The organism is Acidobacteriota bacterium, from assembly GCA_016208495.1.
GTDB lineage: Bacteria > Acidobacteriota > Blastocatellia > Chloracidobacteriales > Chloracidobacteriaceae > JACQXX01.
The window spans coordinates 1-57,671 of sequence record JACQXX010000148.1 but is presented as its reverse complement, the minus strand read 5'-3'; the positions used below and the strand labels follow the sequence as shown (position 1 = coordinate 57,671).

Here is a 57,671-nt window from a genome sequence, read left to right as displayed (position 1 = left end):
TCACTTTGAATTTCGTGGAGGTTGGTATCGAGCAACAGGGTGGTCATGCCCAGAATGCCGTTGAGCGGGGTCCGAATTTCATGGCTCATCATGGCCAGGAACTCCGACTTGATCCGGACGGCTTCCAGGGCAGCCTCGCGGGCGGAAATCAACTCACGTTCCAGCCGTTTGCGGATGGTGATGTCTCGAACCATCGTGAGCACTTCATTTTTGCCTTCAACCGGGGCAAACCGTGCCTCAAAGTCCCGTACCTGGTCTTTGAGGAAAAACTGATACTCATAAATCTGTGTTTCACGGGTGGAAAAAACGAGTTCAATTGCCTGACGGGCACCTTCGCTGACTTGAGGCGGCAGGATGTGAAAAATGTTATCGCCCACATCCATAATTGACTGGAGGGGTTCTTCAAAATTCCGCCGAAGTTTCATGTCAAGCAGGGTGCCATCGTGGCTGATTCGATAAATTGAATCGGGAATGGCATCCAGCAGTGCTCGATTTTTGGCTTCACTTTCACGGAGCGCCGACTCCATTTGATTGCGTTCGGTCACATCATTGGCCAGGACAATCCGACAGGCTCGGCCACCAAACATTAATTCGTGCGATGTGGTTTCAACTTCAATCACGCTGCCGTCTTTTTTCCGATGTCGCCAGATTCCAGAGCGCTCAATTTTTTGCCGGGCCGTGTTGTTGAGATGTTTTTGAAATAAGGGGATTTCTTCTGGAACCCGCATGTCCAGAACCGACATCGAGAGAAACTCCTCGCGGCTATAGCCATAATGCTCAATGGCCACATCGTTGACGACCACAAAGGCGAGGGTTTCAAGGTCATAAATCCAGGTCGGATGGGGGTTGCTGGCAAACAGGAGCTTGTATTGTTCTTCGGATTCACGCAGGGCTTTTTCAGCCTGTTTGCGTTCCGTAATATTGCGGGCAATGCCTTGAACCCCAACTGGCTGGCCATTTTCAACCAGCAATCGGGTGCTGACTTCCAGTGATGCCCGCCGTCCATCCTTGCCAATGATGTCAATTTCATAGGTGGTGGACGCATCGCCGTTGAGCTTGGCTGCAATCATGTGCCGGGCGAGGTTCAAATATTCAGGCGCCACAATCTGACGAATGTTCATCTGCAGCCCTTCTTCGCGGGAATAGCCGGTAATGCGCTCCGTGGCACCATTAATCGAGGTAAAATTCCCCTGCAAATCATGGATGTAAATCAGATCGGTGGCATTTTCAAATAGATCGCGGAAGCGTTCTTCGCTTTCTTTGAGGGCCAGTTCGGCCAGCCGGCGCTCGGTAATGTCCTGGGCCGCACCATAAAACTGAATCACCTGGGTGTGAGTTTCATCCCAGACGGGCTGGCCCTGGACACGGAGCCAGCGTTCAGTTCCAGTTTTGGTTCGGATTCGGAGCTCACAGGTATTAGGCTGACCCTTGCGGATGGTAACCAGGTGTTCGCGTCCAATTTCAAAATCATCTGGATGCACGACATTGCGCCAGTTGATGGCGGCGTCGAGTTCTTCAACGGTATAGCCCGTGATGTGTGAAAACGCGCCCGAAATCCATTCGCGGACCATTGTCCCATCCGGCTCGATTCGAACCGCATAGGCATAATCAGAGGTCACTTCGGAAATGGTGCGATAGCGGAGTTCACTTTGTTTTAAAGCTTCACTGGCCCGTTTGCGGTCGGTGATATCTTCAACCATCGCCTGAATACATGGCTGGCCTTTGATCCGAACTGGTACCAGGCTCAGCAGGGCATCGTAATAGCCGCCTGCTTTGCGTCGGAATCGAACCTCCTGTTGCCGGACAAATCCATGTTTTTCAAACAGATCCCGGATGGTGTTACGCTGGGCTTCATCAAGGTAGAGATCACCGACGTTCTGAATGCGGTGGATATCCTCTTCCATATAGCCACCCGGCTCCAAAATGGCGCGGTTAAATCCGATCAGATTGCCGTCCATATCAGCAATCCCGAGACCAATCGGTGCATTTTCAAACAGGGTTCGATAGAGGGCCTCACTTTCGTGAAGTGCCTCCTCGGCTTGTTTTCGGGCCGTGATATCAAGCATGGCACCGATCATGCGGGAGGGGTGCCCCTCCTGGTCAAAGACCACAAAGCCCCGGTCAAAGACGTGGGCGATTGAGCCGTCAGCCCGGTGGAAACGGTATTCATCCAACCAGTTTTTCTCCCGCTGATTGAGGCAGTTCATGATCCCGGTGCGAACTCGCTCCCGGTCGTCTGGATGAATCTGGTCAAACCACCAGGAAATTCGGGGTTGAATTTGATCAGGTTGATGGCCGAACAGGACCTGCAGTCCATTATTCCACCACAGTACATCATTGGGGATGTCCCAATCCCAAACGGCATCATTGGTGGCACGCGCCACAAGTTGAAAGCGTTCATCGCTTTTGCGCAGTTGTTCTTCAATTTGACGCCGTTTGGAAATATCGCGGGCGATGCCTTGAACACCAACAATTCGGTTGCCTTCGATGATAGGTTGGGTATTGGCTTCAACCCAGGTTCGGCGGCCATCTTTAGTGACGACCTCAAACTGAAAAAACGTCACCAGTGAGGTGTTGTTGGCTGGCGAATCAGCCTGGACGCGCTTTGGCGACATCGTTTTCCGAATTGGCAATTGATATTCGGGGGCCACCAGATCAAAAATATTTTTGGTTAGTACTTCAGGCACGGTATAGCCGATTAAGCGTTCGGTTGCGCCGTTGGCCGTCAAAATCTTCCCCGTCAAATCGTGGCTATAGATGATGTCATCGGCATTTTCAAAGAGTTTCCGATAGTGTTCCTCGCTTTTACGCAGGGCTTCCTCAGCTTCGCGGCGTTCAGAGGCTTCCACGGCCAGTGATGCCAGATCAGCCAGCGATCCAGCAAATTGTTGCTCTTCAATGGTCCAGTGGCGAATGTGGCCACAATGTTCGAGGCAGATAACACCGATAATTTGTCCACCCAATCGGATGGGGGCATCAAGAGTAGATGCAACGTGATGTGGGAGAAAATAAGCTGGGGCAAATTCTTGAGTCCGAAAATCCCGAACCGCATCACTGGCGGCAATGATGCGTTCTTCGGCCAGAGCTTTGACATAGTGAGGATAATCGGCTGTCAGCAGATTTGGGTTCCGACCATGCAAGCCGGTGTGTCGGCTATACACATCCTGGCTGATCAACTGGGTTTTATCGTCGTTGAGGAGCCAAATTCCACACCGGTCAACCGCCAGCGTATCAGCCGCCACTTTGGCAATGGCTCGGAGTTCAGTCGGTAAATCGCCACGGTGGGCTGCTTCGCGGCTCGAAAGTTGAACCAGAACCTGGCTATGCTGTTTGAGGATTTCTTCGGTTCGACTCTGGGACTGGGTGACAATTTTGAGGGCCAGATGGTCTGAAGCCACGATGGCCAAATCAATCAGTGAAGCAAGATCAGTTTCTGAAAAAACACGGCTGTGCTGGTCAACCAGGCTCAAGCTGCCAACCGCCAGCCCATTTGGAAGCCGCAGCGGTACACCCACGTAAAACTCAATCGGAAAGGGAAAATTCGGCGGGAGCTGGATGCCAAGGGTAACGGCTGTATGGACTGGGTCGGTAATCACAACGGGTGCATCAGAGTCAACCGTCAGGCTGCAAAAACCTGCCTCTGATTCAGCCAGGCTGATATCGGTTCCCGACCGGGCAATAACCTGTTTTCGGTCGCTTCCGACAAAGCAGATGAGTGCCAGCGGTACCTCAAATAATCGAACGGCCAGATTTGTTACTCGATCAAAGGTGGCATCTGCCGGAACTTCACCCAGCAATCCATATTGCTCAAGTGCCGCCAATCGCTCTTGTCCCTTTGATATGAGTGGTTCTGCTGACATAGCCTGAGTCCTGGTCAAGTTGCTATTCCGGTACACATGGTGGGCAGTGCTGATTGCTGGTGGAAAATCTGGGTTATACCACTTGGGGCTGAGGGTATCGGGCTAATGGCTGAGAGAAATACAAGTTTATCAACAACTTAGCTTCTTGCTCATGCGATAGGGGCATTCCACAATGGTGTTATACCTGTGAATTGTGGGGGATGACACCGCCCCAGTGGAGGTACGAGTAACACCGCTATAGAGCACGGAAATTGAGGGTGACTCACAGGTAAGAAAATGACTCATCACGGTTTATGGTGTGACTACTTGTTCATAACTCGTCATTCATAATTTGATGAAAAAAATTGGCGAGAGAGAGCTTGAATTCGTTCGCCAATATCCAAACCAGGGCAAGTCAGGAAGGGAGCGCCCTTTTGCGGGGAAAGAGTTGGTTTGAATGTTGATGATTGAATCGCAAACTCGCCGAAGGTGTGGGTGACGAGTTTGCGATTATTGCTGAAATAGGGGTGGTTTACAACTGAATCTTTCGAGCGGAAAGAACATCCGGCACCTGGGTGAGCGCCGCCGTCACGTCATCTGAAATTTCATTGTCAATTTGAGCGAGCAAAATCGCTTTGCCGCCAATTTCTTTTCGGCCAAGGTACAGCCGGGCGATATTAATATTTTCTTCACCCAGCTTCGCACAAATGCGGCCTAACACACCGGGCAGGTCGCGATTGGTACACAGGAGCATATTGCCCTGAGGGATGGCTTCGAGTGGAAATCCATTGACCCGGACGATGCGCAAATCCTTTTGTCCAAACAAGGCGCCGGCGATGGTGCTTTCCTCGTCAGTGGTTTCAGCCGTGATGGTAATCAGGCTCGCAAAATCGGTTGATTTGTGTTGCTTCGATTCAGTGACTTTGATGCCACGCTCTTCAGCAATCAACAGGGCGTTCACAAAGTTGATTCGATCACTGGTTGGACCTAACAACCCGACCAGAATGGCCTGGGCAATCGGGCGGACATCAAAGCTGGCCACATCCCCGCTATATTCAATATTGACCCGTTTGAGGTTATGCCCAAACGCCTGGCCCTGGAAGGACCCAAGTTTTTCACCCAGGGTGATATAGGGACCGACTTCCGCCAGGATTTCAGCGCTGACCGATGGGGCGTTGACGGCACCAAACACAGCACCGGTTCGGAAGAAATCCACCATCTGGTGACCGATGGCCACGGCCACCGATACCTGTGCTTCCTGGGTGGAGGCGCCCAGGTGAGGGGTATAAATGACCTGTTCAAGTTTCAACAGCGGATGATCGGCGGGAGGGGGTTCGGTTTCAAACACGTCGAGGGCGGCACCGGCGACGATTCCTTCTTTGATGGCATCCACGAGGGCGAGTTCGTCAATGAGACCGCCGCGGGCACAGTTCACGATCCGGACGCCACGTTTCATCTTTGAAAAAGCGGTCCGGTTGAGCAAGTTGGCCGTTTCTGGGGTGTATGGAGTATGAACGGTGATAAAGTCTGACCGGGCAAAGAGTTCATCGAGGGTGACCTGTTCGACACCTTGCTTGTTGGCGGCTTCTTTGGTCAGGTATGGGTCATAGGCAATTGGACGCATGCCAAACCCAATCGCACGTGATGCCACTTCGCTGCCGATTTTTCCAAACCCAAGGATGCCGATGGTTTTGTTGCACAATTCAACTCCCATCAGCTTTTTTCGATCCCACCGGCCAGCTTTGAGCGAAGCCGTGCCTTGTGGAATGTTGCGAGCCAGAGCCATTAACAGCGCAAAGCTATGTTCGGCGGTGGTGACGGTATTACCGCCAGGGGTATTCATGACAACCACACCACGCTTGGTGGCGGCTTTGACATCAATGTTATCAACGCCGGTGCCGGCCCGGCCAATAACTTTCAGGTTTTCAGCCGCGGTAATAACTTTGGCGGTTGGTTTGGTGTCGCTACGGACCACCAGCCCGTGATAGGGGCCGATGCAGGCGACCAGTTCGTCTTCTTTTAATTCCGGCTTTACATCCAGTTCAACGTTGTCCGCGGCCCGGAACACAGCCAGACCGTCTTCGGCTAAGTTACCGCAGACAAGAACTTTAAACTTAGTCATATACAGAAAAAATACCTTTGTTGAGAATTTGAGGGGAATGAAGGATGAAGAATTGAGGATGAAGAAACCATCTAGTGGTTAGTGGTTAGTGGTTGGTGATTGGTTTTGGGTTCTTCTTTGAAAGCATTGATTTCTAACCACTAACCACTAACCACTAACCACTAACCACATTCTTCATTCTCAATTCTTCATTTCGAAGTCAGATAGTTTTTGGCTGTTCCAACCGGATCCTGGCGGATCTGGCTGGCAAAAGGGAGGTCAAACCCGGCAGTGGTGTGGACAGCACGTTCAGCTTCTTCGCGTGAAGGAAAGGGGCCCATCCAAAATCCACCGGTATCAGCCAAATAAACATTCCATTCATAGCTTTCCTGAAGTGCCAGTCGAGTGACTTCGTTGCGTCCAATCAGGTGAAAGGAAGCCTCTTCAGGTGTTTTCCACGGGTAGGTGCCAAGTTCCTGATCATTCCCCCAGGTCGAGGTTTCAAGGCTTTGCAATACCCGGCCCACATAAATGCCGTTCCACATAACTCGCAGAACCTGTCTACAGCCGTGAACATCGGGCTGGAGACCAGTGTCAGCTTCAAACAAAAGTCGTTTCAGTGGTCCAGTCGGCACAGCTTCTTGCTCCTTTCAGAGAATCAAAACGGCAAGCTGCCAAAAAACCAAAACCACAGGCCCAGAAAAATGGTGTAGAGAATCGTAAACACTACCGCCAGAAAAAGGCTCAACAAGACGCCAAGCAAGGCTTTTCCAAATTCAGCCTTAAAAAAGATCATAAAGCTGAGGACCCTTGCCGCGAGCAGGAGCGGAATTCCCAGTGGAAAATACCAGCCGGTAAAAAACAGCAACCCAAACAAAGCCAGATCCACCAGCCGGACGCAGATTGATTGTGAGTAGGTTGCTTCACGGATACCAACTGAGCGGATTGAAAACCGGTAGGACCAGAAGGTGAACAGGGTGTAAAACACCAAAAACATCAAAAAGCCAATCCACAATCGGAGTTGTATCCCACCCAGCAGGTCCAGAAGCCAGGAGAGAAGCCAGCCTAAAAGTTGATCCCACATACACGGAGTCCTTTCGGTTGAAACATGAGGCTTGTCGGAAGGACTTCAGCATATTATGGCGACCACTGAACCCGCAAGGGTTTAGCCCTGTAAGAATGGAGAATGAAGGAAATATCAGTGGTGAGTGGTTAGTGGTGGTTAGTGGTTAGTGGTTAGTGGTTAGTGGTTAGTGGTTAGTGGTTAGTGGTTAGTGGTTAGAAATCAGTACTTTCGAAGAAAGTCAGAAGCCAGGAACTAATGACTAATCACTAATGCCAGTTAAGGGTTGAAAAAATTGTTTGTTGAAAACAAAGGGTTTATCAAAATCTCAAATTTCAGACGTTCAATTTGCTGTCTGTAAATTGTTGATTTTGAAGTCTCAATTTCAACTCTTCATTCGCATCACTAACCACTAACCACTCACTACTCACCACTAACCACTAGATGATTTCTTCATTCGATTTCGCCTTCCACTGGTGGTAGAGCCAGATGCTGAGCCCTAGCCAGAATCCCCCAAGGAAATAACCTGCCGTGACGTCGCTTGGCCAGTGAGCTCCCAAGAATACCCGCGAAGTTCCAATCAGGAGAATTGGTATTCCACACAGGGCGTTCAAACTGGTTTTGAGCCATCGTGGGAAGGGCTCTTCATTGATGAGAATCAGCAGAAACCCATAAAAGGTGACATAGTGCATCACATGACCTGAGGGAAAGCTCAAGGATGTTTCCTGAACCAGTTGCTGGACCAGTTCACTGGTGGGACGGGGACGTGCCACCAGCTCCTTGACGATCATGTTGAGTAATGTCCCACCGCCTGCCGACAATGCAAATGCATATCCCGCCACTTTCCGCCCCTTCCACAGCAGAAATGCAAAAATCAGGCAGCCCCAGGCCAGATCTGCCAGTGAATGATTCCCGGGAAATGAAATAAGCCTCATTCCAGCCTCAACCCCAGGCAAGGAAAAGGATTGCACGGCTTGAGAGATTGTGATGTCGATTTGAAAACGTTTATCGGAGTCGGTCAAAACGGCAAGTGCCAGACTCAAAAAACCGAGCAGGCAGGCCACATAGGAAAGGATAATCCGGCGGTTCAGCATTGTTTCGTGTCGCGAAGTGGTGAAGTAGCGAAACAAGAGCGAGTAGCGAGTAGTCAGAAAAAGTTTAGGAATTTTTCACTGATAACTTTGGTTTTCTTAAACAGTGTTAATCCCTGTATTTTCTGAGGATAAGCTCAGAAATGAAGCAAAAAGCCTTAAAATGAGTCCATTTTAAAGTGTTTTGCCTATCACCCACAAAATTTGGGGGATTAGAACCAGTGAAGATTCTGTGCAATCTGTATTGGATTGACTACTTGCTACTCCCTACTCGCTACTCGCCCTTAAATGGTCTCCAGCAAATCCAGAACTTCGTCAAAACAATAGGTTTTGACGGTATTCATCAGCTCTTCCGCCAGCGAAGCGTCAAATTGGCGAACCCGTCGGACAACATCGCCGGCAATCTGGGTATCACCGCGAATCAGTGATTGGTGCAACTCTTCCTGAAGTGATTTGGGCAGCGCCGCCAACCGCTCTCTGGTCAGTGCCTGGTGAGTCGTGGAAGTCGTGGACACTGTTGCCTTGTGTGGGGTAGTTGATTCATATATGAACTTGAGGTTCAGGTGTTGGCGCAACACTTCGAAACAATCTTCTTCCCGAAATGGTTTGGCGAGAAACCCGTCGCAGCCGGCGTTATGAACCGCTTCCCGGTCATGCTCAAACGCCATGGCAGAGAGCGCAATAATCACACTCCGTTTATTTATTTCCGTTGATTCGCCCACTGCCAAAAGCTCCAATTCAAGTTGACGAATGGCTCTGGTGGCTTCATATCCATCCAGGATTGGCATCCGCAAATCCATAAAAATCAGGTCGGGTCGGTATTTCTCAAACTGAGTGATGGCTTCGACCCCATTGATGGCTTCAGCCACCTGGAATCCAACCGGCGTGAGCAATTTGGAAAGAATCTGCCGGTTTTCCGTTTTGTCATCCACGATCAAAATGCGGGGAGCCGGCTGATTGTTGGCCAGTCCGATGACTCTTTCCAGCGTCGGAGCGGATGATTCGCGCGAACTTTGCGGCATCCAGGCGGTAAAGCAAAAAACGGTGCCTTCACCCAGTTCGCTCCGAACCCAAATTTCACCACCCATCAAATTCACAAAATTGCGGCTGATGGCGAGTCCCAGACCCGTGCCTTCGGTTGATTTCTGGCCACTCTCGGTTTGTACAAATGGTTCAAAAAGCTTGGTTTGTTCTTCTTTTGAGATCCCGTGGCCGGTATCTTCGATCTCAAACGTCGCGATATTGTTTGACCAAAACACCCGGAGCGTAACCTGTCCACGCTCAGTGAACTTGACCGCGTTTCCCAGCAAATTGATGAGCACCTGGCGGAGTTTGCCTTCATCTCCGAGCACATATTCGGGGACCTCGGGTGATATTTCAAAACTCAACTGCAATCCTTTGGATTGGGCTCTGACCCGAATCATTTCTTCGATGCCGAGCAGCAACTTCGGCAAGTGAAAGGTGTGTTCGGTCAGAGTGATTTTTCCAGCTTCGATCTTTGAAATGGACAAAACATCGTTAATGAGCCCAAGCAGGTGTTCTCCGCTCCGCATAATCGTTTGCAGGTTTTCGGTATCTTCCACATCACGACCCTGACGGCGCTGCATCACCTGGACAAATCCTAAAATCGCATTGAGCGGTGTCCGCAATTCATGGCTCATATTGGCCAGAAAGGTGCTTTTGGCGCGATTGGCTTCAAGGGCTTTGTGCTCGGAAATGCGCAATTGCTCAACCATTTTGGCCAGTTCTTCATTTTGTTTGTCAAGTTCGTGTTGTGTCCGAATCAACCGGGCCTGGGTGCTATCTCCCACTTTCACGATCTTGGTCGCCTGTTTCATCAGGCTGCGGTATTTTTTGATCAGGAACCGATGCCGTTCGACCAGTTCTTCGCGGGTAAAATCACCTCGTTTCAAAAACAGGTCGGCTTCTTCCGCAATTGCGATTTCCCCCTCAAACACCTGGACATGCGATGACACCTGGAGACTGGCTTCTCGTTCTACCTCAAATACAGGAACTGTAGAGGAGCTATCTTCAAATTCCTTGTTCATAAACCTGGATGCCCTTGGAGCTATTTTTTGGGATTTTAGGGGTGGTCTTGCTCGCGGAACAGACGGTGTTACTTTACAGATTTTTTTTAAGAGGGAATAGAGGAATTTGGGAATGAAGAATGGAGAATGTGATTGGTGGTTGGTGGTTAGTGGTTAGTGGTTAGTGGTTAGTGGTTAGTGGTTAGTGGTTAGTGGTTGGTGGTTAGAAATCAATACCTTCGAAGAAGAACCAAGAACCAGGAACTAAAAACTAAAAACTAACCACTAACCACTAAAAGGGTTCTTCATTCTTCATTCGGGTCAGACGCGCTCTAGTTTTACCGCCGATTCAACAAATTTTTTCATGCCGAAGCCAGGGAAATTGATCACGAGTTTGTCATCTTCGCGTTTGAGAATGAGCCCAACGCCATATTTTTCGTGACGAACACGATCACCCGGATTAAACCCGCGAGACGATGTGGTAGGTGGCGGAGGTGGTGTGGGGCGCTGGATTCCAGGTTTGGGAACTGGCTGGTTGTTTTGGGTTTCTGCTGCTTTGCGAGCCTGCTGGAGTTTGAAAAATTGTTGAATGCTGTCAACGCTGTTGTAAGTAGGGAAAGGGGATTTGGGCGGCGCCACGGGTGGTTTCGCTGGTGATTTGGGGCTCAGACCGGTTGAAGCCGTGGCGCTCAAGGCATTTGGGGTCTTCCTCGAAATTGATTTCAACCAGCTTTGTCCAAGGGTCAGGTCAGTGATCTTATCAACCGGGATTTCTTTCAGAAACCGTGACGGTTCATTAAAAATTTCGTCTCCGTACTGCCGCCGCCACTCGGCGTGGGTAATGTACAACTGGGTTTTGGCCCGGGTCAGCGCGACGTAACAGAGCCGCCGCTCTTCTTCCATTTCGTGCACGTTCATTGACGCCCGCTGGTGGGGGAAGAGCCCTTCTTCCATCCCAACCACAAACACCAGAGGAAACTCCAGTCCTTTGGCGCTGTGGATCGTCATGAGGGTGATTCTGGCTGTTTCTTTGAGTGAATCGGTATCAGCCACCAGCGCGGCATGGTCAATGAAATCACGGATGGTTTCGTCGCGGAGTTCGGCTTCGACGGCGGCGTTGACCAGTTCTTCAAGATTGAGTAGCCGACTTTCTGCTTCCTCAGTTTTTTCAGCCTGGAGCCATTTGAGATATCCGCTTTCGTTCAGTACGGCTTTGACCAGTTCCGAAAGCGAAGACTGGCTGGCAAGATCAATCAACCGCTGGATGAATTCCTGGAAATGTTTGAGCGCGTTGGTGGTACGGGCAGGGAGTTTTTGCTCGGCGATCAGATTTCCCATCGCATCCCACGGCGAACTGTTTTCCTCGCGTGCTCTGGCATACAAAATATCAAGTGTCGCTTTCCCGATTCCACGGGCTGGGGTATTGATAATTCGTTCAAATGCAATCGGATCCGTCGGGTTGAGCACCAGTTTCAGGTAGGAAATAACGTCTTTGATTTCAGACCGTTGATAGAAGGAAAACCCGCCAACCAGCACGTAGGGCAGGCCCGCCCGGCGACAGGCTTCTTCAAACAGTCGTGATTGGGCGTTGGTGCGATACAAAATTGCCGCGCGGTTGTCGATCTGCGGATTGAGTTTTTGCCAGCGGTTGAGTTCGTTGACGACAAAGTTGGCTTCAGCTTCGCCTGAATCGGCTTGAAAGTACCGAATTTTTTCGCCTTCGTCGTTGTTGGTGAACAAATCCTTCGGTTTGCGCTCGGTATTATTGCGGATGACTTCGTTGGCGGCACTCAAAATGACCTTGGTGGAGCGGTAGTTTTCAGTCAGCTTGATCATTTTGGCGCCAGGATAATGTTTTTCGAAATCCAGAATATTGCGAATATCCGCTGCCCGAAAGCGATAGATAGACTGGTCCGGATCGCCCACGACACACAGGTTTTGTTGTTTTTGCGTGAGCAGGCGGATCAGGCTGTACTGGGGTGGGTTGGTATCCTGGTATTCATCAATCAGGATGTACCGGAACCAGTCGTTGTAATAATCCTGAACTTCAGGAAAATTTCTCAGCAAGCGGACTGATTTCAGAAGCAGGTCGTCAAAATCGAGTGCATTGCCATTAGCCAGACGCTCTTCATAGAGCTTAAACACTCGACCAATGGTAACCTTCTTTGGATCATTGGTTTGCAGGAAATCTTCAATTGTTTTGCCCTGGTTTTTCGCGCCGCTGATGGCGTGTTGAACTGCCCGCGGCTGGATCATCTTTTCATCAATATTGAGGTCTTTGAGGCAGCTTTTGACAATTTTGGCCTGGTCATCCGAGTCATAAATTGTGAAATCTCCCGTGTAGTTTCCTCCCAACCGGTTGATATCACGCCGCAGTAATCGCACACAGAAGCTGTGAAACGTCGAAACCATTGGTGTGGAACGGGTTTGGCCTTGTGGCAAAAGCTGGGTTACCCGCTCTTTCATTTCCGCCGCCGCCTTATTGGTAAAGGTGACCGCCAGAATGTGACCCGGTCGGATGCCGCGTTCCTGGATCAGATAGGCCATGCGAAATGTAATCACACGAGTTTTCCCAGAACCGGCACCCGCCAGAACCAGCAATGGTCCATCGGTTGTGGTAACGGCTTCACGTTGTTGTGGATTGAGGGTTTTGAGAAAGTCCAGGCTCATAAAATTTGAATGAAGAATGAAGAGTTGAGGATGAAGAAGGAAGAATTGAGAATTGAGAATTGAGAATGAAGAAAGTGGTTAGGGAGTCGGATGGAAATATCATACCACCAGGGTTCAGGGTTCAGGGTTCAGGGTTCAGGGTTCAGGGTTCAGGGCCAGATACTCCACGTTGCGTGGTACCCGCCAGTTCCCCAGTCTTCATCTGGAGTGGGATCAGTCAACTCATCGCCGAAACCCTGAACCCTGAACCCTGAACCCGATTTCAGTGGGATTTTATTTTCTTCTGGGTCCCTTAGTGGTTAGTGGTTGGTTTTTGGTACTTGGTATTTGGTGTTTTGGGACCAATACCTTCGAAAAGCCAAGTACTAAGTACCTTGTCATAAGTTTCCTGAGATATTGGGTTTGGTAAGTACCTTGTCATAAGTTTCCTGAGATATTGAGTTTGGTAAGTGGTTGATCTTTTTCGTGTTTTTCGTGTTTTTCGTGGTTAAAATGTCTGGAAACTTTCGGTAAGGTACTTAACCACTAACCACTAACCACTTTTTGCATTCCCTCAATCTCATCACCCGCTGGGTTCAGTGAGTTTCCTGGATCCTGGAGAAACAGGTTCAACACGAAGTCGAATTCCATCAACTCCGATCAATCGCACTGGGACACCGGCTGGAATTGAGGTTACAGCCTGGGCTGGCCAGATTTCTCCGGCAAAACAAACGTAGCCCATCGGGGTTAAGGCGCTTTCGGTGATTCCACAATCGCCAGGGGTGAAGCCGAGATCCGGGCGCCGTTTTCGGTGCATTCCACGGATGACCAGCCAGAGGCTTGCGAGTCCAATCCCAGTTCCACCGCTGATGAGTACCCAAAGGAAAAAGTGGTTTCGCATCCAGAATCGCGCTTTAAAAACGGAGGAAAATTTCCTCGTCAAGCTTGGCTAATCGGCATTTGGTTTCTTTTAACTCAATTTCCTGCACAAACTTACCATTTTCATACAGTACTGTTCGGCCAGGTACCAGCACGCCTTGAACGTTTCGGAAATCATAGAAGGATTCGCGGAACTTGGTCGGCGGAGCCCCAGGTGACAGCGGAATTTCATATTCCAGGTGCAGGATCCGATAGGATTTATCGCTGATGAAATATCGGGTTTTGGTTTGGTCCCTGTGAGTCAGTTCGAGAATGCTGGTGTCAATGCCTGTGATGCGTTCGCTTCCCGCACGAGTCAATGTGGTCCCATCTTCTTTATATCGGAGCAATGCCCAATAGTCATGAGTCAGTGAAGCCAGGAAGCTGGCTTCGGCTTCAGGTTTGGGCGTAAACGCATTCCCGTCCTGGGCTGCCCAGGAGGCAACACCATTAAATCCGAAGGTAAATGTTTGTTTTGGAAATACCACATCCACCCGAACGCAATCTCTGTCTGAACTTTCTTTGCGGAGGACCCGCCGGGTAAACCGGCCTTCCATGGGTGGGGTATCTTCGCCGGTTGAGAGCCGAATGATCCCATCTTCGGTCATGTTGGTGGTGACATAGGTCTGGACGGGGCGGCTTCCGTAGGCAAAAAGCACGACTTCAGCCAGTTGTTCGGCGGTCCAGGTACTGGGTTTGCCGGCCTTAAATTTTTGATCTTTTTCGGCTTTGGGGGGACCTTGGGGCTTTTCTTTGGACTTTTCGCCCTCATTGTTTTTCTGATCTTTGGATGAATCGGGCTGCTGGCCATTTTTCTCGTCTGCAGGGGGCTTATCCTGTCGTGATTCAACTACTGGCACCGCTCCAACCGGGGTTGGAAACCAGACGAACAGGCAAAGCAAGCCAGTGATCAGGGAACGGAACTTTTTCAGGAATCGGGAAGACATGAACTGATACCTACCTCGCGAAGCTCAGCATCATGATGAGCGAAATAGACTGAATTGATTGGGCTGGCTGGGTGAAAACCAAAATGATAGAGGGAATTGATCAAACTGACCAGCCCGGAGCGAAGAAATTGGGCTGAAAAAACCAGGGCTGAGGGCTTGGGGCTGAAAAAACCGGGGCTGAGGGCTTGGGGCTGAAGACTCGAAGACTCGGGGCTGAAGACTCGCAGACTCGGGGCTGAAGACTCGAAGACTCGGGGCTGAAGACTCGCAGACTCGGGGCTGAAGACTCGCAGGCTCGGGGCTGAAGACTCGCAGGCTCGGGGCTGAGGGCTGAGGGCTGAAGACGTTGGGCTCAGGGTTTGGACCCCGTTTTCTTCAGCCCCGAGCTTGCGAGTCTTCAGCCCTCAACCCTGGTTTTTCAGCCCCGGTTTTTTTCAGCCCGAAGTCTTCCGTCTCATCACTTAATGACAAATTGATTGCTCTGACCCTGTCCCTGATTGCCGGCAGCATCAGTTGCAACCACCTGAATCACAGCCTGTTTGGTTTTGGCGACCCCGGAAGGAATCGTCACTGAAACAGCTTGAATATTCCCAGCCAGGCCGGTGGCCAGTTCAACTGGAGCTGATTGGCCAGTTGATAACAGGTTGATTGAGTGATTTACCACGCTTCGATTGTCAACCGACGTCCAGGAAACCTGCAGTGTCGGGTCTTTCTTGCGTTTGACTTTGGTTTTGGAGAGTGTGACCACTGAAACTTGTGGCGATTGAGTATCTGGCGGAGGCGCAATCGCAAAAAATCCTGATACTCCCTGACCTTGATTTCCGGCCTCATCTTCAGCTTTAACCGTGATTTGGGCGTTGGAAATGGTATCGTTTGGTTGCACTGCGATTGAAAAAGAGCGCAACTCTCCAGACAAACCAGTGGCGATGGTTTCTTCAAAGCCCGTTTCATTCTTTTGACCGCGAAACTCAATTGATTGACGCTCCACACCGATGTTGTCGCTGGCATTCCAGGCGACGAAAATTTGAGCATTGGGGATAGATTCGATCATCTGCCCGGAAATTGGGCTGAGAACCTGAACCGTTGGTGGAGTGGTATCAGGAGGCGGAGGCGGAGGTGTGGAACTGGTTTCCAACAGGTATTTCCAAACTGGTTCGTACACCGGGCGTCCATCAACGGTTGGTACAACGGAGTCAAAGATAATGACGCTATGGTATTTGTTGGTTGAGGGGTTGCTTGTGACTGTCCGATTGGTTGACAGCAAATGCGTGCTCCCAAATGGGGGAGGTGTTGATTCCACACTGGTTATTGGACCAAAGGCCGTCATTCCATAGGCTGGATAAATTGCATTTGAAAGAGTCGAAAAGCTGACCAGTTCATCTCGTTCGTGAGAGAATGCATAGTAGTCTGAAGTCGGCGTGGCATTGCTCGTATTGATCCAATTGGCGGGCTGGCTGAGCAGAAAATTATAATCCATCGCGGCAAACATCACGACTCGGGCTACCCGGTGATATTTAGCCAGCAGGGCCGCATGTCCGCCTCCCTGTGAGTGCCCGCTGGTCACAATCAACTCCCAGCGAGGTTGACCCGTGGCATCGAGGTACTGACCCCAGCCGTCTCCGGGGTACGTTCGCTCCATATACTGAAGGAGTTTGATCAACCGGTTTTCAATTGAATTCGCCCGGTTGACCGTGACCACCGGTGAGCGATCTGTTCCATCAATAATTTCTGCCCGGACCTGCTCATAACAGTCCAGATCGGCACTGAAGCCACAAAGCTGGTTTACTGCCTCCGCATTCGGATAGCGAAGATTGATTACATGGTACCCCATGTCAGCCGCGGTATTGCTGATTTTGAGATAGTTGCGCGGAATGGCGCCGGTGCCGGAAAAGAAAAGGAACAGTTGATTTCGATGCTGAACTGACCGACTGAGGAAGAGATAATGGGATTCAGTGGCGGTATTGATGGCTGGATCAGTGATGGCGGGCCCGATGATCCAGAACTGATTTTCAGCTTGTACCGGTGTTGACCATCCAGCGAAAAGCAGCAGCCCTGACCAGAACAATATCAGTTTGCAATAAGTTCGTTTCATATGTGCATTTAGTGAAAGAGTGAGGTCGCAAAATAGTGAAACAGTGAAAATCAATGGGATTGAGTTGAAGCCAGGTGAAATCCAGAATAGCAAGCTTGCCCTTGAATCAAAAAGTGGTGCCACCAGTGTGAGTTTGGGGGATTGAAATAAGTTTGGGAGAAAAGCAAAGTAAGGTGGTTTTTTCTCCTTGCTCTTCGCTATTCACTCTTCGCTATTTTCTATTTCGCTTTTATAATGTGACCAGCAAATCGCAAAATTTCACTTTCCCAAAATCCATTACTTCCTGAAGGAGGTCGCTGAAGCATTTATGGATGACCTGTACCAGATTTTGGGTGTCTCGCGAACGGCAACCGAACGCGAGATTCGTTCTGCCTTTCGTCGGCTGGCACGCCAGCATCATCCGGATGTCAGTCATGCTCCTGAAGCCAAGGCAACATTTCAAAAAGTAGCCGAAGCCTACCAGGTTTTAGGCGATCCTCAATCCCGAAGGCAATATGACCGGGGCGAATATATTCCGCGTCGTGGAGGCCGACGTTCAGCTCAACCGGAAGTTGACCCTGACCGTGAACGCGCCCAGCGGGCAGCGGCTTATAATTCGCGAATTAACCGGGTGGTTGATGAGATTATTGAAGAGGAACGTCGGGAAATGCGCAAACGGGCTGATGCCATTTCAGTGGTTGCCACGTTGTTTGCTTCGGCATTTGTGGTGGCGGCGGCCCGGCCTTCAACGGTCGAACCGTTTGGCATTGTGGGCCACGTGCTGGTCTTTATGATTGCCTGTGTTGCCTTCTGGCAAGTTGTGAAATTTTTGCGAGATGTGCTCAGCAACTACACGTATTCGCCTGACTTTATTCTTTCAATCACCTCATCAGATGATTCACCACATCAACCGTTTACCAGAGCATCAGCGGTTGTGTTTTTGGCCCTGGGCTATGTCATCGCGATTGTGATTGGCAATGCCATTGGATCGGTTACCTTTGTGATGCCAGAGGAAAAGGTGACGTTCCTGGATATGGTGCGAACCGGGCTGATCTATCCGCCGATTGCTGTCTGCATTGTGGTGTACTTCCGCCGGATTGGCCAATTTTTGGATGAATGGTGAGAAAACCTTGGGCTGAAGACATCGGGCTTGGGGCAGAAAGACTTGCAAGCTCGGGGCGGAAGACGACGGGCTTGGGGCAGAAAGACTCGTAAGCTCGGGGCTGAAGAAAACAGGTTCAATACCTTCAGCCCGATGTCTTCCGCCCGACTTCTTCCGCCCCTACTCAATGCACCAGTGATTGAAATTGAATAATCTTCCCAAATCGCTGAAACCGGCTCAGTTGCTCGCCTGCGGGCGGAAGACCCGTGAACAAAATACCGACTTCATTTGAGGAACTTACCAGTTTGAAGAAATCCTGTTTCGCGATGTGAGCTTCCGGATCGTCAGTGGGAATTTCGTCAGGCGGTTCTGGTTCAATCAGCGCTAGCGTGCGGAGCATGTTGAAAAGATGTTCTTTCGACTCACCAAAATCGGTTTGTCCAATCGGGGTTAAGAGTCGAACCTGAATACTCAATTCAACCAGTTGGGCAGCCATTGAAGCCGCTCGCTTCACGGCAGCTTCAAACGCGTTGAGAAATTCGGGGGTAATCTCCTTTGGCGCCCGATTATCAAAATAGATCGAAATCCGCCGCTCATCTTCCCGGGCAAATTCTTTCACCATTGTTCGGCGAACCTTCGCGGTCGCCTTCCAGTCAATATGCCGCAGATTATCACCGCTCTGATACTGGCGAATGGCATATAAATCCACACCCATGCCTTTGAAAAAATGTTCTTGCGTGCCCATAAGCTGGCTGAGCCCGCTCAGCAAGTCACGCCGTTTTTCAAGTTCCGGATACACAACCAATTCCCCCTGGGCTTCAATCCGGCGGGTTTTCTGAATAAACCCGAAGGGGAATTGGGTGCTGACCGTAAATCCTCTGATTTCATAGCGTCCACGACGTGAGAAGGAATGTTGAATCGTTTGCCGGAGCCGCTGATGACTGGGAACGACAATGAAGTGGGTCAATTTTGAAAGTTCCCCGGCAAGGTTGGTGCCAAGCAACCACTGGCGAACTTTCTGTATTCCCGTGGGGAGCGGTTGATTTGAAAGCTCAACCCCCACTGACAGCGAAAATGAGGGAATGAGAAATTTGTGATTGGTGACTGAAATTTCAAGCAAAACGTCCTGACCCGCAAAAATGTGATCTGGAAACCGGAGGCCAACGTCGAGTTCTCTGAGTCCAGTTTCAGAGACAATACCAGACGTCAAAATCAATGCCAGCAAGACCGAAAAAATCAAATAGAGGAGGTTGTTCCCGGTATTAAATGCGGCCAGGCCGACGACGGCCAAAATTGCCATGAAAAAGGCAGTGCCAGGTGTCGCGGTATAACTGATGTTAAACTGAAGGAAACTCCACCGGATCCGCTTCATAAGCCGGGGGATGGAATACACACCACCAGCCAGGACAAGCACAAGCGACAGGATATAGAGTACCTCGGCGGTTCGATGTTCACCCACCTGGGTTGCCAAAATGGCAACAACCAGTGATACAATCGCGCCCCCTAACAAAAATGTCGTGATCACCGCACTGATAATCACGCTTTTGAGTTCGGTTTTGAAATCGTCAGTCAGAAATTTCGCTAACCATTTTTTCACGAAAGCACCTCGATTTGCCGGGTCTGGGCTGAAATTGGATTGCATCATAAACCAAAATCAGGCCAGAGCAATCTGCTTCGTGCCTGGTGATTGGTATCTGGTGCGTACGAAGCAGGCCGTAAACGACCTGCCTCAAATCAACCACTGCGGTTGCGGCAAAGACCCTGACAAGGGAACAAGATGACAAAATGATAAGGTAACAGGGGATTTTTTCATCCCTCATCCCTCATCCCTCATCCTTTCCGAAAACCCTGAACCCTGAACCTTACAGGTATCCGTCAACGTGACCACTTTCAATCCAACCCAGCCAGGCCAGCCGATTGGAATTTTTGATTCCGGTGTCGGTGGTCTTACCGTCTATCGAGCCATCCGGGAGCGACTCCCATTTGAAGATATCGTGTATTTGGGCGATACCGCCCGCATTCCGTATGGTACCAGGTCACTGGTCACCGTGCGTCGGTATGCCCTTGAGGACGCTGCCTTTTTGGTTTCCTGTGGCATTAAGTTGCTGGTTGTGGCCTGCAACACAGCGTCTTCAACCGCAATGGATGTGTTAACTGATGCTTTATCAATCCCCGTGATCGGAATGATTGGACCAGGCGCCCGACGGGCGATCAACTTGACCCGGAATGGCCGCATTGGCGTGATTGGAACTGAAGCCACGGTCGGGAGTGGTGCTTATACCCGAGCCATTCACCAGTTATTGCCTGAAGCCGTGGTGATTGAGCGGAGCTGCCCGTTGTTTGTGCCATTAACTGAAGAAGGGTGGGCCAACCATCAGGTCACGGCCATGGTTGCTGAAGAATATTTAAAGCCCTTTGCTCAGGATGAGATTGACACCCTGGTATTGGGTTGTACTCATTATCCGATCTTACGGACTTTGATTCAGCAGGTCGTCGGCGAGCATGTCAATCTGGTGGATTCAGGGGCGAGTGCCGCCGAAGAAGTCCTGGCAACGCTGCCCGGTCAGGAAGTAAACGGCCCTCTGCAAAGACCACAGCAGACGCGGTTTTGTGTGACTGACACCGGACAACGGTTTCGCCGGATTGCTGAAATCTTTTTGGGACACCCGATGGATCAACCTGAATCAGTTGACTTATGGGCAATGAACAACGACAAAGTGAAATTGCAGGCTGACGTTCCTCATCAAGATGAAGAACGTCCTGACAGCTCGTTTTGAAAATTTTGAATCCCAAGTACACGGGAAGGAGACACCATGCGTCCAGATGGAAGAGTAAATAATGCATTACGCCGGATAACCATTACCCCAGGCATTAGCAAACACGCCGAAGGTTCCGCCTTGATCGAGTTTGGCGATACCAGGGTGATGTGTACGGCAAGCGTTGAAGAACGAGTCCCTCCATTTTTAAAAGGGAAAGGTCTGGGGTGGATTACGGCTGAGTATTCAATGCTCCCACGAGCCACGGACGTTCGCACCCCACGTGAAGTTGGTCGTGGTGGGCCATCTGGGCGAACGCACGAAATTCAACGGTTGATTGGCCGAAGCCTCAGAGCGGTGGCCATTATGGAAAAATTGGGTGAACGGACAATCTACCTGGACTGTGATGTGCTGCAGGCTGACGGGGGAACCCGGACCACCTCCATCACTGGCGCTTTCGTGGCGTTTGTCCTCGCACTGAGAAAACTTCAGAAAGACAACAAACTCAAGGATTTACCCATCTCAGACTATGTTGCCGCCGTGAGCGTTGGCATCGTCGCCGGAACTCCGGTATTGGATCTCAATTATATTGAGGACTCTCAAGCGGATGTGGACATGAACATTGTCTGCACCGGCGATGGACGATTTGTGGAAGTTCAGGGGACGGCTGAACATAAACCGTTTACTCCGGAACAAATGACCTCAATGATTACCCTGGCCCGGCAGGGAATTGATGAACTGGTTGGTCACCAGCGGAAAATTCTGGGAATATTGGATTGATCCATAGTGCTTAGTGCTTAGGAATCAATATCTTCCAAGAACCCAGAACTAAACCGATTCAACTCGTCGTGAACTGATTGTTTTGTAAACCCTGGAAGTCCTGTATGAATGTGGTTGTTCGATTCGCTTTGAAAGGTATCTTTGCTTGTATCGTGCTGGTACTGGTCGGCCTTACCACGCCGGTCCTGGCTCAAAAAATAGACGTTCCCGCCAATTCAGAAGCGCCGCCCGCTGTCGGCAAACGCGTTTTTGCTGACGTTGAAGGCGGATATGAAGTCGAACTCGACAACGGGTGGCGCACTGAAGTGGCGGTTGAGAATAATGGACGCCGGATCACTGAAATTATTTTCCGCGACCGGAGTTATGCACTGTTGAAAGTCAAAAAAGAGAAAGCACCCGATGAGCCATTGGTCGGAGGGGATTTGGTAAAAACCCTGATCAGCCGCGAGATGGAAAATGATCTCCGGTTTCGGCCTGATTACAAATTTGTGACCCAGGAACGATATGTCAATTCAATCGGTCGTGGTGCCTTGCTGCAGTTCACTTATAAACGGGTTGGAAAGCTGATGACAGGTCGGTACTACTACCTCCAGACCGCACCCGACACGGTATGGGTTTTGAGGTTTATCGGAGAAAAAACATACCTCGATCCATTTCGGTATCAAACCGATCAACTGGCCAGAAGTTTTAAACCATTGCCGTAATGAATCGTTCGGCATGAAATCCTTCACCAACCAGGTTTTCGGGCTGAAGAAATCGGGTTTGGTTCATTTCCAACCTTCCTTCAGCTCGATGTCGTTTGCCCACTGAACTTCGGTTCGACATCAGTTGACTTCCCGCAACCGTATGCAATTGCAAGAAAAAGACTTTGTTGATTTATTCAAAGCGTTGATCAGGCGCTCAATCTGGCTGGTGATTTTGGCGGCATTGGGTGCCGGGGCTGGATATTTTTGGACTCAGCGTCAACCGACGATCTATCAGGCTCTGGCGTTTATTGAACTTGGTCGAATTGACCAGGAACCAATTGAAGAACCTCACCTGTTAGCTGAAATTGTCAATGCCCCTGGTTTTTTAGCAACTCAGGGTAGTGAGCCTAACTCAGAATCAGATTCTTCAGCTTCCCTGGAAGGAAAAAAGAAGAAGAAAAAACAGGCTGGCGGTGGCGGACGATTGACGGCTGAATGCCTTGAAACTGGCCGTAAGCGCGAGCGAATCGTCTACTTAATTCGGCTTACGGCGCGAAGTGAGGACAAGGCCGCCGCCCGGGCAACCGTGGAAACCGGTGCCACGGCAGTCATTGATCGGACAAATAAAAAATTCACCGATGCAGTCAAATTATATCGGGACCGCGAGACCGAACTTGTTACCCGCCTGGAAGGACTTCGGAAATCGCCAGGGGGATCGCTCTCAGATTTATTGCTGTGTGAACGTGAATTATTTGATGTCCGCTCAAAGTTGTTGCCCCAGCGGACTTTTGCCACTCAGCTTGCACGTCCCACCACGGCCCCCGAAATTATTTCCTCGCCGCAACCTTCCAGAAACACCATACTTGCTGCTGGCGGTGCTTTTCTATTAGGAGCGCTCCTGATTATTGGTCTTGAATTTATCAGTCCAGCTCCAATAAAGAATGAAGAAACCAGTTAGTGGTTAGTGGTTGGTTCTTGGTTCTTCTTCGAAAGTATTGATTTCTAACCACTAACCACTAACCACTAACCACTATGTCTTTTCTTCATTCTCAATTCTTCCCATGGTTTGTGACCCATTGTGGCCTCCAATTGCCAGATACCTCAAGCAGACCGCAGCTTTCAATGGAGTAAAGCGGCTGGTGGTTGCTGTTTCTGGCGGGCCGGATTCAGTGGCGTTACTCCATATACTAAAGGCCGAAGGTCTCCGCACTTATCCAGAAGTGCGCCTGCATGTTGCTCACCTCAATCACGGTTTGCGGGGAAGTGCCGCCATAGCTGATGCTCGATTTGTTCATACCCTCGCGACTCAGCTTGAGTTACCGGTAACGATTGAAACTCAGGACGTGTCAGCCCAGGCAAAAGAAAGTAAGCGGAACTGGGAAGCCACCGCTCGAATGGTCCGGTATGATTTTCTTCACCGGGTTGCACGCGAAGCCGGTGCGCAGGCAGTTGCCACTGGCCACACCAAAACAGATCAGGCGGAAACGGTTTTGATGCGGTTGATTCGGGGAACCGGAGTTGACGGATTGGGGTCTATCCAACCAGTGCAATTTCTGAAGAATGGAAATCAGCCTGAGACTGACACTATTCGCCTGATTCGACCGTTGTTAGCCGTTGAACGATTTGAAATTGAAGCCTATCTGAAGCGAAAACAGATACTTGCCTGTCACGATGAAACCAACGACCTGATCGGATTGACCCGAAATCAGATTCGGCATCAGGTCATGCCGCTTCTGACCCGGTTAAACTCGAACGTGGTTGATCATCTGGCGGGTCTGGCAGCCTTAGCTCATCAGGAAGCCGATTTTTTTAAGCCTCTGGTTGATCAGTGGATAGCCCAATTTTCAGTTGTGGTGGCCGGGCAGGTTCAGGTGCCTTTGGCTGAACTCAGGCAATTACATCCGGTTCTCGTTGGTCGGGTGATTCACCAACTGGTCCAGCAACCTGAATTCCCATCAGCCAATCAAAGGCAGATTCAACAGGTTTGTGAGGTGTTGGTTTGGGGAAAGGCTGGTGGCAAAGCGATTGACCTGCCGGGGAACCGGCGTGTTCGTCGCGTCCGGAACTATCTCTTGTTCGAGCGTTCAAATAACATATAGAAAATATTGGGTTTTTGAGACTAAATTCTGGCAAGCCTCAGGTAAAGAGGGTTAGGCAGGATGCTTTACCATAAAAAACCGAGAAAGCTCCGTCCTCAACTGCGAAGCCGTAGGGCGGGGATGAATCGGCTTGATCTTTTTGATTTCCTAAATTAGCCATGCTACCGTTGTCTCACTCCATGAGCCATATATAAGGCATATTGATCCGTAGAGCGTCATCGCTCGGACATGGAGCGTTGGAAATTTCGGTTTTGGTGATTCTCCGGAATCACCTTTGGATCGACATTCGCGTCATCGAACCTTGACGCCGCGCGGTCGATACCAAACGTGTGGAGCGAACAAAATGCAACAGAGGGAAATTTCTTCCCGAAACGGTACTCCACATACCGTGAGAGCGTTTCGTGCGAAAGCTGGAAAGTGCCACTTAGAGCCGTCTGCTCCCAGGCAGGATCGGAAGCGGTGGCAGGAAACAGCAGGAATCTCCTTCCTCAATCGCGAAGCGATAGGGAGGAGAGGTTCAAATTCGTGTAAACTGGCTGTCGGCGCATAGGCAGGTGCGTCAATGACATCAACTTCAAAAGGATTTCGGCAAAATTGGGGGCATTCCCTCAACCATGCTTGATGGAAGGTAGGAAAAAGCCTTGAACTCAACGGTTAGATTGATTCTCTTCTGGTGTATTCTGATTGGCGGAGCAATTTTGCTCTGGAAGATTTATGATTCCGGACGCAGTTCCCGCGAAGAAACCCCCAACTATACGGAACTGATCAAAAAGATCGAAAACGAACAGCTCAAAGAAGCGGTCATTTCTGAAACGGAAGTCACCGGAAAACTCAAAGATGATAAGGGGTTCCGGACGGAAATTGCCAACGAGCAGTTGATTGCGGACATGGTTCAGCTCATGCAGAAGAAAAATGTCCAGGTCACGCTTCGGCCTCCGACCAGTGGTTTCTGGCTCAGCATGTTGTCAATGGCCTTCCCATTGCTCATTTTAATGGCCTTCTGGATATTTATGATGCGCCAGATGCAAGGGAACGGGAATAAAGCCCTCTCGTTTGGGAAGAGTCGGGCCAAACTCCTTTCAAATCAATCGAAACGGGTCACTTTTAAAGATGTGGCTGGCGTTGAGGAATCCAAGGACGAACTCCAGGAAATCATTGAATTTTTGAAGGAACCCCAAAAATTCCAAAAGCTTGGTGGACGCATTCCAAAAGGAATTTTGATGATGGGCCCTCCAGGAACTGGAAAAACGTTGTTGGCGCGTGCCGTTGCTGGTGAAGCTAACGTTCCGTTCTTTTCAATTTCAGGTTCGGATTTCGTCGAAATGTTTGTTGGGGTTGGCGCCTCACGGGTTCGCGACTTGTTTGAGCAAGGGAAAAAGAATGCCCCCTGCATCATCTTTATTGATGAAATTGACGCCGTTGGTCGCCATCGGGGTGCCGGTTTGGGCGGTGGACACGATGAACGTGAGCAAACCCTGAACCAGCTCCTGGTGGAAATGGATGGCTTTGAATCAAATGACGGCGTCATTTTGATGGCTTCCACCAACCGTCCAGACGTTCTTGATCCGGCTCTGCTTCGACCTGGTCGGTTTGATCGCCGGATTGTGGTTCAACGACCAGACGTGAAAGGTCGCGAGGGAATTCTGGCGGTTCACACCCGCAAAATTCCACTCGGAGACGATGTTGATGTCAGCGTCATTTCTCGTGGAACTCCTGGTTTTACCGGGGCTGATCTGGCAAATCTGGTGAATGAAGCGGCCCTCAACGCCGCCCGCCATAACCAGAAAGTCGTGACCATGAAAGACTTTGAGTGGGCAAAGGACAAAGTGATTATGGGGTCTGAACGCCGCTCAATGGTTATGTCCAACGAAGAAAAGCGCAACACGGCCTACCACGAAGCCGGTCATGCCCTGGTTGGCATGAAGGTTCCAAACGCCGATCCCGTTCACAAAATTACAATTATTCCTCGCGGAATGGCACTTGGTTTGACCCAGCAGCTTCCAGAAGCTGATCGCTATTCCCACACCCGGGAATATATTGAAGGCCAGATTGCCATTTTGATGGGTGGCCGACTGGCCGAAGAAGTTTTCCTCAACCATGTGACCACCGGCGCCGCCAATGATCTCGAACGTGCCACGGATCTGGCCCGGAAAATGGTCTGTGAATTCGGTATGTCCCTGCTTGGTCCATTGACCTTCGGAAAGAAGGAAGAACAGATTTTCCTGGGTCGTGAAATTGCCCAACATCAAGATTATAGCGAAGATACGGCAATTAAGATTGACCAGGAAGTCAAACGCATCGTGATGGATCAATACAATCGGGCGCGCCAGATTATCCTTGAAAATCGGGATGCGCTGGTTCGGTTGGCGGAATCCTTGCTGGAATTTGAATCACTGGATGCTGTTCAGGTCCGCCGCCTGATTGCCGGCCTGCCGCTCGATGATGATGCAACCGACAAGAAGGAAGACACCCGTCAACAGGTTGACTCACCGCGTCCTTCAGTTTTAAAGCCAATCTTGCCGCCACTGCCAGATAATCCAGCCACTGCCTGAGCTGGTTTTTGATTAGACAGAATTCTCGAAGAGAAAACCCCAGGTTCCGATTGAACCTGGGGTTTTTTGTTTTTGTCGGTAGAGTCAGTAGTCAGTGATGCCAGTTAAGAGTTGAAAAAAATAAGCGGATTTGAACCCGCGAAGCAGGTGGAAGGCTTGTAGCCCAGGGTGCAACCCTGGGAAAAGATGGGGGAGGGCCGGATTCCCAGGACTCGAAGACTCGCCTGGGCTACGAGCCGGCGCCCACTTCGTGGGCTGAGAACCAAAACGGCTTCAACTCTTAACTGGCATTACTGACTACTGACTACTGGTCTGATGATAATTCTTCGCCAGCCAGACTGATAATTCGCTCAATACAATCACCCACCACCCGATTGGGTGTGGAGGCCCCGGCGGTTACTCCAATGCGCAGATTTCCGCCTGGAAGCCAGTTTGGGGTTTCAATCGCCTGCTTGCTATGAACGGGCTGATGGCGAATCACTTCGGCTGAAACCAGACAACCGGGGCTATCAATGTGGTATGTTGGACACCTCTCAGCGGCAATTTCGGTCAAATGGGTGGTGTTGCTGCTGTTATACCCGCCGATGACCAGCATCAAATCCAAAGGTTCTTCAATCAATTCGAGGACTGCATCTTGACGTTCCTGGGTGGCGCTGCAAATCGTGTCAAATGAACGAAAGCGATCTTTCAACTCTTCGGCGCCATAATAGGCCAGCACTGCCTGGCGAATCATTTCCGCAATTTCGAGGGATTCACTCGAAAGCATGGTGGTTTGATTGGCTAACCCAACTTTCTGTAAATCCCGGTCCGGATCAAAATCAGGTGAGGCAACCGGGGCAAATTTGGCCAGAAACTGTTCCCGGTCAAGTTTTCGGGTAATAAAGTCGCACACCAGTTGAGCTTCATCCCGATCACGCACCACCAAAAATTTCCCGCCCGGATAGAGCTCGGTTTGGGATCGAGTTGCTTCAGTTTCCTCATGATAAAATTTGCCGTGGATAATGGCCGTGAATCCTTCGCGGGCATAGCGTTCAACCCGTTTCCAGACATGGACCACTGAGCCACAAGTTGTATCAACCAAAAGACACCCGGTTTCCTGGAGTTTGAGTAAATCACCGACTGGCGTTCCAAAGGCGGGAATCAAGACTACATCGCTGGCGGAAACCGGGTCTCCGGGCTTGAGAAACCGAAATCCCATTTCCTGTAGACGCTGGTTTACGGACGGGTTATGGATAATTTCCCCAGTCAGGAACAGTTGTTTGTCCGGAAAACGACGATGCGTTTCATAAGCCAGGCCCAGGGCGTGATCAACGCCATAACAAAACCCAAATTCCTTGGCTAATCTGAACGTCAGTCTTCCAGCCTCAAGGGTGCCACCTTGAAGTCGGATTTGAGCGACAAGCGGACTGTCATAATCAGAGGTTACTTCACCCTGGACTTCGGTGCGAAGCCCAAAACCGCTCCGCGAAATGCGAACTGGAGCGGGGCGGACGGTTTGTGCCGGTTGCGACGACGTAGAGATTGATCCATTTGCTTTCGACATGATGGCTTTGTTCCTGATGAGTTGAGGAGTTGAGAGCGTGAACCTACCCGCGCACTGTATCATTTGGTGAAAAACAAAGCCAAGTTGGGAAGACGGAATGACAAGGTAACAGGGTGACAAGATGACAGGATGACAGGGTGACAGATTGATTGAGGGATCACTGGTTGCAAAAAAAAATCCCACTCAATGGCCGGAGGAGAAGTACGGCACACTGAGTGGGAAAACAGTCGAGCGGTTTTTTAGACCTACGTGAAATTGAGAAAGATGCGGAGCTGATCTGCTTGATGATCAAGCAATCAGGGCGCGATTAAGCAGTGGCCGGGGTTTGCGTGCTGGCCAATTTTTCAACTTTCTTTGACAGTTCAGTGATCTGTTTTTTGAAATCTTTGAGGTCTGACTTTTTTGGCAGATCGAGCGTTTCAATCACATTGATCACTTCTTCTTCGATGTTGGTGTCCTGCTTTTTCTCGCGGCGGCGTGAGAACTTTGAAATCTGGGTTGAAGCTTCATCCATCAGCTTGCGCATATTTTCCTGAACCATATTCAATGAATTGGTTGGGATTTCGCGGAGTTGCTCAAGCTTTTCCGTGTTGATGTTGAGGGTTGGGAAGTTGACGTTTGGAACGTTCAATTCAACTTTGTTTCCACGGTCCATGGCTTCATTGTAAAACTTTACCGCATTTTCAGAGATTAACAGTGCGGTGCCCAGGCCCAGCCGGAGGCTCTTGGTTGCCACCTGAGTCGCCAGGTTAATTGGATTGAAAGCCAATCGTGGCGAGGTGGATTTGGTCACGATTTTGGAAGCTGGGCGACGTGGAGAACGGCTCTTGATGGTTGGTTTCGCAGTTGGGGTAACGGTCTTTCGGGTTGCCATAATAGAACTCCTATCTTGAATTGCAAAAAAAATTTGAGGGACAACTGGGCTCTCCAAAGCCCAACATTCTTACATCTCTGTGGGTTTCGCCTGATCGCCACGGCGTGAACGTCGGCGCGTCGAGGCTGTGGAAACACCATTCGTTTCGACTGGCGGCGGGGCCGCCACAGCGGTCTGGGGAACAACGGGTGATGTCTTTTGAAGACTTTTCACTTGCCGCTCCAGGCGCTGTACCTGCTGGCGGAGCTTCTCGATTTCCTGTTGGTGCGGGATGTGTAGTTCAGCCAATCGGGTCTGAACACAATCATCAACAAAGCTTTCAATCACGAGCCGGAGCGCTGGACCTAAATCGTCGGTCGCCGTTCCATTCGCATCGTAGCGAACCATTTCCCGCAGGGTTTTCACAAAGCGATCAAGCTGGTTCATCGTTTCAAAACCGGCTGACACCGTCTTGCGAAAATATCCCAGAACGGCATCGCTCGGGCGTTGGATTAAACTCACCAAAACATTCTTTGAAATCGGCGTGTCAGATTGTTGAGCCGAAGCCGCGATCACTTTTGACAGGACCTGTTCGGTGATGTCTTCGCCGCTGGCCTTATCAATGACCTGAATTTCTTCATTGTTCTGGATGAATTCGCTGATTTCTTCCAGTGTGATGTACCGGCGTTCGGTGGCATCATAGAGTTTTCGGTTTGCATAGCGTTTGATGAGTCGTGGCATACCTATTCTCCCAGAAGCTCCCCGAACTCTTGTTCAAGGCGCTGATCGTTTCTTGATGATGAGAGATTAACGCGCTGCGTCATTTAAGTCAAGTAAAAAATTAACGCATTGCGTCAAAGATTCCGGAATTTCGCAAGAAATTTGATTGGAAAGTATAAATCCAATGAAAAGAATTGGTTATGTGGGCGTTGTGTCTTGTGGGAAAAGGGAGGAGCTGGCTCATAAGCGCCAGGATAAGGAAATGAGAGGCTGTTTGAGACAAGGAGAAGAAGAGACACGGAGACAAGGAGATAATTTCACGGAGTGTGTAGTCTTGAATGGACTCCGGTTGGGAGCGGAGGAATGAGGCGATTGAATGTGTCTCCTCGTCTCCTTGTCTTCGTGTCTCCTTGTCCAGATCGGACGGTGTTCAATACCAACGGAAAGGACACGGTTTTCCTTATCCTGGCGCTTATGGCTCAATACCCTCAGCCCTCAATGGTTTTAGTCGGTTTTTTCGCAGATCAGGGCCAATGCAGGGGGGAGATTTCGAAAGGTGCGAGATATGTGCAGGTTTCCAAAGCGATTTTTGAGAGCCTGTTGTACATAGGCGCCAGTTGGGGTCATGGCTGAGTGGATATATTGAAACATGGCAAATTTCCCACTGGGACGGAGGGAGGCATGAACGGCATCAAGCACGTTATGACACACTTCCTTTGGCAACCAGGACAGGGGTAATCCAGAAAGCACATAGTCGGCAGTCAAGTTCCGGCTTTTTAAATAGTCTCCAAGATTTTCGGCGCTATCACAGATGATTTCGACATTGGGGAGCTCCCGACGCAGGAAACTTGCCAGGGCTGGGTTGCGCTCAATGGCGAAAAAGACCGCTTCTGGATTGAGTCGTGAGAGAATCACATTGGTAAAAGCGCCAGTGCCAGGTCCAAGTTCGACCACGCATTGGGCTTCTTCTAGTTTCATAGTGCGGATCATTGCCTGAGCAAGATACCGCGAACTGGGTGCAACGGCTCCGGTTTGAAGGGGGTGGCGGAGCATGGACTGAAGAAAAATACCGTATTCACGCATCAATAAATACCTGCCAGGAATAAGATGAAATAATCCAACAACTTTCAGAAACTTGTCTTTCGTGCCGGGTTAGAATGGCACGTTTTGTAGCACAAGAAGGAAGGCTTGTCAGGTGATTTCTTGGGCAGGCTGAAGACATGGGGCTCAGGGCTTGGGGCTCAGGGCTGAAGACGTCGGGCTCAGGGCTGAAGACGTCGGGCTCAGGGTATGAAACCCGTGTTCTTCAGCCCCAAGCTTGCGAGACTTCAGCCCGAAGTTTTCAGCCCGAGAATCTTCAGTCCCAGCTTCAAAAGGTAATGACTTCATTGAGGGTTTTTACCACATCATCGGTCAGTCGTGGCATATCACCATTGTCAAGAATGGACGCAATTGTCCGGATCGTGTCGGCGTTGCGTTCTTTGCGAGCCTTGAGTTTATCTCGAATTTCCTGCCGATGGGTCCGGAGAATATCACGATGAATTTCAATGCCGCGTCTCACATAACGTTTGGTGCGTTCGATAGCCGCCGTTAAACGCCCGGCATCATCTGGGTGAAACCCACAGACACACATCGGATGGGTTTTTAAGCGTTCTTCGACTGGTTCTGAGCAAATCATCTGATACACCAGCGAAATCTGGTTGATGGCATCAACATGGAAATCCTGGCGACTGATATTGAGTTGAGAGATGAGCTCCAGGTTATGCCAGTCTTCACTTGAAAGGAGTTCCTGGCACATTGGTTCGATGGTGGTTGCATCCGAGGCTTGTTTGTGCACCGAGGTATAAAAATCAATATAGAGCGGTTGGTAGGTGGCAAAGAGGCGGTCCAGGCGTTGGCGAGCGCCAGCATCGAAAAACTGCCAGATGGCCGATCCTTGGGAAAGCATTTCATACTTCAGCTTTTCCATGTACAGGTCATTGGTGGGAGCACTGGCGCGAACATAATTCAGCTTGGTTTCATAATCGGGCACAATTTGGCTGAAATCATAGAGTTGTTTCATCAACTGATTGGCATTCCAGAAGTTATCCAGATCACTGTCAAACAAGTAGATAATTTCCTCAATTTCTTCATTCAGCGATTTTTGGGCAATGGCATGCCGAATATGGAGGGCCGTCATTTCAAATTGTCGAACGGCCCGCAGCACATCCTGCAACAATTTGTTGTCAGGTGGAGCGAGTTTGAGATATTCCGTTGTTTGTGAAATATCGTGGCGCTGCCAGTTTTGGTAATAAGCAATTAGTCCGCCCAGTGCCTCAGCAAAGGTTTTGGGCTGGTAATCCGCGGCTTGATCGCGTTCCGGGGTCAAAAGATTTCCCAGCCATTCGGCGGTTTCCGGGGTGAATTCGCCTTCCGCGGGCTGGACTTCAGGTGTGGTTGGTGCGATCAAGGGAAGCATCCAGTCGCTCAAGGACCACGGAGTCGGTGATTCAGGCAGTGGCACCCGGCCACTTTCACCGCCACAAAACTTGAACATCCCGGCTTCCAAATATGCTTTTCGGAAAATCTTGACCGCTTGCGACACCAGGGTATTGGAAATCTGCTCAAGGTCTTTGGTATCAATCTGTTTATGGCGGTTGATCAACTCGTGAACGGCCACAAACCGTTTGAGCATCCATACTTCCTCTGATTCAAGATTCCCGGGCACCCAGCGAACAAAGGCTGAATCTTTTTGTGACGAAGCCCCATTGGAAGGTATTGACCCAGAAGTACTTTGATTCCAATGTGGAAAATCAACACAGATCGAGAAGTTCGAGGTTGATTTGGGCTTTCCGTTCACTTCCGGTTGGGCTGGTTGCCACAAGAAGCCACCGGCGTCCTGGCTGATGACGTTCCAGATGTGGGTATAACGTGATCGCCACGGATGAGCTGTTTTCGACGGCTGGTATTCAAGCGGCCAGTCTTCAAACAGGTTCATTCCGGCTGCCACCACCGAGACGCCAAGTCGTGGATCCGAATCGGAAAGGGTGCGTGCAATGGCATCCAGCCGCTCCTCGATAACCTGGCCTTGATGCAGGGCAAACCGGTACTGCCGGTTGTTGTCTTCGCCCACGGCTTCAAGTGATTTGGACAGACTTTTGATTTGTTTCAGGACGGCTGCCGCCAGGGCATAGCTCTGGTTTTTTCCAGTCAAATCATAAAACAGGATACTGTTGGTCAAATCTCGAACGGTTGCGGGCAACCCGGCCAGCGTGTGCATCAAAATGGCCTTGATGAGCATGCGGGTATGGAGTCGTTGTCCCTGACTGACGCGTGGCAAGACCGATTCGATAGTCTTATCATAGGCTTCGAAGGCAAATTTGAGTTGCGGAGAGCGCCGGAGTGAAGACTCCAGTACATCAAGCATTTCATCAACCGTGAACAGGCTTTCAGCCGGGCGGTTGCGAACTTTTTCAGCCGCTTTAATGGCAAAGGCCGGGAAGGAAAATTTCTCCAGATATGGCCGCAACCGGGCCCCGATTTCCCAAACTGCCGGGTGGAGCGGGTAAATATTGACAAATTCCTGCTCATCCAGGTTGAGTTCCGGGAGCGTTTGGCGAAGTTGCTCACGGATTTTGCTGACAGTGGTCCGTTGACGGGCAGTTTTTGGGAGCAAGTGGATACCAATCAGGGTTGGAATGGAATTTCCAGTCAGGTATTCAAGCGAACTGCAACTCATCATTTGAATCACCTGTTCGCCGCTTAACCACCCATAATTGACTGAATCCAGCGTCCGGTCATTGACATTGGTAATCAATGAGAGGGGAAGCTCCTGTGACGCCACGCTGAGCAATTTCAACAAATTGACCATCCGTTGACCCGTGCGGGTATCTCGTGGTTTAAGCCAGTCCTCTAGCCCATCAATCACAACCAGAATGCGCGTGTCAGCCGGAAAATGTTTGAGTGTATCGCGCAATGTACCCATCGCCTGTTCCAAATCAAATGTGTCGCTTGAAAAATCGGACGTTGCCAGATGATGCAGGTAATGCTTGAGGTACTCCAGTGTTGGCTCTGAACTATAATTCCCAACCGTGAGCGTGGGTGAGAGCTCGACTGGAAGATATCTGGTTTTGCCAAGACGGGTATGGATTTCCTTAATTCGGGAATGCGCCTGTGTTAACGGTTGCCCGGCGGATTGGAGCAGGGCCTGAGCCAGCTTGGTTAAATGGGTTTTGCCACTTCCTGGTGGTCCCACCAGCATTGCTGAGCGATGTGGGGCAGCGGCGGGTGAGGTTAGATGTTGAGTCAGGCGCTCTAATATGTCACCCAGTTCATAGGTGAACAATGCCTCCCGCAACATCGGTGTCTGCCATCCACTTTCTGTAAAGTCAACTGGTGTATAAGAGGTAATTGTGATGCAGTCCCGGATTCGGCTGGCCATACGTGTATATGAAGGTGTCAATTGCAGTCGGTTCGTCTCAGTGCACCATTCCCGTGTCCTTTTTAATGTCCTGGACAGCAAAGGCGAAAACAGGCGGGCAGTGCAACAAGCTGGGTGAATTTACCAGTGGCCTCCCTGCCTTCGACAGGACCGCCTGTGAAGGATTGGGGGAATTCCTCTGGTGATGAAATTGAGATCAAATTTGTCAGGAGGTTTTTATTGTGCCTGGTGTTGTAAGTGTCAACGGTACCAAAAATCTTTCAAGATTTCTTATATCATTTGGGCTGGAACAAAAAAATGGGATTGGGCAGTGAGTCGTCGTGAGGCGAAATCCACAGGGAACTCCCATCATACACCAGGATTTGTCGGAAGGAAAAAACATTTTCTTGGCATCCAAAAAGGCAGGTTTTTGGATTTCATCTCGGCCAGACGGAGAGGAAAAGCGGTTTTCCAAAAAATGGAAACCACTCGGCGGCTGATTTTGTTCTGAATGTGATACATCCCAACAGCCCGAAGAAAACAGTTTGGATGCCTGACCAATATCAGTATAATGCAGCCCAAGCAGTTCCTTCGCACGCGGGCTTTCCCCACATAAATCATCTCTTCCCAAGAATTTGCAAGCTTTAACCACCTTTTTTAGGACGATTCCAATGAGGGATTCCATCATTTTCTATTTCAACGGCATCCTGCAAACCCTCCCGGCTGCCGAAGCTTTTCAGACACTTTCCGATTTTTTGCGCTATCAGCAAGGGGCAACCGGCACCAAGGTTGTGTGTGCTGAAGGGGATTGCGGTGCCTGCACGGTGCTCATCGGACGGGTTGAAGGTGAGCAGCTCCGGTATCGCCCCATCAATGCCTGTATTCAGTCCATGTATCAGCTTGATTGCACCTCGATCATCACGGTTGAAGGCGTGAAAGAAAATGGGGGCTTAAACCCGATTCAGTCAGCCATGGTTGAAAACCACGCGGCCCAGTGCGGATATTGCACACCGGGATTTGTCATGTCGCTGTGCGCGTTGTTTGAAGAACAGACTCAGGTGACAGCCCGGCAGGTCCAGGATGCACTGACCGGAAATCTCTGTCGCTGCACCGGGTATGAGCCCATTATCACTTCGGCGCTCAAGGTCGAAACCGAACGGCTGACCCGGTTTCAAGCCCGATATCCAACCGAGGAGATGCTGGCCACCCTGAATCGGTATCGGGGACCGGTTCACCTTGAATTCAAAAACAAAGTTTTTTATAGCCCGGTGGATATTGCCAGCGCGGTGGCCTTTAAGGCCAAACACCCCAAAACCTTGATCGTGCAGGGGGCAACTGACGTTGGCGTGTGGTGCAACAAACGGGGCTACGTCACCGAGACCGTGATGAGCCTCAATCAGATTTCAGAACTCAAAGAACTCCTGGTTGAAGATGGCCTGCTCAAGGTCGGCGCCCGGGTGACGCTGCAAGACCTGGAAGATTTCACCCGTGATGTGGTGCCGGAATTTCATCGGATTTTATCCATCTTTGGTTCTCCACAGATCAAACACGCTGGAACGCTGGCGGGCAACATTGCCAATGGCTCACCGATTGCCGACTCATTACCATTTTTGTTCGTCACCCATGCCCAGGTGGAATTGACTGGAGTCACTGGCTCACGACTGGTGGATATCAACCAGTTGTACCTTGGGTATAAGCAGCTTGATCTCAGGCCGGACGAATTGATTACCCGAATTCTGATTCCGTTACCGGCGGCTGGCGAAATTCTCAAACTCTACAAAGTGTCAAAGCGCAAAGACCTTGATATCTCATCCTTTACGGCTGGAATCAAACTGGCTCTGAATGGTGATCGGGTTGATTCCATTCAGATGGCTTATGGTGGTGTCGGACCAGTTGTGTTGCGACTCCCGCAAACCGAAGCCTTTTTAACGGGTCGTGAGTTAAGCTTTGACGCTATTGAACAGGCTGGACAACTGGCGCGCCAGGAAATCAGCCCCATTTCAGACGTCCGTGGGTCGGCTGAATTCCGCTTTCAACTGGCGGAAAACATCCTCAAAAAATTTTATTTTGAAGTACAGGAAGAAAGGGAATCGGTATGTCGGTCGTAGGCAAAAACATCCCACACGATTCAGCCGCCGGACATGTCTCCGGTGAATCAATATACATTGATGACATGCCCTTTTCCCGCCAGGAAGTACTGGTTGATTTCTTCTGGAGTCCGGTGGCTCACGGGAAAATCAAATCCATTGATATCAGCCAGGCATTGCAGGTGCCAGGTGTTGTGGGTGTGTACACCGCTCACGATTTAGGTGGCGTCAATAAATTTGGTCCGATTCTCAAGGATGAGCCCTTGCTGGCTGAAACCGAAGTCCTGTTTATTGGACACCCAATCGTGGTGGTTGCGGCTGAAACCCGCGAAGCCATCACCGCTGCCAAAGCCGCCATTACCGTTGATATTGAACCCCTGGACCCAATTTTCACCATTGACGAAGCCATTGCCAAAGGGTGGTTTCTAGGCCAGAAACGAACCATCCGCCGCGGAAACGTGACGGCGGCACTGGCTGAAGCTGACCACGTGTTGGAAGGCACTTTTGTCTGTGGCGGTCAGGATCATTTTTACCTTGAGTCCCAGGCGGCGATTGTTTATCCCGGCGAACACAACACCCTGACCGTGCATTCTTCAACCCAGCACCCAACCGAAGTCCAGGAAATTGTGGCCAAAGTGCTTGGTCTGCAATTTCATCAGGTCGTGTGTATCACAAAGCGCATGGGAGGCGCCTTTGGTGGAAAAGAATCCCAGGCAACGCATCCAGCTTGTATGGCGGGTTTGGTGGCACTCAAAACCAAACGGCCAGCCCGGATTGTCTTTACCAAAGATGACGATATGAAGGTCACCGGGAAACGCCACCCATTTCAAAACCGCTACCAGGTTGGGTTTACCCAGGATGGCCGTATTACAGCCTTCAAAGTTGAAATCTATTCAAATGGCGGAGCCTATGCCGATCTTTCAACCGCAGTGATGGCCCGAGCCATGACCCACGTTGATAATGCCTATTTTCTGCCCAATGCTGAAATCACCGGCGTTGTGTGCCGAACGAATCTGCCGCCAAATACAGCCTTTCGTGGGTTTGGCGGTCCACAGGGTGCCGCCACGATTGAAGCCGTCATGGAAGAAATCGGTGTCTTTCTTAAAAAGGACCCGGTTGATATTCGACTGGCAAATCTCTATGGCATTACGGACCGCAATACCACGCCCTACGGTCAGCTTGTCATGAACAACATGCTCCCTCGGCTGTTTGACGAGCAATTGGAGCGGTCTGACTACCGTCGTCGTCGGGCTGAGGTCGAAGCCTTTAACGCCGTTTCCAAAACCCACCTCAAGGGTATTTCCTGTACCGGGGTCAAATTTGGGATTTCGTTTAACACCAAATTTTTGAACCAGGCCAGCGCGTTGGTTCACATCTATCTTGATGGTTCGATTCAGGTTTCGACCGGCGCCACGGAGATGGGGCAGGGTGTCAACACCAAGATCAAACAACTGGTGGCGGATGAGTTTTCAATTGATCCAAATTGGGTCATTACCATGCCGACTTCAACCGAGAAAAGCAATAATGCCTCGGCCACGGCTGCGTCCAGCGGTGCCGATTTAAATGGCGGAGCGGCAGTGGATGCCTGTCGGCGGATCCGTACCCGATTAACCGAAGCCGCCAGTGAATTCCTGGCTTCGCGGGAGCCGGACCTGGAAAAATCACCGGCGAATATTCGCTTTGAAGAAGGTTTCATTTACGATAACCGGCGTCCTTCCCAACGGCTCTCCTTCAAAGATCTGGTCAAGTATGCCTACCACCAGCGAATCAGCCTCGGTGAGCGCGGCTTTTATGCCACCCAGGGTGTTGATTTCAATTGGGAAACCGGCTCCGGCCACCCGTTTCTTTATTTCACCATGGCGTGTGCTGTTTCAGAGGTGCTGATTGATCGGTTTACTGGTGACTTGCGGATTTTACGGAGTGATGTATTGATGGATATTGGCAAGTCAATCAATCCTGGAATTGATCGTGGTCAAATTACAGGTGGTTTTATCCAGGGCCTTGGTTGGCTTACCTCTGAAGAATTGAAATATAACGCTCAGGGTGACCTTCTTTCATACTCACCAACCACGTACAAAATTCCAAATATCCAGGATGTACCAGCAATTTTTAACGTGGATTGGATTGATAACGACACCAATGATGTCAATGTGCGTCGGAGCAAAGCCGTTGGCGAGCCGCCATTTTTGACGGCCATTTCAGTCTGGACAGCCGTCAAACATGCTCTTTCCTGTGTCTCAAATGGTGAAATTCCAGTGCTTCATGTACCGGCCACGAATGAAGAAATTCTCACCCGTTTGACCAATCTGGCTCGACGGCCATTGGAATTAGGTGTGAAGAATTGAGAATGAAGAATGAAGAAAATACAGGTGGTTAGTGGTTAGTGGTTAAATGAAGAAAATACAGTGGTTAGTGGTTAGTTCTTGGTTTTTGGTGACTGGTTCTTCTTCGAAAGTATTGATTTCTAACCACTAACCACTAACCACTAACCACTAACCACTCAATGGTTTCTTCATTCTTCTCACTTTCCCCTGCCCCTGGCTGTGCCCGAATTTGAGGCCAGCGCCTCAACTACCCCATCCCCCAAGTCTGAATGATCCCCCGGATCTGAACCACCTATGCAAACCATTTGGGCGATCCTCACAGAACTGATCGAAGCACACGTCCCCTGTGTTTTGGTGACGGTTGTGGATGTCGTTGGAAGTGTGCCCCAGGATCCTGGTTCAAAGATGATAGTTACTACCCAGGGCCGGGAATATGGTACGGTTGGGGGAGGGAAAGTTGAGACCCGCGCCATTGAAGAAGCCCAGCGACTCCTGACCGCCAGTCCCTGGGAGCCGAAAACACATTTTGTTAACTGGAGCTTACACAAGGATATCGGCATGACATGTGGCGGTGCCGTCAAGCTTTATTTTGAAGCTCACAATGTGGGATTGTGGAATATCGTCATTTTTGGCGCCGGACATATTGCCAATGCGTTGATTCCGCTTCTGATCAAGCTTGAATGCCACCTTACCTGTCTTGATCCACGACCGGAATGGCTGGCCAAACTGCCTGAAGCCCCAAATCTGACCCGACAACTGGCCAGTGATCTGCCGGCTGAAGTCAAAAACCTTCCCGCAGATGCTTTTGTTGTCTTGATGACGATGGGACACACCACCGATAAGCCCATTTTGATTGAAATTTTGAAAACCAGGGCTTTCCCCTATCTGGGCGTGATCGGAAGCGATGCCAAAGCCAAACGACTCCGCCAGGATGTGGCTGAAGCCGGGCTATTGGAAGAAGAGCAGCACCAGTTTTTCTGCCCCATTGGCTTGAAGCTTGGGTCGAACCACCCCCATGAAATTGCAATTAGCATTGCCGCGCAGCTTTTACAGGAGAGGGACAGGCTGATTGGGGAACGTAGCGAAATAGCGAAATAGTGAAATAGAAAAAGCCTTATTTCTTCGGCCTGGTACTTCACTCTTTCACGATTTCGACTGGTATGCCAGGTTGCAATGAAATCCCCTTATGAGAAAACAGTCACGTGATTTAACCAAATAAGCTTAGTGAACTACTGACTACTGACTACTGGCTACTGACTGATATTACTTGATCGGTTTTGGAGACAACTTCATGGAAGAAATACCTAGAGGTCAATCGCCATTATCCGTTTTGGTTGCCGAAGACGAAGATGCCCTGCGGCGGGTGCTGCGACGGGCACTTGAAAAAACAGGATTTACGGTCTTCGAAGCCGCCAATGGGAAAAAGGCGCTTGAAATTTTTCACAAGGAACACCCTTCAATTGTGTTGCTGGATGCCGTGATGCCCGGCATGAATGGGTTTGAACTCTGTGCCCAGTTGCGGCAAACACCCGGCGGCGCCCGGCTTCCGATCCTGATTATTACTTCACTGGAGGATGAATCTTCGGTTGCCAGAGCCTTTAGCGCTGGCGCCACGGATTATTTAACCAAACCGGTTCGGATCACGGTGTTATGTCAGCGAATCTTGCGGCTGGTTCAGGCGAGCCGGGCGGAAACGCAACTGGCTGAAACCAATGCCTATTTGCAGTCACTTGTTCGGCATGTTCCAGATGGTGTCGTCACCTTTGATGAGTGGGGAATCATTGAATCGTTTAATCCGTCAGCCGAGCAAATTCTGGGGTTTTCCGCTCCTGAAGCCATTGGAAAATCAATCCAGCACATTTTAGGTTTGCCAAGTCAAACGAGTTTTTTGCCCTCCGCCACCCGCCAGGAAACATTTGCCCGCCGGAAAGATGGCTCGGTTTTTAACCTTGAAGTTTCGGTTAGTGAGTTTGATTTTCATGGAAACAAACGATTTACCGCCATTTTACGAGATATTACTTCGCGTAAGCAGGCGGAAATCGAGCTGCGGAATTCCCAGCAAAAATTTGAAGCACTGGTCAATTCGATTGATGGAATTGTCTTTGAAGTTGACATCGAGACGTTTCGCTTTCAGTTTGTGAGCCAGCAAGTTGAACTCCTGCTTGGGTATCCAAAGCAGCGTTGGATGGACGAACCGGATTTTTGGGAATCCCATTTGCACCCGGATGATCGGGAAGAAGCCGTTCGCTACTGTAAAACTGAAACCATTCAAGGGCGTGACCACGAGTTTGAATATCGGATGATTGCCGCAGACGGACGGGAATTGTGGTTTCGTGATCTGGTCCGGGTGGTGTGTGAAGATGGTAGACCGAAACTCCTGCGTGGGGTCATGGTGGACATCACCAAGCAGCGGCAAACCGAAGTTGCGCTGCACCGGTCACAGAAAATGGAAGCGGTTGGACGGCTGGCGGGCGGCGTGGCCCATGATTTCAACAACCTCCTGACGGTGATCAAGGGGTATAGTCAGTTGCTTTTAAAGTCACAGCCCGCAGATTCGGTTCCACGGCAGTATGTCGAAGAGATTAAGAAAAGCGCTGATCGGTCAAGTGCCCTGATTCGTCAACTGCTCGCTTTTAGTCGTCGTCAGGTGCTGCAACCCCACGTGATTGATTTAAACGCCCTGATTTTGGACATCCGCGAAATGCTGGAACGGTTGATCAGCGAAGATATTGAACTCGGATTATCACTTGATCCGGCTTTGGGGCGGGTGAAAGCCGACCCAAGTCAAATTGAACAGGTCATCATGAACCTGGTGGTCAATGCTCGGGATGCGATGCCGGGTGGAGGAATGCTGTCAGTCATCACTGGGAATGTTGATCTGGACGAAGCGATTGTCCACGGACGCCTTGATGCTCATTCCGGATCATATGTGATGCTGGCAATTTCGGATACCGGGGTTGGGATGGATGAATACACCAAATCCCACATCTATGAACCGTTTTTTACCACCAAGGCCGAGCGGGGAACTGGCCTTGGACTATCAACCGTGTATGGAATTGTCACGCAAAGCAATGGATTCATTGAAGTTGAAAGCACAGCCGGGGAAGGTACCGCCTTTAGTATTTTCCTGCCTCGCGTGGATGACGACATCAGTTTGATCCCGATCAGTTATTCCGAGCCTCTGCATATTGAAGGTACGGAAACGATCTTGATTGTTGAGGATGAAGAGCAACTTCGAAAACTGGTCTGTGAAGCCTTGCGCCGGTGCCGATATCAGGTTTTAGAAGCCAACAATGGTGAAACCGCGCTTCGGATTTTCAAAGAGCAGGCGGCTCAGATTGATCTTCTGGTGACGGATGTGGTGATGCCCAGGCTAAGCGGACCCGACCTGGCTCAGAAGGTACTGGCTGAAAATCCGGAAATGAAGGTGATTTTTATGTCGGGATATTCAAAAAACATCCCGCTTGAAAGTGGTCTTCCCTTGAAAAGTATCGCCTTTCTATGGAAACCTTTTGAACCGTATGACTTAATTCAAAAGGTTCGTGAAGTTCTTGACTCAAGGAGGCGCTAAAACTTGAAGTTGCCCATTCTCCATAATTGCCAGTTGTTTTTTGGTTGTTGTCGCTGGGGATTCAGTTGAATGAACTGACCTGGGGCTGCATCGTGAGATTTATTTTGAAAAACGGTGCCACCCCAGGCTCCTCGAAAAACCGGTGAGTTGCCAGCCCTGGGACTCACGACTGACAATAGCGAAAAAACAAACGTATGCTGAAATTTTTCAATACTTTAACCAGTCAACTCGAAGCATTTACCCCTCTCGAAGACAACATCGTTCGCATGTATAGCTGCGGCCCGACGGTGTATGACTTTGCCCACATCGGAAATTTTCGCTCATTTTTGTTTACCGATGTGCTCCACCGCTACCTGAAATATCGTGGATATCAGGTGACGTTTGTGATGAACATCACCGATATTGACGACAAAATCATCGAGCGTGCCAACCAGACCGGGCAGAACATTCGGACATTTACCGATGAATACCTGCAGTATTTTCTGGAGGACATGAAGCAGCTCGATATGCAGTTTCCTCACCATATCGTCCGCGCAACGGATCATATTCCGGAGATGGTCGAACTGGTTCATTCACTGATACAGAACGGGCATGCTTATGAAAGCGAAGGCTCAGTCTATTTCCGGATCAACTCCTTTGATGGCTATGGCAAGCTTTCGGGGGCCAAGCTCGAAGGCAACAAGGCCGGTGCCCGCATCAGCACTGACGAATATGAAAAAGATGACGTCCGTGATTTTGTCCTCTGGAAAGGCGTCAAACCCAACGAACCAAGCTGGCCGGCTGATTTCGGCGAGGGCCGTCCTGGCTGGCATCTCGAATGCTCGGCGATGTCAATGAAATATCTTGGCGAATCATTTGACATCCACTGCGGCGGGGTGGACCTTGTTTTTCCACACCACGAAAACGAAATTGCCCAATCCGAAGGCGCAAGCGGCAAGCCATTTGTCAAATACTGGCTGCACGCCGAACACCTGCAAATCAACGGCGGCAAGATGGCAAAACGGCTTGGGAATTTCTTTACCGTGCGTGATTTGCTTGAAAAAGGCTATCACCCACGGGCGATTCGGCTGGCGTTGATTTCAGTGCCGTATCGCAAATCGCTCAATTTTACCATTGATGGACTGGAAGGCATGTCGCGAAGACTTGAACGGTTGACCGACTTTGCCCGACGGTTACGCGAGGCCAGACCTGTTGAATCTGACGACACGGCGCTGCTGTACGAGATTCAGAAGTCACAGGAGGCGTTTGAAGCCGGAATGGATGATGATCTCAACACGGCTCAGGGGCTGGCGGCGGTGACACTGCTTGAAACGGCGCTCAATCGGGCAATGGCCGAAGAACGACTGACCGAAAAGGCCAAAACGCTCGGGCTTGAGGTCCTGGGCAAGATGGATGGTGTGTTTGGCTTTTTTGATCCGTTTGTGGATGAAAGCCTGGATGCCGAAATCCAGGCGCTGGTGGATGAACGTCTTGCCGCCCGCAAAGCCAAAAACTTTGCCCGGTCAGATGAAATTCGCCAGATTCTGGCTGACCGTGGGATCATCCTTGAAGACACTCGTGACGGCACACGCTGGAAACGAAAGTAAAATGATGAATGGGCGCTGTTGCTTTGAACGGCGCTCACATTCAAAAAGGGCACAGCTTGCTGTGCCCTTTTTCATTTTAAGTGAAGAAAAATTACTCAGTTTTAGAATATTCATATTTTTCATATGGACGAATGAAGCCAGAGTGCGCTAAAAAAGGGAGTACCTGTTTTTTCTCTGGATATTAGAAGCAGTTACAGTCAAAGTGTGTGATGCAATAGAGTTTTAGTTCACACCATGCAGAACTCTGGTTCTGTTGAGTTTAACTCCTGACCGAAAGGGTTTTGCCCGCACCGGTGCCTGTGAACTGAACAAAATTTACTGAAAAATCGAGGTTTTATGAGCACCAACGAAATTTGGCAAGTTGAAATCGAGGGACAGATTTACGAAGCGGATACTGAAACCATGAAAGCCTGGGTTCAAGATGGGTATGTTCAGCCCGGTGATAAAGTCAAACGCGGTAATCTTGCCTGGACCGAGGCCAAAAATATTCCAATGATTCGGAATTTGTTGAGTGGCGCCACTGGCCAGGCCACACCCGCGCCGGTAGGTGGAGCGGCTCAAAGTACTGGGGCCTCATACTCCCACAGCGGCGGTGCCGGGCATGGCGCCGGCCAGCATCAGGCTAGTGCTGCCGGGGCAGGTGCCAGCTATGGTGCCGTCGGAGCAAGCCGAGCGACTGGAAGTCAGGCCGCTTCGTATGCCGCCTATAGTCAACCTGGAACTGGTGGAGTGGCAACCGCCGTGTGCCATAACCACCCGCAATCAGCACCCGAATATCTCTGCCGGGGCTGCGGTGCCGTCTTGTGCAAAGGATGTGTCAATGCTGTTGCTTCCGGTGCGATTTGTTCCCTTTGTGGCCAGCTTTGTCAAAAATACTCTGAAGCCACAAAGCAAATGCAGCGCCAGTCGTTTCAGAAATCCGGCTTTGGAATGGAGGATCTCGTTCAATCGTTGGCCTACCCATTTAAACACTTCGTGATGTTTGCCATTGCCGCATTCATGATTACTGCAATTGGATTCATCCACGATGGAATAGCCAGTTTGATGATGGTTGGGTATCTCTCGATTATCATTCGACGGATTTCTGATGGTCGCCTGGAGGAAAGCGTGCTCCTTGATTTTGAAGATTTGAGAGGGGTTGCCTTTCTTGGCATCAGTGTCTGGTTGATTGTGTTTGGACCAGCACTTATCGTGCGAACAACTGGTATTGATGACACCATCGGCATGTCGTTAGGTGATGCTCCATTGCTTCTCTGGCCTTTTTCATTTGGATTGTTGGGAACCCTATCACTTCTGTGGGCTGTGTTTTATTACCCAATGGCGATGCTTGTGGCCGGGTTTAGTCAGTCGTTTGGGGCGGTGATGAACCCACTCGTTGGGCTTGATACCATCAAACGGATGGGTGTTGTCTATGCCAAAGTTTGGTTGATGTATTTTGGAATTGAATTGGTCTTTGTTATTCTCAAAGTGGTGGGTGCCATTACTGGCATTCTGGGTCTTCCGATTGTTGGGTACGCTGTTTTTAAACCACTTGAATTCTTTTTCACTTCAATGATTGCCTGTGTGTTAGGGCTTTCAATTTTCAAATGTGCTGATCGGCTGGGTGTCCACGTTTAATTCTGGGATTTCTGCCGGTTGGCTAAACTCTGAAGCCACTGTGAATTATCGTCAGCAAGAAACATTTCTGAATCAGTATGCGCAGGTTGGGGTCGGGATGATCGCCCTCAACCTTGTTTTTTTTGGGGTCCTGGTGAATGTCACTCGCCGATTGTTGAGCTGGGGCAACATCACCAAATTGACGCTGCTCGCAATTGCCCTTAGCATCGCTGTTTTTTACCTCCCCAAGTATCTTTTCCTTACCATTGAAGAACACAAAAAGTATTCCTGGACCATCCGAATCCGATGGATTTTGGGTGGGTTGTTCTTGCTTTCAACGCCGCTGGTTGGTCGGTCACTCAAGGATTGTGGGTTGATGGTTGGCGCGGCGGGGTTTGTGTTGTCAACCAACTGGGCGGTGCGTGAGGTTTTTCGACAGGTTCAGCGCAAGCAAAAAAAGCCGGAATTACTTAGCTACATTCCCTTTGTCTATGCGGCGGGTGATAGCCTTGGCCTTGGATTGCTCCTTAGCAATAAAGTTCTGACCCTTGAAACCGGGGTATTGTTAACGGCGATGGCCGTCCATTTGCTGATTTTGCTCTTGTCTCAAAAGCAATTAGCCCTGATTCCGGTGATTGTGATTGGTGTCGCGGGACTCCTCTGGTTTGTGGGAGGGCAGGGGCCACATATTGGGTCCGTGACTTCGTGGATGATTGTCTCGCTGGCCCTGTGCTGGATGGCTCGGGATCGACATCGGAAGAACCTGGAAGACATGCTCTTTTCACTGGTGGATTTTACTGGTGAAACCCCGGAACACATTCAGGAAGCACTGTTAACCAGCACGGGTGCGTTGGCTGCGAGCTGGAATGCCCAGCCGCCAACGACGCCTGAAGAACTTGAAACCTGGTACCGACAAAATTCAGGCTATTACATCTATGACCTGGCGCAATTTCACCTGGCTTACAAGCACATAGTGTTTACCCTGGATGTGATCTCACAGGCCCGTGGCCGGGTGTTGGATTACGGTGCGGGTATTGGGGACCTCTCGTTAGAACTGGCCGCACGCGGGGATCGTGAAGTGACCTACTTTGATGTTGATGGGGAAACACAACAGTTTGCCCGTTGGCGTGCTCGTGAACGAAAACTCCGGATCACCTTTGCCAGTGACCGCCGTCGCCTGGAGAGCCAGTATGACACCATTATTCTATTGGATGTGCTTGAGCATTTAGCTGACCCGGTTGAAACGCTGGAATTTTTGGTCAGCCGGTTGGCCCCCGGAGGGAAACTGGTGGCCTCTATCGCTTTTGGGCCAACCAAAGCCCATCCCATGCACTTTGATCATGACTTTGATGCCAAATCGTGGCTGCGAGAGCGTGGCTTTTTTGATGCCAAAACACTGTCACTCCGACTTTTTGGCTCAGAGGCCATGCGCCGCTCCGGAGTGATTATTTATCAGAAAAAATGGACGCCACAGTGAAGAAGAATGAAGAATGAAGAATGAAGAAAGTGGTTAGTGGTTAGTGATGCCAGTTAAGGTTTGAAGTGGTTTTTGGTTTTCATCCCGAAGGGATGGAGCAAAGTTAGCCGGTGGTCAGCGTCGCTTTGGACGCGCCACCACCGGATGCAGGTCAGATCCAGATTTCCCCCGCCCAGCCAGCCGCCGCCTACGGCGGCTGGCTGGGCGGGAAAAGGGTGGGGAATGACCAGATTCCCAGGGCTCGAAGACTCGCCCTGGGCTACGAGCCGACACCCAGTTCCTGGGCTGAGAACCAAAACCGGCTTCAACCCTTAACTGGCACCACTAACCACTAACCACTTCCTTTCGGGGACGGTTAAACACAAAGGCAATGCCGACGCTGAAGTAGTACAACAACAGCATTGGAACGGCAAAAATCATCATGTTGGGGATATCGGAAGTGGGGGAGAGAACGGCGGCTAAAATCAGAATCGCGACCACGGCAAACCGCCACATTCTGAGCAAGAATCCAGCCGTGACCAGCCCCAATCGCGCGAGAAAATACACCACGGTCGGAATTTCAAAGACTAATCCTAACCCGAGAATAATGGTGATGATCAGGTCAAAGTATTCATTGGCTTCGATATAGGGTTGGAAGTTTTCGGCTTCGCCGATAAGGAAATCACAGGCCCTTGGAAAGGCGATGTAATAGCCGAATGTCGCCCCAAGCAGGAAGAAAAACGTCCCCATGATGATCACTGGCCAGACATAGCTTTTTTCGTGTTCATACAGCCCCGGAGACACAAAAATATAAATCTGATAGAGAATGTAAGGGATTGAAAAGAAAATCGCGGCGTAAAAAGCCACTTTGACATACAGGTTAAAGGCCCCCTGCACGGTGTGAACCACCAGTTGACTTGCAGGGTCGGTATCTGGCGGAAGCAGGTCGGAAGGCAATTGAAATCCTTCAGGCAAAATGCGTTTCCCAATCACGATGGGCTGAATTGTTACCATGCGGAGCGGCTGGCCGGGATCTCGGACAACCTTTGCCTGAACCGTGGTGCCGGTCGGAATACTTACCTTTTCAACCGTCACTCCTTTTTCAAAAATAAAAGTTACAACCTTGCCGTTTTCCAGTTCTTTTAATTCCTGAACCCGGCTGGTGGCTTTGACCGCCATAAACTTGGCTTTGCGGAGCGCTTCAGAGACGGGGACCGAGAGAAAATTATAAATCGGTTTTGAAAATCCCCAGCACACCAGAAAGGCCACCACGAGAAAAATTGCGACACTAAAAATGCGCTGGCGGAGTTCTTCGAGATGATCGAGGAACCCCATGGCGCCTTCGGGTTCCAGTTCGGTTGTGCCTTGGGTTATCGGTGTTTCTGCCATAAAGAATATCAATAAGGGCTCAATGGTTGAGGTTGAGGAAATTCAACGCTTCCAACCATTTCGCTTTCTGTAACTACCAGATGTTGATGTAAAAGTGGAATAATACCATTTTCCAATGGAATACTTGTATGAGAAGACAGTCAAGTAATTCAATCAAATAAACTTAGCGAACTACTGGCTACTGACTACTGGCTACTGACTCCATGGTATTTAGCCCTCAAATCCTTCGATAACCGGGCTGATTGTGGGTTGAGGTGAGGGAGTCGGACGTGAGGCCACGGAAGCCGCCGAACGACCTCGGCTGACTGCAACTGGGCTGGCCGAAATTTCGGGTGCTGGGGGAATAAACTCTTCAATGGTTGGGGGCGGAGGATCAGTCGGACCGGAGGATTCAGCTTTGGCCAGTGAAACGGCTGGTTTGGACCCTAACGGGGCCGTCAGGGAAGCTGTAACGGCGGGAACAATGGAACCGATTGGGTCTTTAACCACCTGGAGGGCTTGCCGGGTGGATTCAAGGTCAACTTCGGCTTCCCAGGCGCGTTTGAACTCATTTGACGCCTGTCGAAATTGATTCATCATTTTTCCCAGGGTGCGACCAATTTCGGGCAGTTTGCGCGGACCGAAAATCAAAAGTGCCACAAAAAAAATAAACACCAGTTCCGTAAAACTTAAACCAAACATAGCGACCTCAGTTGTTGTGTTCCTCTGAAAGAATGTGTTCAAGCACCTTGTAAATCTCTTTTTTGTCAGCCGCAACCTGGATTGGTTGGTTGGCAAACGTTGAATGAAGGAGAGAGTCTGCCTTTACGATCTCAGTTCGACGTTCGGACTTTTGATAAAGTTCTCCTAAGTGATATTGGATCGTGTAATCAGGATCTTTGAGCACATTTCCAGTCAGGATGCCGACCACAACTTCATCCGGATCCAGTTGTCCAGCGGCGACCATCTTTCTGATTCCAGCGACGGTTGTGGCCGAGGCTGGTTCACACCCAATGCCATCGCGTCCGATCATGGCTTTGGCATCGGCGATTTCCTGTTCTGACACGGAAATGCAGGTGCCGTTGGTCCACTCAAGTGCCCGAATGGCTTTTGCCCAGGAAACCGGATTGCCAATTTTGATCGCCGTGGCCAGCGTTGTGGCCTTTTCGACTGATTTGAAAGGGGTTCCCGATGGACTGGACCAGTACTGCGCCAGCGGACTGGCTCCTTCAGCTTGAATGATGGTGATTTTGGGAAGGCGATCAATGACACCAAGTGAATACATTTCCTTCAAACCCTTCCCAATCGCCGAACTATTCCCGAGGTTTCCGCCAGGCAAGACAACCCGGTCTGGAACCTGCCATTGCAGTTGCTGGAGCATCTCAAAGGCAATGGTTTTCTGGCCTTCCAATCGAAATGGATTGATCGAATTTAACAAATAGATATCCGTTTCCCGGGCAATCTCCTGGACGATACTCATGGCCGCATCAAAATCACCATCAATCTGAAGCGTCATCGCCCCATAGTCCATGCTTTGTGAGAGTTTCCCATAGGCAATCTGACCACCAGGGATAAACACAATGCCTTTCATTCCCGCACGAGCCGCATAGGCTGCCATTGATGCCGACGTATTGCCCGTACTGGCACAGGCAACCGCCCTGGCGTGCATCCGATTGGCCTGAGTCGTGCCGGTGGTCATGCCATTATCTTTGAAAGAACCAGTGGGATTTAATCCCTGATGTTTCAACCGCAACTGGCGCAACCCGGCATATTGTGCGCTCCGAGGCGCATCAAACATGGCGGTGTTGCCTTCAAACATGGTCACAATTTGTGATTCGGAGGTATAGAAGGGGAGGAGTTCCCGAAAGCGCCAGACGCCGCTGATATCCAGCGGATTTGCCGATGCCCGGCGGGTATCGAACAGTTTTCGATAGTCCGAGACCAGGCGTGAGTTCCATTCATAGGAAACATCAAGCAAATCACCGCACTTTTCGCAGGTGTACAGATTTTGAGCCGTGTCAAAAGTGGACTCGCAGGCAATACATTTTAAACAAACCTGGCTGAGTGCCGGGAATTTCACAATTGATGAGGTAGACATAGCCGTGAACAGAAGAGGAGTAGTTTGGGAACAAAATGAGGAGATTCAGGTTTAACCGGAAGCCTGTACAACAGCCGACCCCGATCAAAGAATCAAACTGTGGTGGAAATCCAGCCCGAGTGCAAGCCCAAAAATGATTTCTTTGAACGACACTCTTTCAAAATTAGAGATTTAAGGTACAATGCACAATTCAATCTTTCCTGAAAAGTCCTACTTTACACGCTTCAATTATCCTCACATGAGAATTCTGTTTTTAAGCCTAATCCTTTTATTATCTGGGGTGTGCGTCCCAGTTTTTCAAGCCGACACCACAGCTCAGTGTCGTTTGCGGGTCATGGATGCCCGTGAGTTGACGGTCCAGGCTGATTTAATCAGCCGGGTGCGAGTCAAAAAAGTCAAAGCGATTCGTGATCCGATGTATGGCCAACTGGTCACCCTTGAAATTTTAGAAATACTCAAAGGTGATACCCGGCTCAAAGAAGTGACTGTTTGGGCAGCCAGCAAAGTGTACTGTGCTATGGATGTTTATGTGAAAGGCCAGGAGTTTCTGGTATTTCTGACCTATGAACAAACCCTCTACCGAACGCTCAACTGGCAATATGGTCAGTTTTTGATGGGTGAGCCAACGATCAAAGGCTGGCGCTCTCCGGGGACCGACCTAAACGCGATTCCTGAAAAAACCTTCGAGCAAATCAAAGCGGAAATCCAGACATTCCTTGAAGATGCCCGAAACCCCAACAGCGAACCTGCCCAAAATGGAACCGCTCCAGTGTTGCCGACACGTCCCTGAGGTCAATGACCTGGAAGAAAGGATGAATGAAGCCAGACGTTGAGCTTGATTGAGTTTGCTGGTTCATCAGTCCACCCAAAAATTTCAAATCCGAGAAGGAAGCACCACGGAAAAGCTTCCTTCTCGGATTTGTTGTTTTTCCCCGAACCCCTGAACCCGATGCCCTGAGCCCTCAATGGTATTATTTGGCCTTGAGCACGCTCTCAATGGCTGATGTCAGTTCGGTTGAGGTCGGAGTCACACTTGACCCAAAACGGGCGACCAGCTTTCCATCCGGGCCAATCAGAAACTTGGAAAAATTCCATTTAATTTCTCCGGCCAGGTCGGGGTTCCCGCCGCCTGAGGTCAAATAGGCAAACAGCGGGGCTTTCCCATCCCCTTTGACGGTCACCTTGCCGAACAAATCAAACGTGGTGTGATAGTTCATCTCACAAAACTGTTTAATTTCCGTATTAGTGCCCGGTTCCTGTTGTCCATAATCATTTGAGGGAAAGGCCAGGATCCGCAGCCCGCGATCCCGATATTTCTGATACAGCTCTTCGAGTCCTTTATATTGCGGTGTGAATCCACATTGGGAGGCCGTGTTGACGATAAGCACCACCTTGCCTTTGTAGGAACACAGGTTAACATCTTTACCTTCAATGGATTTGACCGTGTAATTCAACGCACCTGGACAATCAATGCTTGATGCTTCTGAAACCATGGGTTGTTGTTTTCCTCCAAACCAGCACCCGCTAACACCTGACACCAGAAGTGCCAGCATCAACGTGAACAAAATCTTTCGTGACATGACATCGCCCTCCTCAAAAGGGAAAAGAAAGAGAGATTAAAAAAGGGAAAAGCTCAGAATTTGGAGTTCCAAATTTCTGAGCTTCGTCGCGTCTGAATACAAAGCAAAATGGATTTTTCAACTGAGCCGCCTATTTGTTCAAGGATTGCAGTTCCTCAACTTTAGGAGCATTTACATCCCAGGTTTTGACGATTTTGCCATTGCGGAGCAGCACAATATGCGGTGTATCGCCGGTTGGTCCTAGAATGCGGTTAAAATCATCATTTGAAATTTGGCCGAGCGGGAATTTAGCACCATATCGCTGAGCAAAAAACTGACGTTTCCAGTCTTCATCCGGGCACAAGGCCACAAAGTTCGGTACATTTTTGGTCGTCAGGTAGGAATTAAAGGTTGGGACACTCGCCTGACAGTGCTCACATTCGGTCAACATAAAGGCCACCACGTGGGTGCCTTGTTTGAGGTTGACCGAAATGCCGGTAATTTTCAAATCGGCAATGGACTGTTCCGCTTTTTGGGCTTCGGCAGCCGGCGTGGAAAGAATCCCGAAATTGAGTGGGAGCACCAGCCCAATTGCGGCAAAGGCTGAAATGACCGCCACGCGCCACATTCCATTGTGCTGGCTGACAGGTTGTTTGCGAACCAGCCAGAACGCCGCAATGCTACCGCCAAGCATCAGTAAATCTTCGACAAATGCCTCGCCGGGCGTTCGTTTGGCCCAGGAGCCAAAACAGCCGCAATCCGCCGTAGCACCTGTCATCCAGGCCCATCCAACCGCGCCCAAAAAGGCCAGAAACAACAGTGACGAAAAAATTAAGGTCAAGCGCATTCGATACCCCACGATTAAAGCTGCCCCCAACGCACACTCGACGATGAGCATCGTCCAGGCCACCAGCAGGTGGGACGTTGGCCAGGGCAGGATTTTGTAGTCCGCGATATGTTTGACGAATTGGAGCGGTTCGTAGATTTTGAGGAGGCCCGCCACAAGTAGAATGCAGCCCAACACGATGGCGAGCCCCCAGGCGATGTGCAGTGATTTCCCTGATGAATTCATGCGCAAATTGGTTTATTTCTTTGCTGGAAGATCATTGGCAGGCGGTGCTACCAGTGGCGTGGCCGGAGTTGCTGGTTGAGTTGCCGGTTGCGGCGTTGAAAGCCCTGGACCGACAGGAAGCGATCCTTGCGTCCCCATTTGCGCTCGCTGAGCCGTTTCAATGGCGGTTTTGGCATCAGCCACAATCGTAGTCGCCATTGGGTCTTTCGGAATTTCTTTATCTAAGATCACAAACTTGTTTTTAAGGTCTTTGACTTTCCCGTCAGGTGAGAAATACACCCGCAGGTCGCCCAGTTCCTTGGTTTGGGTAAAGGTATAGACCACTGTGGTTTGGCCGATTTTCTTCACTTCTTTGCCGCCCATTCCACTTTGAGCGCCAATCAGAATGTCAATTCCTGGCACATCCGTCGCCAGCTTTTCAACGTCCTGGGGTTGCGCGTAGGCCAGGACCACCACCAGATCGGATTTACCACGCAATTCGCCGACCACCCGTTTAAGAGCTTCGGTCGGAGATTCAATCACGCATCCGGCCCAGGTAGGGGCGTTGCCGGTCGTGACGCCGGTAATACCCACCCGAACTGTTTTCCCGGCCCGTTTCGAGTCAATTTCTTCAATCAAATATTCTTTGGGTTGCCCAAGGTCTCCGCCACTGGTTTTGACATTGGCTGAAACCAGTTTTTGGATAAATGGAAGTTCTTTGACCCGTTCGTCAAAGCCGGTTTTCTTGAAGATGTCGGGAAGGTATCCAGCATCACGAGCACTAATGTTGGCGGCGGCAAACCCTGCCTGGCCATACCCTTTTAAGACCCACTTATTGCGTTCGATGCTGTCGAGGAATAAGCCCGAATCACTGCCGCCGGCGTCGGCAAACATATGTCCGGCATCAAGTTGGAGCGCGGGTACTTCCGGAGTCATTGCCCGAAAGCCTTCCTTGTATCCCATGCGCCAGGCCAGACCACCCATCGGGTGGGCTTTACATCCGCAATCATCCAGATTCCCGCCCAGGTCAGCCCCATACATGAGGGCCAGCGCATACCCGTCATCCGGGCCAAGTTTGGTTTTGAGTTGCTCATTGAGTTCAACGCGCGGAGGACCTGTCTCCCTGGTGCTGCTGGCGCCCGTGCTGCAGGCACTTGAAAACAGCACTCCCAGGCTCAGGATAAGTGCAAAGCAAAAGTGATAATGATGCAGTCGTGGGACAGCGGTTAGTGACTGAGACAAGCGTGTCAGTGCCATAGTATCTCCCGGAAAAATTGGTTATTTGGGTGATTGGAATTGAACTTCCAAGCTTAGCTGTGCCTTCTTTCTAACGTCAACTGGATTCAGTTGGTTACAGCAGGGAAGAGCCGAAAATGAAAAAGGACGACCTGATCGTCGTCCCTGTGCATTGATTTTGGGATTTGGCTGAAAAGAATCATCACCTGTTGACTACTTCATCGCTCCCCTGGTGTCCGCCGACCCCAACCGCGATGTCTTGGGAAGAAATCCCGTCGGTTGACCACGATGCCATTTTGGCTGGTGAGTACCCGTGGCGACCCAAGGTGGTCCGGCGTCAGGAAATTGATCGCACTTCCGCTGACTTCCGCGAGCATCCCCGTCGGCCCGTACACATATTCCTTGGTTGGGGTTGAAGGCGAAGCCGTCGCGCCTTCGTGTTCGGCGACCAACTCTCCACCCATTCCGTAGACAAATCTGGTGACCGCCGTGCTGACCGTTTTCTTGATTCTTCGGCCTTCTCCATCGTAGCGGTAGCTGGTCGTGACGCCGTTGACCACCGCTTCCACCATCCGGTTTTCCGCGTCGTACTTGAAGCTCTTTCCATTATCAATGATCACGTTTCCAGCCGGATCATAGCTCACTAAGGATCAGTGAATTGCAAGAAGATAATTCTTGATCTTGGTCTTAACCAGCAATTCTTTGTTCGGAAAACAGAGAATTCCTGAGCAGAACCTAGTCAAGCAAAACATCAAGGCATTTCACCCTAAAAATTTAGCTTCCTGGTGTGAGGTGAATAACCAATTTTTTCTTTGTTGCTTTTCGGTTGTGAGGTTGGACAACTACATAAACATGAGATGGATTCCACTCAGAGTCTTTGCTGGCACATATTTCATATTTACCTGCTGGAATATTGTGGAAGCAAAATCTTCCCAACGCATCTGTTTTGCAGGCTTTAATTCTCTTTTGGCCAACTGGTGATGCAACCAGCCCTTTGGTGATCCATTCTGGTCTGTCAAGAACCTCAACCAAAACATCTTTTAATGCTTGACCACCAATATTTTGCACCCGACCTTCAATGCATTTATATGGAACTTGCTCCATGACAGTAATTATCTCATTTCCACCTGGGTGTGTTGTTTTATTTGGTTCAGGTGGTTTGCAGCGACATTGATGCCCTGTAGCCTGGGAGAAAAACCAAAGACCTAGCCAGATAGCAACAAACTGTTTCATATCCTGTTTTTCCAACCTCCGAACTATGGTTTTTTAACTACAGACTGTATTATCGCCCCTGCAAACCCACCACCAATTCGAAGCTCTTGCCTGATGATACCTTCACGTCGGATAGCATGATGGTGTGCTGTTTCATATTTTGGCCCAATTTCTTCGAATTTCCGGTTTTCACTCGCTTCATGGATAAAAAAGCTAACAGGTCGAATAATATGCCCCATTCCTTCTATTTGTCCGTTGACTTCAGGAGAGGATGCGGCACCAGGGAAAATACTGCTTACATTAATTCCTACCTGAGTTTGCACCAAGTTTGTGTTGTAAGCGATAACAGAAAAAACAGAATCACCATTTGAAAGATTTGCTGGTTGTAATTGATTAGGTCTTCCCCTTGTGCCAAGCAAATAACCAACACCACCGGTTTGTGAGGTACTTCCGTTAAACCTGATAGCTAAAGATTTACCCATCTGTGTCAGGCGCCCTTTATTGTCTCTTGAGCCTTGAAATAAATCAGCAGCAGCAGCACCATTTGAGTCAGCAAAGAAAAGGTAGTTTTCATTTGACTGAACCAATTCCACAAGTAATTGAACTCCAGAGTTTGCTTGTGACAAGTCAGCTCCTTCACGGAGAATTACTTGCCCATCTTGAACCTGGAAGTAAGTTTGAAATTGTCCTTGCCCACCAGCCAGTTCATAAAGAACATTTGACACCAGCCAGTTGATATTCCCACCTAAAAAAAGGCGCTCTCCAGTTGGATCTATCCATTTCAGTGGGTTATTCCGCGTATATACATAGCCGTTGAATTGTTGTGGGTCAATTACCATCATTCCTTGAAAGTAAAGCGGATCCGCACTCTGAAACCGCCCCAACGTGTTGGCATAGTACCTGGCCTGGGCGAAGTCCAACCCCGTTTCCTCATCCCGCTCATAGCCAGTGAACCGCTGCCGCAACGAGTCTGTCCCGTAGCCCATCCCCGCCGTTCGTCCACCCACCCCAACCGCGATGTCTTCTCCAAAGGGGAAGAAGTCCCTTCGGTTGACGACGATGCCATTCTGGCTGGTGAGTACCCTCGGCGACCCAAGATGATCCGGCGTCAGGAAGTTGACCGCACTTCCGGTGACTTCCGCCAGCATCCCCGTAGGCCCGTACACATATTCTTTGGTTGGGGTTGAAGGCGAAGCCGTCACGCCTTCGTGTTCGGCGACCAACTCTCCACCCATTCCGTAGACAAACCGGGTGACCGCCGTGCCGACCGTTTTCTTGAGGCGGCGACCTTCTCCGTCATAGCGGTAACTGGTTGTGACTGCGTTGACCACCGCTTCCACCATCCGGTTTTCCGCGTCGTCAGATTACCTAATCTTAGCGGCCTAGTCCTTTTCGGTTTTTATTTGTTCGGAATTACCCATTTGGGGATTCGTTTTGGTGGGAGACCGGGTTCATAATCTAGTGTTTCAAACTTACCGTCCCCGTCCATATCAAAGAAATAGAGAAAATATTGTGCGCCTAAATCTACGCCTTGAGGCGTGTCAACTACGCTATAACCTGTAACCTGATATCTAAAAATCTTGTTTTCAACTGAGTATTGAACAATTTCAGTGATCAAAAGATGTGCTTGATGGACATGTAATTTGTCTCCATTAATGGTAAAAAATGGCAACTTTTGTAGGTTTAAGTCTTTCTTTTTAGGTTTTTGGGGTTGGTAAGTGGTTATTTTAACTGAAAAGGGCGGGAGGCCCGGATAAGGTTTTTCTTCAATTTTAATCTGGTTTAGCTTTGAACTTTGGTTGATAAATGGGATGTCCCAACCACCATCATTAACTATTTTAGTTGCAGCAATTTGTCGAGACACAGGCTCTTTCGGGGATGTTGCTTGGTAAGAAACTGTCAACAGCAGAAACAATAAGGTAAAGCCTAAGATATTCATTTTGCTACACATATTTGAACTTGATAACTTTCTTTGGTTAATGGCGCGAATAAAGGATGAAAGAAGCACTTGTTTTTAAACTCAAATGCTCAGGTCCCGATTGCTCAGACCACTTATTGTAGATTGCTGATTAAACAGATCCTTTCAATCCTTAATTTTACCTTAAAATTTAGAGCACGGTAGCACCACACTTAATCGTGGTGGAGATTTTTGAAGCACCCAAGATTCAGATTTCCTAAAGTCGCCACCTGTAACTAGAGCGTGTCGCAGAACTCAATCTGTAAAAATCCAACCGGGTTTATTGAGAAGTTGGTGGGGTTGGAAGAGAAGTTGACCATCGATCTTTGACAAATAGACTGAGGAGAACTCAAGCGAGGGCAGTCGCGGATGAG

43 protein-coding genes (1 of these 43 running past the window's edge) are annotated in these 57,671 nt (G+C 49.9%); 15 read left to right on the top strand and 28 right to left on the bottom strand.

The genetic code is table 11. From position 1 onward, the window contains the following. The 10 genes from HY774_27910 to HY774_27865 all read right to left on the bottom strand — a co-directional run. Nucleotides 1-3,860: the 5' portion of a PAS domain S-box protein gene (locus HY774_27910; protein MBI4752333.1), read on the bottom strand. The gene continues 1,900 nt to the left of window position 1, outside the view; only the first 3,860 of its 5,760 coding nucleotides appear in the window; it begins with the start codon at nt 3,858-3,860; its stop codon lies beyond the left edge, outside the window. A gap of 511 nt (nt 3,861-4,371) precedes the next feature. After that, nucleotides 4,372-5,961 (bottom strand): phosphoglycerate dehydrogenase, encoded by a 1,590-nt coding sequence (locus HY774_27905; GenBank protein MBI4752332.1) that lies wholly within the window; start codon nt 5,959-5,961, stop codon nt 4,372-4,374. Nucleotides 5,962-6,149: 188 nt separating this feature from the next. Beyond that, nucleotides 6,150-6,485, bottom strand: a complete 336-nt coding sequence (locus tag HY774_27900) for a hypothetical protein (protein ID MBI4752331.1) — start codon at nt 6,483-6,485, stop codon at nt 6,150-6,152. A 113-nt stretch (nt 6,486-6,598) separates the two neighbouring features. Continuing rightward, on the bottom strand, nt 6,599-7,024 hold the full coding sequence (locus tag HY774_27895) for a hypothetical protein (protein ID MBI4752330.1): 426 nt from the start codon (nt 7,022-7,024) through the stop codon (nt 6,599-6,601). 419 nt (nt 7,025-7,443) lie between these two features. After that, on the bottom strand, nt 7,444-8,097 hold the full coding sequence (locus tag HY774_27890; GenBank protein ID MBI4752329.1) for a phosphatase PAP2 family protein: 654 nt from the start codon (nt 8,095-8,097) through the stop codon (nt 7,444-7,446). Between the two features lie 281 nt (nt 8,098-8,378). Beyond that, the gene (locus HY774_27885; GenBank protein MBI4752328.1) at nt 8,379-10,142 is read right to left on the bottom strand and encodes a response regulator; all 1,764 of its coding nucleotides are present in this window, start codon (nt 10,140-10,142) and stop codon (nt 8,379-8,381) included. Between the two features lie 300 nt (nt 10,143-10,442). Continuing rightward, nucleotides 10,443-12,785: a UvrD-helicase domain-containing protein gene (locus HY774_27880; GenBank protein MBI4752327.1), complete on the bottom strand. Its 2,343-nt coding sequence runs from the start codon at nt 12,783-12,785 to the stop codon at nt 10,443-10,445. Nucleotides 12,786-13,353: 568 nt separating this feature from the next. Beyond that, the gene (locus tag HY774_27875; protein MBI4752326.1) at nt 13,354-13,671 is read right to left on the bottom strand and encodes an NfeD family protein; all 318 of its coding nucleotides are present in this window, start codon (nt 13,669-13,671) and stop codon (nt 13,354-13,356) included. Nucleotides 13,672-13,684: 13 nt separating this feature from the next. Further along, a complete protein-coding gene (locus HY774_27870; protein ID MBI4752325.1) occupies nt 13,685-14,635 on the bottom strand; it encodes a hypothetical protein in 951 nt (316 codons plus the stop codon). Between the two features lie 457 nt (nt 14,636-15,092). Next, nucleotides 15,093-16,727 (bottom strand): hypothetical protein, encoded by a 1,635-nt coding sequence (locus tag HY774_27865; GenBank protein ID MBI4752324.1) that lies wholly within the window; start codon nt 16,725-16,727, stop codon nt 15,093-15,095. A 307-nt stretch (nt 16,728-17,034) separates the two neighbouring features. On the opposite strand from HY774_27865, the gene HY774_27860 reads away from it, so the two are divergent. Beyond that, complete coding sequence (locus tag HY774_27860) at nt 17,035-17,829, top strand: J domain-containing protein (GenBank protein ID MBI4752323.1); 795 nt, start codon at nt 17,035-17,037, stop codon at nt 17,827-17,829. A gap of 163 nt (nt 17,830-17,992) precedes the next feature. Here HY774_27860 and HY774_27855 read toward each other — a convergent pair whose 3' ends face one another. Continuing rightward, entirely contained in the window at nt 17,993-19,453 is a 1,461-nt protein-coding gene (locus HY774_27855; protein ID MBI4752322.1) for a DUF58 domain-containing protein, read from the bottom strand. Nucleotides 19,454-19,688: 235 nt separating this feature from the next. On the opposite strand from HY774_27855, the gene HY774_27850 reads away from it, so the two are divergent. From HY774_27850 to HY774_27825, 6 genes are all read left to right on the top strand, one after another. Further along, entirely contained in the window at nt 19,689-20,585 is an 897-nt protein-coding gene (locus tag HY774_27850; GenBank protein ID MBI4752321.1) for a glutamate racemase, read from the top strand. Nucleotides 20,586-20,621: 36 nt separating this feature from the next. Continuing rightward, nucleotides 20,622-21,344, top strand: a complete 723-nt coding sequence (rph, locus tag HY774_27845) for a ribonuclease PH (protein MBI4752320.1) — start codon at nt 20,622-20,624, stop codon at nt 21,342-21,344. A 104-nt stretch (nt 21,345-21,448) separates the two neighbouring features. After that, nucleotides 21,449-22,048 carry a hypothetical protein gene (locus HY774_27840; GenBank protein ID MBI4752319.1) on the top strand — a complete coding sequence of 200 codons (600 nt, stop codon included), beginning with the start codon at nt 21,449-21,451 and terminating at the stop codon, nt 22,046-22,048. Nucleotides 22,049-22,190: 142 nt separating this feature from the next. Then, entirely contained in the window at nt 22,191-22,988 is a 798-nt protein-coding gene (locus HY774_27835; GenBank protein MBI4752318.1) for a hypothetical protein, read from the top strand. A 103-nt stretch (nt 22,989-23,091) separates the two neighbouring features. Then, nucleotides 23,092-24,129 carry a tRNA lysidine(34) synthetase TilS gene (gene tilS / locus HY774_27830; protein ID MBI4752317.1) on the top strand — a complete coding sequence of 346 codons (1,038 nt, stop codon included), beginning with the start codon at nt 23,092-23,094 and terminating at the stop codon, nt 24,127-24,129. 641 nt (nt 24,130-24,770) lie between these two features. Then, nucleotides 24,771-26,681 carry an ATP-dependent metallopeptidase FtsH/Yme1/Tma family protein gene (locus HY774_27825; GenBank protein MBI4752316.1) on the top strand — a complete coding sequence of 637 codons (1,911 nt, stop codon included), beginning with the start codon at nt 24,771-24,773 and terminating at the stop codon, nt 26,679-26,681. Nucleotides 26,682-26,985: 304 nt separating this feature from the next. On the opposite strand, the gene HY774_27820 is transcribed toward HY774_27825, so the two are convergent. The 6 genes from HY774_27820 to HY774_27795 all read right to left on the bottom strand — a co-directional run bounded on the left by HY774_27820 (nt 26,986) and on the right by HY774_27795 (nt 34,884). Beyond that, the gene (locus HY774_27820) at nt 26,986-28,224 is read right to left on the bottom strand and encodes a 4-hydroxy-3-methylbut-2-enyl diphosphate reductase (GenBank protein MBI4752315.1); all 1,239 of its coding nucleotides are present in this window, start codon (nt 28,222-28,224) and stop codon (nt 26,986-26,988) included. Nucleotides 28,225-28,531: 307 nt separating this feature from the next. Next, nucleotides 28,532-29,098, bottom strand: coding sequence for a hypothetical protein (locus HY774_27815; GenBank protein ID MBI4752314.1), 567 nt, complete (start codon nt 29,096-29,098; stop codon nt 28,532-28,534). A 69-nt stretch (nt 29,099-29,167) separates the two neighbouring features. Beyond that, nucleotides 29,168-29,818 (bottom strand): hypothetical protein, encoded by a 651-nt coding sequence (locus HY774_27810; protein ID MBI4752313.1) that lies wholly within the window; start codon nt 29,816-29,818, stop codon nt 29,168-29,170. A 483-nt stretch (nt 29,819-30,301) separates the two neighbouring features. Beyond that, the gene (locus tag HY774_27805; GenBank protein ID MBI4752312.1) at nt 30,302-30,775 is read right to left on the bottom strand and encodes a methyltransferase domain-containing protein; all 474 of its coding nucleotides are present in this window, start codon (nt 30,773-30,775) and stop codon (nt 30,302-30,304) included. Nucleotides 30,776-31,166: 391 nt separating this feature from the next. Next, on the bottom strand, nt 31,167-34,217 hold the full coding sequence (locus tag HY774_27800; GenBank protein ID MBI4752311.1) for an ATP-binding protein: 3,051 nt from the start codon (nt 34,215-34,217) through the stop codon (nt 31,167-31,169). 205 nt (nt 34,218-34,422) lie between these two features. Further along, nucleotides 34,423-34,884: a hypothetical protein gene (locus HY774_27795; GenBank protein ID MBI4752310.1), complete on the bottom strand. Its 462-nt coding sequence runs from the start codon at nt 34,882-34,884 to the stop codon at nt 34,423-34,425. Here HY774_27795 and xdhA point away from each other — a divergent pair. The 7 genes from xdhA to HY774_27760 all read left to right on the top strand — a co-directional run bounded on the left by xdhA (nt 34,868) and on the right by HY774_27760 (nt 46,837). Next, entirely contained in the window at nt 34,868-36,304 is a 1,437-nt protein-coding gene (gene xdhA, locus HY774_27790) for a xanthine dehydrogenase small subunit (GenBank protein MBI4752309.1), read from the top strand. The two genes, HY774_27795 and xdhA, sit on opposite strands and share 17 nt — an antisense overlap. Next, a complete protein-coding gene (gene xdhB / locus HY774_27785; GenBank protein ID MBI4752308.1) occupies nt 36,292-38,628 on the top strand; it encodes a xanthine dehydrogenase molybdopterin binding subunit in 2,337 nt (778 codons plus the stop codon). The genes xdhA and xdhB overlap by 13 nt, the downstream gene beginning before the upstream one ends. A 273-nt stretch (nt 38,629-38,901) precedes the next feature. Further along, on the top strand, nt 38,902-39,705 hold the full coding sequence (gene xdhC / locus HY774_27780) for a xanthine dehydrogenase accessory protein XdhC (protein MBI4752307.1): 804 nt from the start codon (nt 38,902-38,904) through the stop codon (nt 39,703-39,705). Between the two features lie 193 nt (nt 39,706-39,898). After that, nucleotides 39,899-42,178, top strand: a complete 2,280-nt coding sequence (locus tag HY774_27775) for a response regulator (protein MBI4752306.1) — start codon at nt 39,899-39,901, stop codon at nt 42,176-42,178. Between the two features lie 194 nt (nt 42,179-42,372). After that, complete coding sequence (locus tag HY774_27770) at nt 42,373-43,764, top strand: cysteine--tRNA ligase (GenBank protein ID MBI4752305.1); 1,392 nt, start codon at nt 42,373-42,375, stop codon at nt 43,762-43,764. 336 nt (nt 43,765-44,100) lie between these two features. Further along, nucleotides 44,101-45,381, top strand: a complete 1,281-nt coding sequence (locus HY774_27765; GenBank protein MBI4752304.1) for a hypothetical protein — start codon at nt 44,101-44,103, stop codon at nt 45,379-45,381. Nucleotides 45,382-45,421: 40 nt separating this feature from the next. After that, nucleotides 45,422-46,837, top strand: coding sequence for a class I SAM-dependent methyltransferase (locus HY774_27760; protein MBI4752303.1), 1,416 nt, complete (start codon nt 45,422-45,424; stop codon nt 46,835-46,837). A 53-nt stretch (nt 46,838-46,890) separates the two neighbouring features. Here HY774_27760 and HY774_27755 read toward each other — a convergent pair whose 3' ends face one another. From HY774_27755 to HY774_27740, 4 genes are all read right to left on the bottom strand, one after another. Continuing rightward, nucleotides 46,891-47,133 carry a hypothetical protein gene (locus tag HY774_27755; protein MBI4752302.1) on the bottom strand — a complete coding sequence of 81 codons (243 nt, stop codon included), beginning with the start codon at nt 47,131-47,133 and terminating at the stop codon, nt 46,891-46,893. A gap of 28 nt (nt 47,134-47,161) precedes the next feature. Then, a complete protein-coding gene (tatC, locus tag HY774_27750) occupies nt 47,162-48,205 on the bottom strand; it encodes a twin-arginine translocase subunit TatC (GenBank protein ID MBI4752301.1) in 1,044 nt (347 codons plus the stop codon). A 210-nt stretch (nt 48,206-48,415) separates the two neighbouring features. Next, nucleotides 48,416-48,886 carry a twin-arginine translocase TatA/TatE family subunit gene (locus HY774_27745; GenBank protein ID MBI4752300.1) on the bottom strand — a complete coding sequence of 157 codons (471 nt, stop codon included), beginning with the start codon at nt 48,884-48,886 and terminating at the stop codon, nt 48,416-48,418. 7 nt (nt 48,887-48,893) lie between these two features. Beyond that, entirely contained in the window at nt 48,894-50,282 is a 1,389-nt protein-coding gene (locus HY774_27740; GenBank protein ID MBI4752299.1) for a threonine synthase, read from the bottom strand. 238 nt (nt 50,283-50,520) lie between these two features. On the opposite strand from HY774_27740, the gene HY774_27735 reads away from it, so the two are divergent. Continuing rightward, nucleotides 50,521-51,072, top strand: coding sequence for a hypothetical protein (locus HY774_27735; protein ID MBI4752298.1), 552 nt, complete (start codon nt 50,521-50,523; stop codon nt 51,070-51,072). Nucleotides 51,073-51,253: 181 nt separating this feature from the next. Here HY774_27735 and HY774_27730 read toward each other — a convergent pair whose 3' ends face one another. The 7 genes from HY774_27730 to HY774_27700 form a co-directional block, all read right to left on the bottom strand. Next, nucleotides 51,254-51,862, bottom strand: a complete 609-nt coding sequence (locus tag HY774_27730; GenBank protein MBI4752297.1) for a glutathione peroxidase — start codon at nt 51,860-51,862, stop codon at nt 51,254-51,256. Nucleotides 51,863-51,992: 130 nt separating this feature from the next. Continuing rightward, nucleotides 51,993-52,913, bottom strand: a complete 921-nt coding sequence (locus HY774_27725; protein ID MBI4752296.1) for a hypothetical protein — start codon at nt 52,911-52,913, stop codon at nt 51,993-51,995. A 12-nt stretch (nt 52,914-52,925) separates the two neighbouring features. Further along, entirely contained in the window at nt 52,926-54,149 is a 1,224-nt protein-coding gene (locus HY774_27720) for a hypothetical protein (protein MBI4752295.1), read from the bottom strand. A 197-nt stretch (nt 54,150-54,346) separates the two neighbouring features. Beyond that, nucleotides 54,347-54,772, bottom strand: a complete 426-nt coding sequence (locus tag HY774_27715; GenBank protein MBI4752294.1) for a hypothetical protein — start codon at nt 54,770-54,772, stop codon at nt 54,347-54,349. Between the two features lie 130 nt (nt 54,773-54,902). Next, nucleotides 54,903-55,361 (bottom strand): carboxypeptidase regulatory-like domain-containing protein, encoded by a 459-nt coding sequence (locus tag HY774_27710; protein MBI4752293.1) that lies wholly within the window; start codon nt 55,359-55,361, stop codon nt 54,903-54,905. A gap of 23 nt (nt 55,362-55,384) precedes the next feature. Next, the gene (locus tag HY774_27705) at nt 55,385-56,683 is read right to left on the bottom strand and encodes an RHS repeat-associated core domain-containing protein (GenBank protein ID MBI4752292.1); all 1,299 of its coding nucleotides are present in this window, start codon (nt 56,681-56,683) and stop codon (nt 55,385-55,387) included. A gap of 56 nt (nt 56,684-56,739) precedes the next feature. After that, nucleotides 56,740-57,279 carry a hypothetical protein gene (locus HY774_27700; GenBank protein MBI4752291.1) on the bottom strand — a complete coding sequence of 180 codons (540 nt, stop codon included), beginning with the start codon at nt 57,277-57,279 and terminating at the stop codon, nt 56,740-56,742. Nucleotides 57,280-57,671: the final 392 nt, after the last annotated feature.

Coding starts and splice junctions, on each gene's coding strand:
- HY774_27905 (MBI4752332.1), bottom strand. CDS start 5,961: ATGACTAAGTTTAAAGTTCTTGTCTGCGGTAACTTAGCCGAAGACGGT.
- HY774_27900 (MBI4752331.1), bottom strand. CDS start 6,485: ATGTGGAACGGCATTTATGTGGGCCGGGTATTGCAAAGCCTTGAAACC.
- HY774_27895 (MBI4752330.1), bottom strand. CDS start 7,024: ATGTGGGATCAACTTTTAGGCTGGCTTCTCTCCTGGCTTCTGGACCTG.
- HY774_27890 (MBI4752329.1), bottom strand. CDS start 8,097: ATGCTGAACCGCCGGATTATCCTTTCCTATGTGGCCTGCCTGCTCGGT.
- HY774_27885 (MBI4752328.1), bottom strand. CDS start 10,142: ATGAACAAGGAATTTGAAGATAGCTCCTCTACAGTTCCTGTATTTGAG.
- HY774_27875 (MBI4752326.1), bottom strand. CDS start 13,671: ATGCGAAACCACTTTTTCCTTTGGGTACTCATCAGCGGTGGAACTGGG.
- HY774_27870 (MBI4752325.1), bottom strand. CDS start 14,635: ATGTCTTCCCGATTCCTGAAAAAGTTCCGTTCCCTGATCACTGGCTTG.
- HY774_27865 (MBI4752324.1), bottom strand. CDS start 16,727: ATGAAACGAACTTATTGCAAACTGATATTGTTCTGGTCAGGGCTGCTG.
- HY774_27860 (MBI4752323.1), top strand. CDS start 17,035: ATGGATGACCTGTACCAGATTTTGGGTGTCTCGCGAACGGCAACCGAA.
- HY774_27855 (MBI4752322.1), bottom strand. CDS start 19,453: ATGATGCAATCCAATTTCAGCCCAGACCCGGCAAATCGAGGTGCTTTC.
- rph (MBI4752320.1), top strand. CDS start 20,622: ATGCGTCCAGATGGAAGAGTAAATAATGCATTACGCCGGATAACCATT.
- HY774_27840 (MBI4752319.1), top strand. CDS start 21,449: ATGAATGTGGTTGTTCGATTCGCTTTGAAAGGTATCTTTGCTTGTATC.
- HY774_27835 (MBI4752318.1), top strand. CDS start 22,191: ATGCAATTGCAAGAAAAAGACTTTGTTGATTTATTCAAAGCGTTGATC.
- tilS (MBI4752317.1), top strand. CDS start 23,092: ATGGTTTGTGACCCATTGTGGCCTCCAATTGCCAGATACCTCAAGCAG.
- HY774_27820 (MBI4752315.1), bottom strand. CDS start 28,224: ATGTCGAAAGCAAATGGATCAATCTCTACGTCGTCGCAACCGGCACAA.
- HY774_27815 (MBI4752314.1), bottom strand. CDS start 29,098: ATGGCAACCCGAAAGACCGTTACCCCAACTGCGAAACCAACCATCAAG.
- HY774_27810 (MBI4752313.1), bottom strand. CDS start 29,818: ATGCCACGACTCATCAAACGCTATGCAAACCGAAAACTCTATGATGCC.
- HY774_27805 (MBI4752312.1), bottom strand. CDS start 30,775: ATGAAACTAGAAGAAGCCCAATGCGTGGTCGAACTTGGACCTGGCACT.
- HY774_27800 (MBI4752311.1), bottom strand. CDS start 34,217: ATGGCCAGCCGAATCCGGGACTGCATCACAATTACCTCTTATACACCA.
- xdhA (MBI4752309.1), top strand. CDS start 34,868: ATGAGGGATTCCATCATTTTCTATTTCAACGGCATCCTGCAAACCCTC.
- HY774_27795 (MBI4752310.1), bottom strand. CDS start 34,884: ATGATGGAATCCCTCATTGGAATCGTCCTAAAAAAGGTGGTTAAAGCT.
- xdhB (MBI4752308.1), top strand. CDS start 36,292: ATGTCGGTCGTAGGCAAAAACATCCCACACGATTCAGCCGCCGGACAT.
- xdhC (MBI4752307.1), top strand. CDS start 38,902: ATGCAAACCATTTGGGCGATCCTCACAGAACTGATCGAAGCACACGTC.
- HY774_27775 (MBI4752306.1), top strand. CDS start 39,899: ATGGAAGAAATACCTAGAGGTCAATCGCCATTATCCGTTTTGGTTGCC.
- HY774_27770 (MBI4752305.1), top strand. CDS start 42,373: ATGCTGAAATTTTTCAATACTTTAACCAGTCAACTCGAAGCATTTACC.
- HY774_27765 (MBI4752304.1), top strand. CDS start 44,101: ATGAGCACCAACGAAATTTGGCAAGTTGAAATCGAGGGACAGATTTAC.
- tatC (MBI4752301.1), bottom strand. CDS start 48,205: ATGGCAGAAACACCGATAACCCAAGGCACAACCGAACTGGAACCCGAA.
- HY774_27745 (MBI4752300.1), bottom strand. CDS start 48,886: ATGTTTGGTTTAAGTTTTACGGAACTGGTGTTTATTTTTTTTGTGGCA.
- HY774_27740 (MBI4752299.1), bottom strand. CDS start 50,282: ATGTCTACCTCATCAATTGTGAAATTCCCGGCACTCAGCCAGGTTTGT.
- HY774_27735 (MBI4752298.1), top strand. CDS start 50,521: ATGAGAATTCTGTTTTTAAGCCTAATCCTTTTATTATCTGGGGTGTGC.
- HY774_27730 (MBI4752297.1), bottom strand. CDS start 51,862: ATGTCACGAAAGATTTTGTTCACGTTGATGCTGGCACTTCTGGTGTCA.
- HY774_27725 (MBI4752296.1), bottom strand. CDS start 52,913: ATGAATTCATCAGGGAAATCACTGCACATCGCCTGGGGGCTCGCCATC.
- HY774_27720 (MBI4752295.1), bottom strand. CDS start 54,149: ATGGCACTGACACGCTTGTCTCAGTCACTAACCGCTGTCCCACGACTG.
- HY774_27710 (MBI4752293.1), bottom strand. CDS start 55,361: ATGAAACAGTTTGTTGCTATCTGGCTAGGTCTTTGGTTTTTCTCCCAG.
- HY774_27705 (MBI4752292.1), bottom strand. CDS start 56,683: ATGGTGGAAGCGGTGGTCAACGCAGTCACAACCAGTTACCGCTATGAC.
- HY774_27700 (MBI4752291.1), bottom strand. CDS start 57,279: ATGAATATCTTAGGCTTTACCTTATTGTTTCTGCTGTTGACAGTTTCT.